Annotated in this window: 56 protein-coding genes (2 of these 56 cut by a window edge); 25 read left to right on the top strand and 31 right to left on the bottom strand. The window is 69.5% G+C overall.

What is annotated here, in order from left to right; all coding sequences use genetic code 11:
• The 3 genes in view from DLJ53_RS23725 to DLJ53_RS23715 are tightly spaced (at most 2 nt apart) and all read right to left on the bottom strand, a layout consistent with a single transcriptional unit that may run on beyond the window.
• Window positions 1-965 carry the 5' portion of an ATP-binding protein gene (locus tag DLJ53_RS23725; RefSeq protein WP_111349791.1) on the bottom strand. It extends 406 nt beyond the left edge of the window, so the window shows 965 of its 1371 coding nt (coding positions 1-965); the start codon lies at window positions 963-965; its stop codon lies off the left edge, out of view.
• A complete protein-coding gene (locus DLJ53_RS23720) occupies window positions 962-1681 on the bottom strand; it encodes a response regulator (RefSeq protein WP_111349789.1) in 720 nt (239 codons plus the stop codon). The genes DLJ53_RS23725 and DLJ53_RS23720 overlap by 4 nt, the downstream gene beginning before the upstream one ends.
• Before the next feature lie 2 nt (window positions 1682-1683).
• The gene (locus DLJ53_RS23715) at window positions 1684-2190 is read right to left on the bottom strand and encodes a MarR family winged helix-turn-helix transcriptional regulator (RefSeq protein ID WP_226579361.1); all 507 of its coding nucleotides are present in this window, start codon (window positions 2188-2190) and stop codon (window positions 1684-1686) included.
• Window positions 2191-2326: 136 nt separating this feature from the next.
• On the opposite strand from DLJ53_RS23715, the gene DLJ53_RS23710 reads away from it, so the two are divergent.
• Both DLJ53_RS23710 and DLJ53_RS23705 read left to right on the top strand, forming a co-directional pair.
• Window positions 2327-3223 (top strand): branched-chain amino acid aminotransferase, encoded by an 897-nt coding sequence (locus DLJ53_RS23710; protein ID WP_111349784.1) that lies wholly within the window; start codon window positions 2327-2329, stop codon window positions 3221-3223.
• Between the two features lie 211 nt (window positions 3224-3434).
• Complete coding sequence (locus DLJ53_RS23705; protein WP_111349783.1) at window positions 3435-4415, top strand: DUF2189 domain-containing protein; 981 nt, start codon at window positions 3435-3437, stop codon at window positions 4413-4415.
• A gap of 33 nt (window positions 4416-4448) precedes the next feature.
• On the opposite strand, the gene DLJ53_RS23700 is transcribed toward DLJ53_RS23705, so the two are convergent.
• From DLJ53_RS23700 to DLJ53_RS23640, 13 genes are all read right to left on the bottom strand, one after another.
• Window positions 4449-5288 carry a tetratricopeptide repeat protein gene (locus DLJ53_RS23700; protein ID WP_111349781.1) on the bottom strand — a complete coding sequence of 280 codons (840 nt, stop codon included), beginning with the start codon at window positions 5286-5288 and terminating at the stop codon, window positions 4449-4451.
• A gap of 40 nt (window positions 5289-5328) precedes the next feature.
• Window positions 5329-5553 carry a 30S ribosomal protein S21 gene (rpsU, locus tag DLJ53_RS23695; RefSeq protein ID WP_075219855.1) on the bottom strand — a complete coding sequence of 75 codons (225 nt, stop codon included), beginning with the start codon at window positions 5551-5553 and terminating at the stop codon, window positions 5329-5331.
• A gap of 154 nt (window positions 5554-5707) precedes the next feature.
• A complete protein-coding gene (locus DLJ53_RS23690; RefSeq protein WP_111349779.1) occupies window positions 5708-6796 on the bottom strand; it encodes a 5-(carboxyamino)imidazole ribonucleotide synthase in 1089 nt (362 codons plus the stop codon).
• On the bottom strand, window positions 6793-7257 hold the full coding sequence (purE, locus tag DLJ53_RS23685; RefSeq protein WP_111349967.1) for a 5-(carboxyamino)imidazole ribonucleotide mutase: 465 nt from the start codon (window positions 7255-7257) through the stop codon (window positions 6793-6795). Before purE ends, DLJ53_RS23690 begins: the two co-directional genes overlap by 4 nt.
• Window positions 7258-7286: 29 nt before the next feature.
• Complete coding sequence (locus DLJ53_RS23680) at window positions 7287-7451, bottom strand: YdcH family protein (RefSeq protein WP_404801171.1); 165 nt, start codon at window positions 7449-7451, stop codon at window positions 7287-7289.
• 105 nt (window positions 7452-7556) lie between these two features.
• Window positions 7557-8861 carry a M16 family metallopeptidase gene (locus DLJ53_RS23675; protein WP_111349775.1) on the bottom strand — a complete coding sequence of 435 codons (1305 nt, stop codon included), beginning with the start codon at window positions 8859-8861 and terminating at the stop codon, window positions 7557-7559.
• A gap of 11 nt (window positions 8862-8872) precedes the next feature.
• Window positions 8873-10297, bottom strand: a complete 1425-nt coding sequence (locus DLJ53_RS23670) for a M16 family metallopeptidase (RefSeq protein WP_111349773.1) — start codon at window positions 10295-10297, stop codon at window positions 8873-8875.
• Window positions 10298-10378: 81 nt separating this feature from the next.
• Complete coding sequence (locus DLJ53_RS23665) at window positions 10379-11077, bottom strand: hypothetical protein (RefSeq protein WP_111349771.1); 699 nt, start codon at window positions 11075-11077, stop codon at window positions 10379-10381.
• A 131-nt stretch (window positions 11078-11208) separates the two neighbouring features.
• Window positions 11209-11712 (bottom strand): signal peptidase II, encoded by a 504-nt coding sequence (gene lspA / locus DLJ53_RS23660; protein ID WP_111349769.1) that lies wholly within the window; start codon window positions 11710-11712, stop codon window positions 11209-11211.
• Window positions 11709-14759, bottom strand: coding sequence for an isoleucine--tRNA ligase (gene ileS, locus DLJ53_RS23655; protein ID WP_111349767.1), 3051 nt, complete (start codon window positions 14757-14759; stop codon window positions 11709-11711). Before ileS ends, lspA begins: the two co-directional genes overlap by 4 nt.
• 296 nt (window positions 14760-15055) lie before the next feature.
• Complete coding sequence (locus DLJ53_RS23650; RefSeq protein WP_111349765.1) at window positions 15056-15379, bottom strand: hypothetical protein; 324 nt, start codon at window positions 15377-15379, stop codon at window positions 15056-15058.
• 170 nt (window positions 15380-15549) lie between these two features.
• Entirely contained in the window at window positions 15550-16182 is a 633-nt protein-coding gene (locus DLJ53_RS23645; protein WP_111349763.1) for a class I SAM-dependent DNA methyltransferase, read from the bottom strand.
• A complete protein-coding gene (locus tag DLJ53_RS23640; protein WP_111349761.1) occupies window positions 16183-16668 on the bottom strand; it encodes a peroxiredoxin in 486 nt (161 codons plus the stop codon). It abuts the gene before it with no gap.
• Between the two features lie 138 nt (window positions 16669-16806).
• On the opposite strand from DLJ53_RS23640, the gene DLJ53_RS23635 reads away from it, so the two are divergent.
• The 7 genes from DLJ53_RS23635 (at window position 16807) to DLJ53_RS23605 (ending at window position 25876) form a co-directional block, all read left to right on the top strand.
• Entirely contained in the window at window positions 16807-17397 is a 591-nt protein-coding gene (locus DLJ53_RS23635; protein ID WP_111349759.1) for a YqgE/AlgH family protein, read from the top strand.
• A 90-nt stretch (window positions 17398-17487) separates the two neighbouring features.
• Window positions 17488-18885, top strand: coding sequence for a threonine synthase (gene thrC / locus DLJ53_RS23630; protein WP_111349757.1), 1398 nt, complete (start codon window positions 17488-17490; stop codon window positions 18883-18885).
• Complete coding sequence (locus DLJ53_RS23625; RefSeq protein ID WP_111349755.1) at window positions 18882-20150, top strand: M16 family metallopeptidase; 1269 nt, start codon at window positions 18882-18884, stop codon at window positions 20148-20150. The genes thrC and DLJ53_RS23625 overlap by 4 nt, the downstream gene beginning before the upstream one ends.
• Window positions 20151-20191: 41 nt before the next feature.
• Window positions 20192-20773, top strand: a complete 582-nt coding sequence (locus tag DLJ53_RS23620) for a GNAT family N-acetyltransferase (protein ID WP_319005098.1) — start codon at window positions 20192-20194, stop codon at window positions 20771-20773.
• Window positions 20770-23613: an EAL domain-containing protein gene (locus DLJ53_RS23615; protein WP_111349751.1), complete on the top strand. Its 2844-nt coding sequence runs from the start codon at window positions 20770-20772 to the stop codon at window positions 23611-23613. The genes DLJ53_RS23620 and DLJ53_RS23615 overlap by 4 nt, the downstream gene beginning before the upstream one ends.
• A 5-nt stretch (window positions 23614-23618) precedes the next feature.
• On the top strand, window positions 23619-25265 hold the full coding sequence (locus DLJ53_RS23610; RefSeq protein ID WP_111349749.1) for a thiamine pyrophosphate-binding protein: 1647 nt from the start codon (window positions 23619-23621) through the stop codon (window positions 25263-25265).
• Between the two features lie 50 nt (window positions 25266-25315).
• A complete protein-coding gene (locus tag DLJ53_RS23605) occupies window positions 25316-25876 on the top strand; it encodes a tetratricopeptide repeat protein (protein ID WP_111349747.1) in 561 nt (186 codons plus the stop codon).
• A gap of 151 nt (window positions 25877-26027) precedes the next feature.
• On the opposite strand, the gene DLJ53_RS23600 is transcribed toward DLJ53_RS23605, so the two are convergent.
• From DLJ53_RS23600 to DLJ53_RS23580, 5 genes are all read right to left on the bottom strand, one after another.
• Complete coding sequence (locus DLJ53_RS23600) at window positions 26028-26714, bottom strand: hypothetical protein (protein ID WP_111349745.1); 687 nt, start codon at window positions 26712-26714, stop codon at window positions 26028-26030.
• A complete protein-coding gene (locus DLJ53_RS23595; RefSeq protein ID WP_111349743.1) occupies window positions 26711-27547 on the bottom strand; it encodes an ABC transporter permease in 837 nt (278 codons plus the stop codon). The genes DLJ53_RS23600 and DLJ53_RS23595 overlap by 4 nt, the downstream gene beginning before the upstream one ends.
• A gap of 22 nt (window positions 27548-27569) precedes the next feature.
• Window positions 27570-28871, bottom strand: a complete 1302-nt coding sequence (locus DLJ53_RS23590) for an ABC transporter permease subunit (protein WP_111349741.1) — start codon at window positions 28869-28871, stop codon at window positions 27570-27572.
• Window positions 28871-29977, bottom strand: a complete 1107-nt coding sequence (locus DLJ53_RS23585) for an ABC transporter ATP-binding protein (RefSeq protein ID WP_111349739.1) — start codon at window positions 29975-29977, stop codon at window positions 28871-28873. Before DLJ53_RS23585 ends, DLJ53_RS23590 begins: the two co-directional genes overlap by 1 nt.
• A 92-nt stretch (window positions 29978-30069) precedes the next feature.
• A complete protein-coding gene (locus DLJ53_RS23580; RefSeq protein ID WP_111349737.1) occupies window positions 30070-31203 on the bottom strand; it encodes an extracellular solute-binding protein in 1134 nt (377 codons plus the stop codon).
• 187 nt (window positions 31204-31390) lie between these two features.
• Here DLJ53_RS23580 and DLJ53_RS23575 point away from each other — a divergent pair, with 187 nt between their 5' ends.
• Both DLJ53_RS23575 and DLJ53_RS23570 read left to right on the top strand, forming a co-directional pair.
• Window positions 31391-32308 (top strand): CehA/McbA family metallohydrolase, encoded by a 918-nt coding sequence (locus DLJ53_RS23575; protein WP_111349735.1) that lies wholly within the window; start codon window positions 31391-31393, stop codon window positions 32306-32308.
• Window positions 32309-32434: 126 nt separating this feature from the next.
• Window positions 32435-32680: a DUF6460 domain-containing protein gene (locus tag DLJ53_RS23570; protein ID WP_146620072.1), complete on the top strand. Its 246-nt coding sequence runs from the start codon at window positions 32435-32437 to the stop codon at window positions 32678-32680.
• A gap of 16 nt (window positions 32681-32696) precedes the next feature.
• On the opposite strand, the gene DLJ53_RS23565 is transcribed toward DLJ53_RS23570, so the two are convergent.
• The 3 genes from DLJ53_RS23565 to DLJ53_RS23555 form a co-directional block, all read right to left on the bottom strand.
• On the bottom strand, window positions 32697-33185 hold the full coding sequence (locus DLJ53_RS23565; protein ID WP_111349731.1) for a hypothetical protein: 489 nt from the start codon (window positions 33183-33185) through the stop codon (window positions 32697-32699).
• Between the two features lie 288 nt (window positions 33186-33473).
• A complete protein-coding gene (gene infC / locus DLJ53_RS23560; protein WP_111349965.1) occupies window positions 33474-34022 on the bottom strand; it encodes a translation initiation factor IF-3 in 549 nt (182 codons plus the stop codon).
• A gap of 76 nt (window positions 34023-34098) precedes the next feature.
• On the bottom strand, window positions 34099-35280 hold the full coding sequence (locus DLJ53_RS23555) for a glycosyltransferase family 4 protein (protein ID WP_111349964.1): 1182 nt from the start codon (window positions 35278-35280) through the stop codon (window positions 34099-34101).
• A 70-nt stretch (window positions 35281-35350) separates the two neighbouring features.
• Here DLJ53_RS23555 and DLJ53_RS23550 point away from each other — a divergent pair, with 70 nt between their 5' ends.
• A complete protein-coding gene (locus DLJ53_RS23550; protein ID WP_111349729.1) occupies window positions 35351-36106 on the top strand; it encodes an alpha/beta hydrolase in 756 nt (251 codons plus the stop codon).
• A gap of 231 nt (window positions 36107-36337) precedes the next feature.
• Window positions 36338-37900, top strand: coding sequence for a calcium-binding protein (locus DLJ53_RS23545; protein ID WP_111349727.1), 1563 nt, complete (start codon window positions 36338-36340; stop codon window positions 37898-37900).
• Between the two features lie 45 nt (window positions 37901-37945).
• On the opposite strand, the gene DLJ53_RS23540 is transcribed toward DLJ53_RS23545, so the two are convergent.
• Together DLJ53_RS23540 and serB are read right to left on the bottom strand one after the other, a co-directional pair.
• Window positions 37946-39721 (bottom strand): ABC transporter ATP-binding protein, encoded by a 1776-nt coding sequence (locus DLJ53_RS23540; RefSeq protein ID WP_111349962.1) that lies wholly within the window; start codon window positions 39719-39721, stop codon window positions 37946-37948.
• Between the two features lie 445 nt (window positions 39722-40166).
• Entirely contained in the window at window positions 40167-41045 is an 879-nt protein-coding gene (serB, locus tag DLJ53_RS23535) for a phosphoserine phosphatase SerB (protein WP_111349960.1), read from the bottom strand.
• Here serB and miaA point away from each other — a divergent pair.
• Window positions 41032-41961 (top strand): tRNA (adenosine(37)-N6)-dimethylallyltransferase MiaA, encoded by a 930-nt coding sequence (miaA, locus tag DLJ53_RS23530; protein WP_342353610.1) that lies wholly within the window; start codon window positions 41032-41034, stop codon window positions 41959-41961. The two genes, serB and miaA, sit on opposite strands and share 14 nt — an antisense overlap.
• Window positions 41962-41985: 24 nt before the next feature.
• Here the strand turns inward: miaA and DLJ53_RS23525 are convergent, their stop codons facing one another.
• Window positions 41986-42564, bottom strand: coding sequence for a cytochrome b (locus tag DLJ53_RS23525; protein WP_111349724.1), 579 nt, complete (start codon window positions 42562-42564; stop codon window positions 41986-41988).
• Between the two features lie 384 nt (window positions 42565-42948).
• Between DLJ53_RS23525 and DLJ53_RS23520 the strand changes: the two genes are divergently transcribed.
• The 3 genes from DLJ53_RS23520 (at window position 42949) to ilvN (ending at window position 46124) form a co-directional block, all read left to right on the top strand.
• A complete protein-coding gene (locus DLJ53_RS23520; RefSeq protein ID WP_111349722.1) occupies window positions 42949-44730 on the top strand; it encodes an acetolactate synthase 3 large subunit in 1782 nt (593 codons plus the stop codon).
• A gap of 13 nt (window positions 44731-44743) precedes the next feature.
• A complete protein-coding gene (locus tag DLJ53_RS23515) occupies window positions 44744-45055 on the top strand; it encodes a DUF167 family protein (protein WP_202913313.1) in 312 nt (103 codons plus the stop codon).
• 523 nt (window positions 45056-45578) lie between these two features.
• Window positions 45579-46124 carry an acetolactate synthase small subunit gene (gene ilvN / locus DLJ53_RS23510; protein ID WP_111349720.1) on the top strand — a complete coding sequence of 182 codons (546 nt, stop codon included), beginning with the start codon at window positions 45579-45581 and terminating at the stop codon, window positions 46122-46124.
• A 12-nt stretch (window positions 46125-46136) separates the two neighbouring features.
• Here ilvN and DLJ53_RS23505 read toward each other — a convergent pair whose 3' ends face one another.
• Window positions 46137-46766: a DNA-3-methyladenine glycosylase I gene (locus tag DLJ53_RS23505; RefSeq protein ID WP_111349718.1), complete on the bottom strand. Its 630-nt coding sequence runs from the start codon at window positions 46764-46766 to the stop codon at window positions 46137-46139.
• Window positions 46767-46903: 137 nt separating this feature from the next.
• Here DLJ53_RS23505 and DLJ53_RS23500 point away from each other — a divergent pair, with 137 nt between their 5' ends.
• Complete coding sequence (locus DLJ53_RS23500; protein WP_162409497.1) at window positions 46904-47614, top strand: DUF2927 domain-containing protein; 711 nt, start codon at window positions 46904-46906, stop codon at window positions 47612-47614.
• Between the two features lie 51 nt (window positions 47615-47665).
• Here the strand turns inward: DLJ53_RS23500 and xdhA are convergent, their stop codons facing one another.
• Window positions 47666-49072 carry a xanthine dehydrogenase small subunit gene (xdhA, locus tag DLJ53_RS23495; protein WP_111349714.1) on the bottom strand — a complete coding sequence of 469 codons (1407 nt, stop codon included), beginning with the start codon at window positions 49070-49072 and terminating at the stop codon, window positions 47666-47668.
• A gap of 27 nt (window positions 49073-49099) precedes the next feature.
• Window positions 49100-49447 (bottom strand): hydroxyisourate hydrolase, encoded by a 348-nt coding sequence (gene uraH / locus DLJ53_RS23490; protein ID WP_111349712.1) that lies wholly within the window; start codon window positions 49445-49447, stop codon window positions 49100-49102.
• Between the two features lie 217 nt (window positions 49448-49664).
• Here uraH and thpR point away from each other — a divergent pair, with 217 nt between their 5' ends.
• Window positions 49665-50216, top strand: a complete 552-nt coding sequence (gene thpR / locus DLJ53_RS23485; protein WP_111349710.1) for an RNA 2',3'-cyclic phosphodiesterase — start codon at window positions 49665-49667, stop codon at window positions 50214-50216.
• Between the two features lie 212 nt (window positions 50217-50428).
• Here the strand turns inward: thpR and irrA are convergent, their stop codons facing one another.
• Window positions 50429-50860, bottom strand: a complete 432-nt coding sequence (irrA, locus tag DLJ53_RS23480) for an iron response transcriptional regulator IrrA (RefSeq protein ID WP_319005112.1) — start codon at window positions 50858-50860, stop codon at window positions 50429-50431.
• Window positions 50861-51131: 271 nt separating this feature from the next.
• Between irrA and fabA the strand changes: the two genes are divergently transcribed.
• The 6 genes from fabA to trpB all read left to right on the top strand — a co-directional run.
• Window positions 51132-51659, top strand: a complete 528-nt coding sequence (fabA, locus tag DLJ53_RS23475; RefSeq protein ID WP_111349708.1) for a 3-hydroxyacyl-[acyl-carrier-protein] dehydratase FabA — start codon at window positions 51132-51134, stop codon at window positions 51657-51659.
• 28 nt (window positions 51660-51687) lie between these two features.
• A complete protein-coding gene (gene fabB / locus DLJ53_RS23470; RefSeq protein ID WP_111349707.1) occupies window positions 51688-52908 on the top strand; it encodes a beta-ketoacyl-ACP synthase I in 1221 nt (406 codons plus the stop codon).
• Window positions 52909-52921: 13 nt separating this feature from the next.
• Window positions 52922-53773: an enoyl-ACP reductase FabI gene (gene fabI / locus DLJ53_RS23465; protein WP_211100669.1), complete on the top strand. Its 852-nt coding sequence runs from the start codon at window positions 52922-52924 to the stop codon at window positions 53771-53773.
• Complete coding sequence (locus DLJ53_RS23460) at window positions 53770-54453, top strand: phosphoribosylanthranilate isomerase (RefSeq protein ID WP_244935144.1); 684 nt, start codon at window positions 53770-53772, stop codon at window positions 54451-54453. Before fabI ends, DLJ53_RS23460 begins: the two co-directional genes overlap by 4 nt.
• A 3-nt stretch (window positions 54454-54456) precedes the next feature.
• Window positions 54457-55557, top strand: a complete 1101-nt coding sequence (locus DLJ53_RS23455; protein ID WP_146620071.1) for a glycosyl transferase family 90 — start codon at window positions 54457-54459, stop codon at window positions 55555-55557.
• Window positions 55558-55658: 101 nt separating this feature from the next.
• A protein-coding gene (gene trpB, locus DLJ53_RS23450; RefSeq protein ID WP_111349701.1) for a tryptophan synthase subunit beta crosses the window boundary here: on the top strand, window positions 55659-55986 show its start. Its footprint extends 899 nt past the window's final position; the window shows 328 of its 1227 coding nt (coding positions 1-328); the start codon lies at window positions 55659-55661; its stop codon lies off the right edge, out of view.

Genomic DNA, 55986 nt, shown 5'->3' with positions numbered 1-55986 from the left:
ACGTTCTCGGCCGCCTCGTCGGTGTCGGTCCGGGCGAACTGCAGATAATCCTCCAGCATCGCCTGCATCTGGTCGACGTCCGCCCCCAGCGCCTCCACGTCCGCCGTCTGTTCCATCAGCGCCAGTTCCAGTCGGAAACGCGTGAGCATCGTCCTCAGGTCGTGGCTGACGCCGGCCAGCATCGACGTGCGCTGCTCGATCTGCAGCTCGATGCGGTGCTTCATCTCGAGGAACGCGCCCGTCGCCTGGCGCACCTCGGTCGCGCCGTGCGGTCGCAGCCGGCCCACCGGCCGGCCCTGGCCGAACTTCTGCGTCGCGGCCGCCAGCTCCTGGATCGGCCGCACCTGGCCGCGCAGGAAGAGCACCGCCACGGCGATCAGCACCAATGAGGTCCCCGCCATCCATACCAGCGTGATGTGCGCGTTCGAGGCGTAGGTGCTGCTGCGGCGCGTGACGACCACGAGGGTGCCGACCTCCGTCAGCACGCGGATCTCGACGTAGCGGTCCTTGTCGAAGGTATCGATCCAGAAGGGGCGGTCGACCCAGCGGCGCAGCTCGCGCGAGAGCGTGTAGTCGAGGAGGTTGAAGAACCAGGGGGAGCGGCGCGAGGGGAGGGTCGTCTCGTCGCTCATCCGCGCCTGGTCGAACAGCGTGTTGCGGGCGATCCGCAGGACGCGCGGCCGGTCCGACGGGTCGGCGGTCTCGATGTTGCGCACGGTCGCCGCGATGGCCTGCGCCGTCGCCTGCGACAGGCGCGCCGTCATGTTCTCCCAGTGCCGGTCGAGGAAGACGAACGCCACCACCGACTGCAGCGCGATCATCGGCAGCACGATGATGAGGATGGAGCGCGGGAAGAGCCGCCGCGGGAGGCGCCGCCGCAGCCACCGCTCGATCGGCGGAGGCAGGCCCGCCCAGCGCAGGATCCGCCGCCAGAGAGGCCGCGTGTAGGGGGAGGTGAGGCTCACGTATCGTCCACGAGATCGGCGACCAGGCGGTAGCCGAGACCGCGCACCGTCTGCAGGTAGCGCGGATCCGCGGGGTTGTCCTCGAGCTTGCGGCGCAGGCGGTTCATCTGCACGTCGATCGCACGGTCGCCGAGCTGCTCGTCGGCGACGAGATCCTGCCGCGGAACGGTCGCGCCCGGACGCGTGGCGAGGAGTCGCAGGAGGCGCCGCTCCCGCTCGGTGAGGCGCACGAGGGTGCCGCTGGAGGTGAGCTCCTCCCGCTTCAGGTCGAAGCGGAAGGAGCCGAAGCGGACCACGCGGGCGACGTCCGGGCGGCGCCGCAGCAGGTTCTTCAGCCGCAGAGACAGCTCCTGCGGCTCGAACGGCTTGCCGAGGTAGTCGTCCGCGCCGAGCGACAGGCCGCGCACGCGCTGCTCCACCTCCGCCATCGCCGTCAGCATCAGCACCGGCGTCTCCCCGCCCTCCTTCATGTGGGAGAGGAGCGAGAGGCCGTCCTCGCCCGGCATCATGATGTCGAGCACCGCCGCGTCGAACACGAGGCCGCCGAGGATGCGCCGCGCCTCCGTCGCGTCGGCGGTGGCGGTCACCCGGAACCCCTCCTTGCGCAAGAATCTTTCGAGCAGCGAGCGGATACGCTGATCGTCGTCGACGACGAGCACGTGCGGCGCATCGTCCTCCTGCCGCGGCTCACCGGCCATCGTGTGGGTTACAGCCATCACTACCGTCCACCTTCGATCCGGCGCAGCACTGCGTTCCGGTCGTCATCGTCCACCAGCGCGGTCAGAAAGGCAAAGACCGTCTCCCGTGCGCCCGGACCGGCGGCCTTTATCGCCGCCTCGATCCGTTCCGACTGGATCCGCACGACCTCGCGGGCGAGGCGGTGACCGGCCTCGGTCGTCTGCAACCGCTTCTCGCGGCGGTCGAATTCTCCGGCGCGGACCTCGATGAGGCCATCGTCCACCAGCGTCTTCAAGATGCGCGAGACCCCCTGCTTGGTGACCTTCAGGATGCCGAGCAGCTCGCCCACCGTCAGGCCGGGATGCCGGTCGACGAAGTGGAGGACGCGGTGGTGCGCCCGGCCGTAACCCAGCTCGGCGAGCCGTTCATCGGCGATTCCGACGAAGTCCCGATAGCCGAAGAACATGCCTTCGATGAGAGCAAGCGCAAGCTCGCCATCCGGACTCTGACTTTTTTTCAGGTCAACCATATTGACGTTTTGCGACACTTCGCATACCTAGCGCCTCTCTCAACCGCGCTAATCTGTCGTGATGATGGGGTTCTGAGAAATAAAATTGCGCAGACGGGTTTTTTCATGCGTCCGCGCTGCAACAGGCGAAACATGCGCCATCGGAGATAAAAAAATGGCACTTCCTTTCGATCAGCATGAGGGTGACATCTGGATGGATGGCTCTTTTGTGCCCTGGAAAGACGCTAAGCTGCACGTCCTCTCGCACGGGCTGCACTACGCGAGTGCCGTATTTGAGGGTGAGCGCGCCTACGGGGGCGAGATTTTCGAGTGCGAGGCCCATACCGACCGTCTGTTCGCCTCCGCCGACGCCATGGGGATGATTATTCCCTATAGCAAGGAAGCGATTAACGCCGCCAAGCGGGAAACGCTCGCGCGGATGGGCCTGACCGACGCCTACCTGCGTCCGATCGCCTGGCGCGGCTCGGAGATGATGGGCGTCTCCGCGCAGCAGAACACGATCCACATGGCGATCGCCTGCTGGGCCTGGCCGTCCTACTTCGACCCCGCCGCGCGCGAGAAGGGCATCCGCCTCGACATCTCGGAGTGGCGCCGTCCCGACCCGCGCACGATCCCGTGCCACGCCAAGGCGGCCGGTCTCTACATGATCTGTACGCTGTCCAAGCATAAGGCCGAGTCGAAGGGCTACGCCGACGCGCTGATGTTCGACTGGCGCGGCCACATCGCCGAGGCCACGGGCGCCAACGTCTTCTTCGTGAAGGACGGCGCCCTGCACACCCCGACGCCGGACTGCTTCCTGGACGGCATCACCCGCCGCACCGTGATCCGCCTCGCCCGCGAGCGCGGCATCGAGGTGAACCAGCGCACGATCATGCCGGAGGAGATGGAGAGCTTCGAGGAGTGCTTCCTCACCGGCACGGCGGCCGAGGTCACCCCGGTCGGGGAGATCGGCCCCTACCGGTTCGTCCCCGGCGAGATCACCCGGACGCTGATCGACGCCTACGCCAAGGCGGTTCAGCCCCCGCACGTCGCCCTGCGCGAGGTCGCGTAACACACTCCGCCGGCGCGTCGCGGGCCGATCCGGTCCCGCGGCGCGCCGCGCAGACAGCCGGCCCCGCCGGCGAGCAAGGCGCGTCCCTTCGGGCGCGCCTTTTTGCGTGCCGGACGCCCGGACCGGGCCTAGGGGCCGCGTTCGGCGCTTGCCTCTTCACCGCCACTGAAATGAATATCGTTTGGGGAGAGACGAGCCAGGGACATTGGCGATGGACGAGGCGAAGACCCAAGCGGCCGCCGCGACCCGCACGACCGCCGGCCCGACGGCCGACGGCACGCGCGCGGCCGGCACCGCGCCCGCCGCCGGCACCGGCACCGGGATCGCAGCGGGGGAGGAGGCGGCCGCATCCGCGCAGGGCCCGACCGGCGGACCGGAGCCGGCACGGCCAACCGCGGCGGCGCGGGCGGGCGAGGATAACGGGCCCTGGCGGGAGGCGACCGGCGTGCCGGACGTCAAGGCCGCCACCTTCGGCGACCTCGGCGCGGCGCTCGCGGCGGGGTGGAGCGACTTCCTCGCCGCGCCGCTCTTCGGGATCGGGGTGGGGCTGGTCTACGCCGTCTTCGGCTGGCTGCTCCTCGCGGTCGCCGAGTCGGCGACGCTCGACGGGCTGACCTTCCCGCTCTTCGGCGGCTTCGTCATGGTCGCCCCGTTCGCCGCGACGATCCTCTACGAGATCAGCCGCCGCCGCAGCATCGACCTCTCCTTCAGCCTGTCGGACGCGTGGGCCATCATCGGCGGAACCGCGCGGCGCTCGCTGATGATCCTCGGCCTCGTGCTCGTCCTGTGGCTCGGCATCTGGAGCCGCGCGGCGGTCTTCATCTACGCCATATATTACGGCTTCGACGCGCCGCCCTTCCTGGAGATGCTGCCGGACCTCGTCACCACCGAGCGGGGGCTCCTGTTCCTCTTCTGGGGGCACGTGGTGGGGGCGGGGTTCGCGGCGGTCGCCTACTGCATGTCCGCGTTGTCCTTCCCGTTCCTGCTGGACCGGGACGCGGACATCGCGACCGCCATCATCACCTCGTTCAAGGCGGTGCTGGCGAGCCCGGTTGTGATGCTGTCGTGGGCGGCCATCATCGGCATCGTGATGGCGATCGCCGCGGTACCGGCGTTCCTCGGCTTCCTCGTCGCGCTGCCGCTCTTCGGCCACGCGACGTGGCACCTATATCGCCGTCTCGTCCTCACCTGAGCGGGGAGGGCGCGTGGCCCGGCCCGCGGCGGGTCAGCGGACGGGGGGCTTGCCGGAGTCGATCCGCGCGAGGCCTTCCTTCGCCGGCGGGTAGTTCGGCCGGAGCTGAAGGGCGCGGTTGTAGGCGGCGCGGGCCTTGTTGGGGTCGCCCTGATACTCGAGCGCCAGGCCGCGGTTGGCCCAGGCGTCCGCGTAGTCGCGGTCGATCTGGAGTGCCTGGTTGAAGTCCTGCAGCGCCGCGTCGATGTCGCCGGTGGCGAGGTAGGACACGCCGCGCCCGTTGTAGGGCTCGGGGGCCTGCGGATCGAGGCCGATGGCGATGCCAAAGTCCTCGACAGCGAAGGCGTGCAGGTTCTGGGATTGGTAGATCAGCGCGCGGTTGTGATACGCACGCCCGTCACCCGAGTTCGAGCGGATCGCGGCGTTGAAGTCCTCCAACGCACGGTCCGACTGGTTCTGCAGGCGGTAGATGTTGCCGCGCCCGACGAGCGCAGCGTCGTAGCCGGGATTGATCCGCAGCGCCGTGTTGTAGTCGTTCAGCGCGGCGCTCAGGTTGTCCATGCGGCGGTAGACCAGCGCGCGGTTCGCGTACGCCTGGTAGTACTGCGGATTGATCTCGATCGCCTTGTCGAAATCGGCCAGCGCCTCGCGCAGCTTGTTGGCACGGCCGTAGGCTGTCCCGCGCATGTTGTATGCGCTGGCGTCACCGGGATTGGCCTCCACAACGGCCGTCAGCGAGGCGATGTTGGTCGACGATCCCGATGCCGGGTCGATCAGCCGGCCCGGGGTCGTCATCGCATCGTCGATGACGCAGCCGCCAAGCATGACGGCGACCAGGACCGACGGGATCGTTCGGGACAATTTCCGCGTCATACTACTCCACCACGAACCATGACGACGCGGCTGGAACGAATCAGCTGCGCTTCTTGCCCGGGAGCAGACCTTCGCGCTGTGCACGCTTGCGCGCAAGCTTGCGGGCGCGGCGAACGGCCTCGGCCTTTTCGCGAGCCTTACGCTCGGACGGCTTCTCGTAGTGGTTACGCATCTTCATTTCGCGGAAGATGCCTTCGCGCTGCATCTTCTTCTTCAGCGCCTTGAGCGCCTGGTCGACGTTGTTGTCCCGAACCAAAACCTGCACTTGGCCGTTTTCCTTCTGTTGCACGGTGCATTCCGGCTGCACCGTCATGCCGGGCGCGAGCGCCATTTTCCCAACGCCAATGCGCGCAAGTAGCCAGGCCGCTCCCCCCATGGGAGCCACCACCTAGCTACGAACGCGCGAAGGCAGTCCGATATCAGCCACCGGCGCGAAAGTCCACACCGCGGCTCAGTACGTTGACGTGCCCCATCTTCCGACCGGGACGTGTGTCACGTTTGCCATAAAGGTGGAGCTTCGCACCGGCCGTGTCCAGATGCCTTTGCCAATCGTCCGCGTCGTGGCCGATCAGATTGAGCATCACGGCGTCCGCCGTGCGGGCCGTTGAGCCCAGCGGCCAGCCCGCGATCGCGCGGATATGGTTCTCGAACTGGCTGGTGACGGCGGCGTCCTGCGTCCAGTGGCCGGTATTGTGCACCCGCGGCGCCATCTCGTTGGCGACCAGCGGGTTCGCCGGGTCGCCGGTCACGAACCATTCGATCGCCAGAACGCCGACGTAGCCGAGCGCCTCGGCGACGTCGGCGGTGAGACGCTGCGCCTCGGCCTCCAGCCCCGCGGTGAGCGGACCGGGGACGGTGGACCGGCGCAGGATCCCCTCGCTGTGCTCGTTCGCCGGCGCGGTGTAGGCGGCGGTCCGCCCGTCCGCGCCGCGGGCGAGCACGGTTGAGGTCTCGGCGTCGAACGGCACCAGCGCCTCGACGATGGCCGGCACCTCGCCGATGGAGGCAAAGGCGCGCGCGACGTCGACGCCGGGGACGAGGCGGACCTGCCCCTTGCCGTCGTAGCCCATGCGGCGCGTCTTCAGGATCCCGACGCCGCCGAGATCGGTCAGCGCACCGGCGATCTCCTCGGGCGAGGACACGCCCCGGTGCGGCGCCACGGGCAGGCCGCACTCGGCGAGGAACGCCTTTTCGGTGAGTCGGTCCTGCGCGACCTCGAGCGCGCGCGGGCCGGGACGCACCCTGTCGCCCAGCCCCTCGACCGCGGACACGGGGACGTTCTCGAACTCGTAGGTGACGACGTCGACGGCGGCGGCGAAGCGGGCGAGAGCCTCGGCGTCCTCGTACGGCGCGATCGTGGTGCCGGCGGCGACGGCGGCGGCGGGCGGGTCGGTGTCGGGACAGTAGATGTGGACCGACAGGCCGAGCTCGGCCGCCGCGGTCGCCAGCATGCGCCCGAGCTGGCCGCCACCCAGGATGCCGATGGTCGCGCCGGGAGTGAGGATCACGCTTCGTCCCTGGGCTGTTCGGCGACGGAGGCGGTGCGGGCGGCACGCCAGGCGGTGAGCCGCTCGGCGAGCGCCTCGTCCGTCAGCGCCAGCACGGACGCCGCGAGGAGGGCGGCGTTGACGGCACCGGCGCGGCCGATGGCGAGCGTGCCGACCGGAACGCCGGCCGGCATCTGCACGATGGAGAGAAGGCTGTCCCACCCGGAGAGCGCCTTGCTCTCCACGGGGACGCCGAAGACCGGGAGCGTCGTCATCGCGGCGACCATGCCCGGGAGGTGAGCGGCACCGCCGGCGCCGGCGATGATCACCTTCACGCCGCGGTCCGCCGCGCTCTCGGCGAACTCGTAGAGGCGCCGGGGGGTGCGGTGGGCGGAGACGATGAGGGCGTCGTGCTCGATCCCAAGCTCGCCCAGGGTGACGGCGGCGCCGCGCATGGTCACCCAGTCGGACTGGCTTCCCATGATCACCGCGACCGGTGCGGCTGCGGCGCTCACGCGATGATGTCCGGCAGGATGCGGTCGGACAGGAGGCGGATCTCGTCCTTGAGCTGAAGCTTGCGCTTCTTCAGCCGCTTGATCTGCAGAAGGTCGGTCGATCCCGCATACTCCAGCGCCTCGACGGCGGCGTCGAGGTCGCGATGCTGCTCTTTTAGCATCTCAAGTCGTGCCAAGAGTTCGTTTTGCTCGTCTTCATCCATGGGTGTACGTGCCGCGGGCCAACTCACTGATAGTTCAACCCGCGGAACGCTGTCGAGCGGGTTTTAACCGGCGGGTGCTCCGACGACCGCGACGGTGGGCTTGCCTTCGCCCAGAATCCGCGACGCGGCCCGACGGACATCGTCGAGTGTCACCGCCTCGATGAGCGCATTGCGCCCGTCGATATAGTCGATGCCAAGATCTTCCAGCTGGATGGCGAGAAGTTGGCGGGCGGTGGAGTTGGACGAGCCGAAGCGCAGCGCGTAGGACCCGGTGAGGTAGGCCTTGGCGTCCTCGAGCTCGGCCTCGGTCGGACCCTCATTCGCCATCCGCTGCAGTTGCTGCAGGATGACGTCGACGGTCTCCATCGCCCGGTCGTTGCGCGTCGCCGTCCCGCCGCCGAACACGGCGGTGTGGTCGTAGGGCGCGATGTAGGAATAGACCGAGTAGGCGAGGCCGCGCTTCTCGCGCACTTCCTCGAACAGCCAGGACGAGAACGCCCCGCCGCCCAGGATGTGGTTCATCACGTAGGCCGGGATGAAGTCCGGGTCCTTGCGGGCAATGCCGGGGCCGCCGAAGCGGATCGAGGTCTGCGGCGTCGCGATCTGCTCGTTGGCGGTCTGGCCGGTCGCCGCCTCGACGTCCGGAACCGGCGTCAGCGCGGCGTGGTCGGGGAGGGCGCCGAACGCACGGTCGAGGAGCGGGCCCAGCGTGTCGGCGTCGATGTCGCCCACCACCGAGACCATCAGGTTGTCCTTGCCGAAGGTGCCGCGGGCGGCGACGAGGTCGTCGCGGGTCATCGCGGCGATGCTCTCGGGCGTGCCGTTGGCGGGCCGGCCGTAGGGGTGGTGCGGAAAGGCCGTCTCGGACCAGAGGCGCCCGGCGATGGCGTCCGGGTCGGTCAGCTCGCGGCGGAGGCTGGAGACGATGGCGGCCTGCATGCGGCCCATCGCCTCCTGCTCGAAGCGCGGCTCGTTGAGGGCGAGCGACAGGAGGTCGAAGCCCCGCTCGAGGTTCGCCGAGATCACCTGCATGTCGCCGTAGAAGTGGTCGCGGCTCGGGTCGAAGGAGAGGCGCACGGCACTGTCGCGCAGCGCGGTCTGGAAGGCCACGCTGTCGTAGTCCGCGGCGCCCTCGTCGAGCATCGAGGAGAGGAGGTTGGCACGACCCGGCTTGTCCTCCGGGTCCTGCGCGCTGCCGGCCCCGGCGAAGGCGAAATCGACGGCGACGAGCGGCACCGTGTCGTCCGACACGAGCCACGCCTTGATGCCGCCGGGGCTGGTCACTTGCTGAATGTCGATGGCGCTAGCGCTCCCAATGGTCGCTGTCAGGAAGCCGATCGCCGCGATGGTGCTGGACAGGATACGCATCGGATCGTTCCTTACTGGACGACGGTGGCTTCGGCAGGGGACGGTGCGTCGGCATCGCCCTTCTGCGAGGCGGTCTCAGGCGTCGATTCGAGGAGGCGGCCGGTGACCGACGCCTTGCCGTCGAGGTAGGTCTGCGCCGCCGTCTGCACGTCCTCGGCGGTCACCTTGGAGATCTGCGAGGGCCAGGCCTTGATGTCGTCGACGGTCGAGCCGGTGGTGATCGACGCCCCGAAGATCCGCGCCAGCGAGGACTGGTTGTCCTGTGCAAAGATGACCGATGACAGGAGGTTCGTCTTGGCCCGCCTCAGCTCCTCGTCGGTGACGCCGTTCCGGGCGATGTCGGCGACGGCGGCCTTGGCGCGCGCCTCGATGTCGGCGAGGTCCGAGCCGTCGGTCGGGGTCGCGTAGACGACGAAGCGCGTGTCGTCGACGGCGCTCGACTGATAGTACGAGCCCGCGGACGTCGCGATGCCGCTTTCACGCACGAGGTCGGTGTAGAGCCGGCTCGTGTTGTTGCCGCCCAGTACCTCGGCCAGCACGTCGATGGCTTCGGCCTCGCCGGGCTTGGCGGTGTTGTAGCTCGGCACGATCCAGGAGACCTGGGTCGTCTCCTGCGTCACGCGCGGGTCGCGCAGCTCCACAAGGCGGTCGGCGCGCAGCTTCTCCACCGCCGGGCGATGGCGCAGGAACGGGCCGGCGTCGTCGGCGATCTTGCCGTAGGTGTTCTCGGCGAGGGTGCGGATCTCGTCCTCGGTCACGTCGCCGGCGACGACCAGCACGGCGGCGCCGGGGCGGTAGAACGAGTGGTAGAAGTTGATCGCGTCCTCATGGGTGAGGGCGGCAACCTCGTCGGCCCAGCCGATCACCGGATCGCCGTAGGGGTGGTTGACGTAGAGCGTCGCGTCGACGGCCTCGCCGAGCTCGGCGGAGGGCTGCGTCTCGACGCGCATGCGCCGCTCCTCCAGGACAACCTGGAGCTCGGGCGCGGAGACGTCCTCGGTGAGCTGGAGGCCGCGCATGCGGTCCGCCTCGAACGCCATCATCTCCGGCAGGTGCTCCTTGGCGACCTGCTGGAAGTAGGCGGTGTAGTCGTTGGAGGTGAAGGCGTTCTCGCGGCCGCCGAGGCGGGACACCGTCGTCGAGAAGGTGTTGCCGGGGTGCGCCTCGGTCCCCTTGAACATCAGGTGCTCGAGGTAGTGCGCGATGCCGGACTTGCCGGGGGGCTCGTCGGCCGAGCCGATCCGGTACCAGATCATGTGCGTGACGATCGGTGCGCGGCGGTCGGGGATCACCACGACCTGAAGCCCGTTGTCCAGCGTGAAGGTGGACGCGTCGGGCGCGATCTCGACGTTGCCGAGGTCCACGGGTTCAGCCCTGGCCGGAAGCGACAACAGCGTCGCGGCGGCGAGGGCGGCGACGGTCGTACGAAGCGTCATGCGGGGACACCCTGTCATCTGTCATGACAGGGAGGTAGCCCTCAGCGGCGCGCGACACCACTGAAGATTTCGTAAGGCGCCTCACTGCGGGAGGGTGCGGGCCCCCGGATCGGCTTCCCTGCGCTTGGCGTACAGCCGGTCCTTCAGCCATTCGGAATTGTCGATGTCCTTCTTTTCCGGCAGGGCGGCGGTGTCGGCCGGGGTGCGAAGGTCCGTCGGCGGCTGCACCAGCGAGACGCGCGGCGCGGGGGCACCGTCCTCGGTCAACATGCCGCGATCTTTCTTCGGCGCGTCGATGGTGACCTTGAGCTCCTGACGGGTCAGGCGGCCGCCGATGTAGTTCTTGTGGGCGTTCTCGGAGCCGAAGGTCTTGCGCTTCTCGCCCGTGCCTTCCGGAACCTCGCTCGGCAGGAAGCGGTCGCCGCGGCGGGCGGCGGCCTCGTCCGCCTCGGCGGCGGCGGCCAGCGTCTCCGACCGCTCGCGCAGGATGCGGGCGTCGTGGTCCTCGGGGAAGTTCACCGCCTGCTCGGCGCTCGACGTGTCCTTGGGGGACGGGAGGTCGGAGCTTGCGGGCATCGCGAGGGGTGCCCGCGGCGCGTAGGCGGAGACGTTGCTCTTCGACTGCTGGGTGAGGCCACCCATCGACAGAAGCGCACCGAACGCCGTCGTCTCCTCGACCTTGGCCGTGGGGTCCGGTTCTTCCTCGAAGTAGTTGTAGGCCGTGTTGCAGCCGGACAGGCCGACAGCGAGCGATGCCGCGATGAGGACGGAACGAACCATGGAACTCTCCACATTTTGGTGGATACACCACCAACCCAAAGCCATCGCCAACCCATGGGGCCAAGTCAACCGGTGCCTGTGGGCATCGGCCGATGTGAGGCTTTGCGGCAACACTGGCAGGTGATTGTTAACTACCCGTCAGCGCGGCGAAAGAGGCTTTCGATCAGGAGGAGGGCAACACCCACGACGATCGCGGCATCGGCGACGTTGAAGATGTACCAGGACCACGTTCCCCAGTGGAGGTGCACGTAGTCGACAACGGCGCCGTAGATCACCCGGTCGACGAGGTTGCCGACCGCGCCGCCCAGGATGAGGGCGACGGCGACCTTGGTGAACGCCCGCCCCGCGCGCCAGAGCCACACCCCGAGGGCGATACTGGCGGCCACGGTGAAGGCGACGAGCAGCCAGCGGCCGAGCCCGTCCTGCTGGAGCAGGCCGTAGCTGATGCCGCGGTTCATCACCAGGGTGATGTCGAGCACCGGCAGGACGCGGATCGGCCCGGCGGTGAAGTCGATGCCCAGCACCCAGATCTTCGCCGCCTGGTCGGCGACGAAGACCGCCAGCGCCACGAGGAGCGCAAGGGTGCGCCCCCGCTCCGCCGCCGGGACGGGGGTCGCTGCGGTTTCGTGGGTCACGCGGCGGCGGCGTCGATCTCGGCCATCGCCTCGGCGTCACGCGGGGAGAGGTCCGGGTAGCGCGGGTCCGAGCCCACCTCCGGCAGCACCTTCCACGAGCGGGCGCAGCGGCGGCCCTCGGCGAGGTCCACCTTCACGGAGACGCCCGGCACCTCGGCCAGGGTGAACGCGTCGGCGTCCGGAGCGCCGCCCTCGATCGTGACCGCGCTCGCGATCACGATGTCGGCGAAGTGGACCGCCTCGACCGCGGCGCGAAGCTCCGGATCCTCGACGCGGACCACCGGGTGCGCCTCCAGGGAGGAGCCGATGCGCTTCTCGCGCCGCTCCACCTCGAGCGCGCCCGTGACGACGCGACGCACCTTCTTCACCTTCTCCCAGCGCGCCGCGAGGGCGTCATCGCGCCAGGCCGGATCGGCGCTGAAGTAGGGCTCGAGGTGCACCGAGCCCTCGCGGCCGCGGGAGGCCCAGGACTCCTCCATGGTGAAGGGCAGGATCGGCGCGAGCCAGGTGACGAGCGCGTCGAACAGCTTGCCGACCACCGTCAGCGCCGCGTGGCGGCGGGCGGAGGAGGGCGCGTCGCAGTAGAGCGCGTCCTTGCGGATGTCGAAGTAGAAGGCCGAGAGCTCGACGTTGGCGAACGTCATCAGCGTGTGCGCGACGTGGCTGTAGTCGAAGTTGCGGTAGGCCTCCTTCACCTCGGCGTCGAGGACGGCGAGGCGGTGCAGCATCAGCCGCTCGAGCTCGGGCGCCCCGGAGAGGTCGACCTCGGTGCCGTCGTCATGCGCCAGGGTGCCGAGCATCCAGCGGATGGAGTTGCGCAGCTTGCGGTAGGCGTCGGCGACGCCCTTCATGATCTCGTCGCCGATGCGCTGGTCGTCCGAGTAGTCCTGGGAGGCGACCCAGAGGCGCAGGATGTCGGCGCCGTACTGCTTGATGATGTCCTGCGGGGCGATGGTGTTGCCGAGCGACTTCGACATCTTCCGCCCGTCCTCGGCCATGGTGAAGCCGTGGGTGATGACGGTGTTGTAGGGTGCGCGGCCGCGGGTGCCGCAGGACTCCAGGAGCGAGGAGTGGAACCAGCCGCGGTGCTGGTCGGAGCCTTCCAGGTAGACGTCCGCCGGCCACTTGAGGTCCGGCCGCTTGGCGAGGCAGAAGGCGTGCGTCGAGCCCGAGTCGAACCAGACGTCGAGGATGTCCGTCACCATCTCCCACTCGTCGGGATCGAAGGCGGAGCCGAGGAAGCGCGCCTTGGCGCCGTCGGCGAACCAGGCGTCGGCGCCCTCCGCCTCGAAGGCGTCGGCGATGGACTGGTTGACGCCCGCGTCGTTGAGGAGCTCGCCCGTCTCGACGTTCACGAAGACGGTGATCGGAACGCCCCAGGCGCGCTGGCGCGAGACGACCCAGTCGGGCCGGTGCTCGATCATGCCGCGCAGGCGGTTGCGGCCGGCGGGCGGCACAAAGCGCGTCGTGTCGATGGCCTTCACGGCGCGCTCGCGCAGCGTGCCGCCGGCGTGGGCGTACTCGGTCGCCGGGATCTCCTGGTCCATGGCGATGAACCACTGCGGCGTGTTGCGGAAGATGACCGGCTTCTTGGAGCGCCAGGAGTGCGGGTACTGGTGCTTCAGCCGGCCCCGCGCGATGAGGTTGCCCGACGCGCTCAGCGCGTCGATCACGGCCTGGTTGGCCTTGCCCTTCTCGCCCTTGCCGGTGATGACCGCGATGCCCTCGAAGCCCGGCGCGTCCTTCGTGTAGAGGCCGTCGGCGCCGACCGTGTAGGGGATGCCGGAGGGGATCCCCGCGATGTCGAGGTCGCGCTTGTGCGCCATCCAGACCTCGAAGTCCTCCACGCCATGGCCGGGGGCGGTGTGCACGAAGCCGGTACCCGCGTCGTCGGTGACGTGGTCGCCCGGCAGGATCGGCACGGGGAAGGTGTAGCCGCCGCTCTCGTGACCCGCGAGCGGGTGGGAGGCGCGGTAGCCCGAAAGCTCCTCGCCGGTCACGTCGCGCACGCGCACGAACTCGGTGACGCGGGTGGACTTCATGACCTCGTCGGCGAGCGAGTCGGCGAGGACGAGCCTCGCGCCGGCCTTCAGCCAGTTGCCCTCCGGCGCCTCGGTGACGCGGTAGAGGCCGTAGGCGATGCCCGGACCGTAGGCGACGGCGCGGTTGCCCGGGATCGTCCAGGGCGTGGTGGTCCAGATCACCACCGACGCGCCGGTGAGGTCCTGCCGGTCGGTGCCCATGTGCCCCTCGGCGTGGGTCACGTCCATGGGCATGTCGAGCGACATCATCCCGCCCTGGGCTTCCGCCTCGCCGGCGTAGCAGACGGGGCTCGCCACCTCGGTCGTCCCGCCCGCGCCGACGCGGTGGAGCGGGAAGGCGACGGTGATCGTGTCGGACTGGTAGTCGTGGTACTCGACCTCGGCCTCGGCGAGGGCGGTGCCCTCGACCACCGACCACATCACCGGCTTGGAGCCGCGATAGAGCTGCCCGGTGCTGGCGAAGGTCATGATCTCGCGCGCGATCTGCGCCTCGGCGCCGTAGCTCATGGTGAGGTACGGGTCGTCGAAGTCACCCACCACGCCGAGCCGCTTGAACTCCTCGCGCTGCACGCCGAGCCAGTGGGTCGCGAAGTCCCGGCACTCCTTGCGGAACTCGTTGACCGGGACCTCGTCCTTGTTCTTGCCCTTGGCGCGGTACTGCTCCTCGACCTTCCACTCGATGGGAAGGCCGTGGCAGTCCCAGCCGGGGACGTAGTTGGCGTCGTACCCTGCCATCTGATGCGAGCGGACGACGAAATCCTTGAGGATCTTGTTGAGCGCGGTGCCGATGTGGATGTTGCCGTTCGCATACGGCGGGCCGTCGTGGAGGATGAACTTCTCGCGGCCCGCGCTCACTTCGCGCAGGCGCTTGTAAAGGTCCATCTCCTGCCACCTGGCGAGCCACTCGGGCTCCTTCTTGGGCAGGCCCGCGCGCATGGGAAAGTCCGTCTGCGGCAGGAACAGCGTCTTGGAATAGTCGCGGGACTCGACGGCCGAATCGGACATGGATAGCGCTTTCTCGGGTTGGCGCGGCAGATCCGCGCCACTGGTGGCGGACAGGGGACGCGCCATCGCGCAGTCCCAGGTCGGTGGCAGAACGGGAATTTGCCCGACGCTGTCAAGCCTCGGCCCGCAAGTGTCAAGCCCGCGACACGCCGACACCCGTGCCGAGCTCGCTCCGCCCGGCCCCCGGTACGCGCGGCCGCGGCGCTGGGGATCGCGCAAAGGCGGCCGGATCGTACCCTCGTGGAGCGCGCCGGGCTGCCCGGAGGCGGGCGAACGGCGCCCGGAGAAAAACGCCGTCAGAAAAAGAGCGTGATCTCTGTTCCGATCCCGGCGACGTCCGAGAAGCCGCCGACCGCCAACGGGTCCTCCGGGCCGCAGTCGCCCGTGATGATCTGGTCGCCGGCGGGGAGGGGCGGGCCGTCGGGGCCGCAGTCGTCGCCGGCCGCGGTCGTGGTTTCGGGGGAGGGGCGGGTCTGCAGCTCCTCCTCTTCCTCGGGGTCCCCCTCGAAGAGGCTGCCGTCGGGACCCGGCCCCTCGGCCTCGGCGTACTCGAGCCGGAACTCCTCGGTGTCCTCGATCCCGGGCAGGATGCCGGTCAGGGTCGTGCGTTCGAACGGCATGGCGTCCTCATGTGCTTCCTGTTGCGATGCCCATGAGGTGGACGGACGAGGCCCCGGAGGGTGTGACCCGTGTCACCCGCCCGGTGCGCCGCCCCGGCCGGCGCCCGCCGCGTGACGCAGGGCACGCCCCCGGCGTGATGCGCGCCACATCCGGCGGCGGGCCGGGCGTGTCAGGTGACGCGGAAGACGAAGATGATCGCCGACAGGTCGAGGTCGTTGAGGAGGTAGACGCGGAACGGGCGGGATCGCTCGATCTGGCGCCAGCGGCCGGCGTCGGTCAGCCTCTCGATCGCCGCCTCGAAGCCCTGGTCCCGCCAGGTGTCGGCCCGCACGTTGAAGACGATGTGTCCGCCCGGCGCCGTCACCCGCGCCAGCTCGCCGAGGGCGGAGGGCGGCGCGTGGCCCGGTCCGAAGGCACCGATGCAGGCGGTCGCCGCGAAGGTGCCGTCGGCGAAGGGAAGTGCGGCGATGTCGCCCTCGTGCAGCGCCGCGTAGATGCCGCGCGCCCTTGCCCGGGCGAGCATTGCCGGCGTCAGGTCGACGCCGGTGAGCGGCGCGTAGCCGAGAAGGGCGAGCGCGTCGCCGACGACGCCGGTGCCGCACGCCGCGTCGAGCACCGGGGAGGCGCTCGCCGGGGCGTAGCGGGCGAGGAAGGCCGCCGCGAGATAGGGGATGCGGAACCCCTGGCCGACGGTGTCGGCGTCATAGTCGGCGGCCCATTTCTCGTAGTAGTCCCGCGTCTCCTCAGAAGACGCGGGACCATAGACCGCCTGGAGCGTACCCGGTGGCGGCGTGCGCGCCACTCAGAGGCTCGTGAGCAGGGCTTCTGCGCTGGAGGCGACGGCCTTGCCCGGCGTGTCCTCAATGTTGATGACCTTCACGACGCCGTTGTCGACGATCATGGCGTAGCGCTTGGAGCGGATGCCCATGCCGAAGCCGGAGGCGTCGATGTCGAGGCCGGCGGCGCGGGAGAAGTTGGCCGAGCCGTCGGCGAGGAAGGTGATCTTGCCGTCCGCCTCGGTCGCCTTCGACCAGGCGTTCATCACGAACACGTCGTTCACCGCGACGACGCAGATCTCGTCGACGCCCTTGGCCTTGATCGCGTCGTACTCGGCGAGGAAGCCCGGGAGGTGGTTGTTGTGGCAGGTCGGGGTGAAGGCGCCCGGCACCCCGAAGATGACGACCTTGCGGCCTTTCGTCAGCTCCTCGGTGGTGACGTCCGACGGGCCGTCAGGGGTCATGGTCTTGAAGGTCGCTGCGGGAAGCGTGTCGCCGACGGCGATGGTCATGGTCGTCCTCCGAGGTTTAGTTTGTCGCGCTTTATAGGTTTGCCATGCGGCAAACGACAGCCCCGGCATGAAGCGTGCCTTCACCGGAACGAATGCTGTGTTACCCTCTTGTATGTGCACGGCTCGGGGAGACGGCCCATGGACAGAACGGAAGGATATCTAGAAGGGCAGTGCCTGATCGCCATGCCCCAGATGGGCGACGAGCGGTTCAACCGGGCGGTCGTCTTTCTCTGCGCCCACTCCGAGGAGGGCGCGATGGGCATCGTCGTGAACAAGCCGGCGAAGAATGTGTCCTTCGTGGACCTTCTGACGCAGCTCGGCGTCGTCGAGGAAGAGAACGCGATCCGCCTGCCGGCGGCCGCGCGCAACGTCGCTGTCCACAACGGCGGACCGGTCGAGACCGGCCGCGGATTCGTTCTCCACACTTCCGACTTCATGCTCAAGGAGGCGACGCTCGTCGCCGGCGACAACGTCTGCCTGACGGCGACCGTGGAGATCCTGCGCGCCATCGCCCACGGCTCGGGTCCGAGCCAGGCGCTCCTCGCGCTTGGGTACGCCGGCTGGGCGCCCGGCCAGCTCGAGGCGGAGATCGCCGGCAACGGCTGGCTGCACTGCGCCGCCGACCACGATCTCCTGTTCGACATGGATGTCGCGAGCAAGTACGAACGGGCCGTGAAGAAGCTGGGTTTCGACCCGCAGGTACTGTCCTCGGCCGCCGGTCACGCATAATCCCGACATAATTCCAATGACGGGATTGTGTTGACAGAGCGCCGTCAGACGCGCTTGTGACAGTGGCCTTTGCGGGAGGATTGGTTTCGGGTGCAGTACATCTCCACGAGGGGCGGCGCCGAGCCGCTAGGGTTCTGCGATGCAACGCTGACCGGGCTTGCCCCGGACGGTGGTCTTTTCGTGCCCGATGCCTACCCGACACTGGATCCCGCGACCCTTCAGTCCCTCGCCGGACAGCCGTTCGAGACGATGGCCCACGCCGTCCTCTCCCGCTTCGCCGCCGGTGAGCTGACCGACGACGAGCTGAAGGCCGACATCGACGCCGCGATGGGCACCTTCGCCCACCCCGCACGCACGCCGCTGGTGCAGATCGGCCCCAACCAGTTCATTCTTGAGCTGTTCCACGGCCCGACGCTCGCCTTCAAGGACGTCGCGATGCAGACGCTCGCGCGCCTGATGGACCGCATTTTGTCGCAGCGCGGCCGCCGCGCGACCATCGTGACGGCGACCTCCGGCGACACCGGCGCCGCCGCAGCCGACGCCTTCCGCGGCCGTTCGGCGATCGACCTCTTCATCCTCTATCCGGACGGGCGCGTCTCCGACGTGCAGCGCCGGCAGATGACCACCATCGCCGACGACAACGTCCACACCCTCGCCGTCGCCGGCGACTTCGACGACTGCCAGCGCATCGTCAAGGCTCTGTTCGTCGACCGCGAGTTCAACGAGCGCGTCGCGATGAGCGGCGTGAACTCGATCAACTGGGCCCGCGTCGCGGCGCAGATCACCTACTACCTCTTCGCCGCGCTGACGCTCGGCGCGCCGCACCGCAAGGTCGCCTTCTCGGTGCCGACGGGCAACTTCGGCGACATCCTCGCCGGCTACGTCGCCCACAAGATGGGCCTGCCGGTGGAGCAGCTCATCATCGCCACCAACCAGAACGACATCCTCGACCGCACGCTGAAGACCGGGCGCTACATGCCGGGCCGCGTCTCGCCGTCGACCTCGCCGTCGATGGACATCCAGGTCTCGTCCAACTTCGAGCGGCTGGTGTTCGACCTCTCCGGCCGCAACGCCGCCTCCGTGAAGGAGCGCCTCGCCGACCTTTCCGGCGGCTTCGAGCTGACCGCCCCGGAACTGGCCGAGATGCGCACGCTCTTCTCCTCCGGCCGCTCCGACGACGAGGAGACCCGCAAGGTCATCGGCGAGATCTACGCCGAGACCGGCCTCATCGTGGACACGCACACCGCCGTCGGCCTCAAGGCCGCGCGGGAGGCGAAGGTCCCGGACGGAACCCCGGTGGTGACGCTCTCCACCGCGCACCCGGCGAAGTTCCCGGACGCGGTGGAAGCCGGCTGCGGCCGCCGCCCCGAGCAGCCGGAGCGCCTCGCCGAGGTGATGTCGAGCCCGGAGCGCTCCACCAGGGTCGCCGCCGACGTGAAGGCGGTCGCGGACATCGTGCTGGAGCGGTCGCGCGCGGTGGCGGCATGACCGAGCTGACCCGCCTCCCGTCCGGCCTGACGGTCGTCACCGACTCGATGGCGCACGTCGATTCCGTCGCCGTCGGCGTCTGGGTCGAGACCGGCACGCGCTCCGAGCTCGAGGGCGAGCACGGCATCGCCCACTTCATGGAGCACATGGCCTTCAAGGGCACCGCGAACCGCTCCGCCCGCGCCATCTCCGAGGCGATCGAGACCGTCGGCGGCGAGATCAACGCCGCCACCAGCGTCGAGACCACCGCCTACCACGCCCGGATGCTGACCGAGGACCTTCCCCTCGCGCTCGACATCTTCGCCGACATCCTGACAGAGCCCGCCTTCGACCCGGCGGACGTGGAGCGCGAGCGCCACGTGATCCTGCAGGAGATCGGCGCCGCCGAGGACATCCCCGAGGACCGCGCGTTCGACGCGCTGCCGGAGGCGGCCTTCGTCGGCCAGCCGCTGGGCCGGCGCATCCTCGGCACCCGCGCCTCCGTCGGCGCCGTGTCGCCGGACGCGCTGCGCGCCTTCTTCGAGGCGAACTACACCGCCCCGTCGATGACCGTCGTCGCCGCCGGCAAGGTCTGCCACGACCGCCTCGTCGACAGCATCGCCCGGGCGTTCGAGCGCGTCCCGACCCGCGCCGCGCGCACCGCCCCCGCGGCGACGTACACCGGCGGCGCGATGGCCGAGAGCGACGACGCGTCCGAGTGCCAGCTCATCTTCGGATTCGAGGGGCGCGCCGCGCTCCATGACGACGCCGTCGTCGCGCAGCTCGCCGCGATGGTGCTGGGCGGCGGCCTCTCCTCGCGCCTCTTCCAGGCGCTGCGGGAGGAGCGGGGCCTCGTCTACGACACCTCCGCCTTCCACTGGGCCTTCTCCGATTCGGGCGTCTTCGCCATCCACCTCGCGACCTCGCCGGAGGACGTCGCCGAGGCGCGCACCGTCGTGCTCGACGAGCTGGAGAGCGCCATCGCCACGGTGACGCCGGAGGAGCTGCAGCGGGCCAAGGCGCAGCTGCGCGCCGGCCTGCTGATGAGCCGCGAGAGCTGCAACGCGCGGATGGGCCAGGCCGCCCGCCAGGCGATCGTCTTCGGCCGCCCCGTGTCGAAGGAAGAGCGCATCGCCGAGATCGAGAAGGTCAGCGACACCGACGTGCGCCGCCTTCTGTCGGAGGTCTCCCGCTCGGTCCCGACGGTCGTCACCGTCGGCTCCGCGGACGCGTTCGACGCCGCCACGATCACGGCCCGGTTCGGCGCGGAGGTTCCTGCCGTATGAGTGCGCTGCCGCGTTCTGGTCCGCTTCGCGGCACGGCCGCGTTGAACGAGAGCACGGTCATCAGGGGCATCCGTACGCGGCTGAAGATGCCCGTTGCGCACGACTACGCCGAGTGGAGCAAGCTGCGCGCGGACAGCCGGCATTTCCTGAAGCCCTGGGAGCCGACGTGGCCGCGCGACGACCTCACGCGCATGGCCTACCGCCGGCGCCTGCGCCGCTATCACCGCGAGATCCGTGCCGATGAGGGCTACGCGCTCTTCGTGTTCGACGAGGCGACGAGCTGCCTCGCCGGCGGGATGACGCTCGCGCACGTCAAGCGCGGCGTCACGCAGTCCTGCTCGCTCGGCTACTGGATGGGCGAGCGCTTCGCGGGGCAGGGCATCATGGGCGACGCCGTTCGTGCCATCATCCCCTTTTGCTTCGACACTCTGGGCCTCAACCGGATCGAGGCGGCCACCTTGCCCCACAACGAGCGCTCCATCCGCCTCCTGAAGCGCGTCGGCTTCACGGAAGAGGGCTACGCGCGGAGGTTCCTGTGCATCAACGGGGCGTGGCGCGACCACGTTCTCTTCGGCCTCGTCAACGGGGACACCATCGACCCCACACGAGACACCGAGCGATGATGCGCTGGCTTCTCGCCGCATTGATGACCCTCGTGAGCGTCAATGCCCATGCCGTCGAGGCCGTCCCCGTCAGCAACAACGCGCCGGTCACGGACCTGCGTCCGTTCGCCGAGATCTACCTCGACGAGCCCGACCGCCTGCAGGTCTCCACCGCGCCCGACATCAACGGCGTGGTGCAGCGCATCGAGGTGACGCCGACCCACGAGGGCACGCGCCACTGGGCGGTCATCGGCCTGCAGAACCCCGGAGACGAGCAGCTCGACCGCCTTCTGGTCGCGCAGCACCATCGCCTCGCGGGCTCGGGCGTCGTCCATCCGGACCTCGGCTCGGTGCGCATCGTCGGCATCACGCCGTCGGAGGGCTTCCCGCCGCAGCGCGTCCCGTCGACCGAGGCGGACGTCTTCCTCATCACCCTCGACCCCGGCGCGACGGTGACGTTCGTGCTGGAGCTCGGCGACGACAACCTCCCCATGCTGCGCCTGTGGGAGCCCAACGCCTACCGCGACAGCCAGAACGCCTACACGCTGTTCAAGGGCATCATCGTCGGCATCGCCGGCCTGATGGCGCTGTTCTTCCTGGCGATGTTCGTCATCAAGGGCACGATGATGTTCGCCGCCTCGGCGGTCCTCGCCTGGGTGGGCTTCGGCTATGTCCTGATCGACTTCGCCTTCCTCGCCGACATCGTCGCGACCCGTCTCGCCTCGGAGACGGCGTTGCGGGCCTTCAGCGAGGCGATGCTCGTCATATCCCTCGCGGCCTTCGTGCTCTCCTACCTGCAGATCGCCCGATGGCGGCTCCGGCAGACGAGCCTCCTCCTGGCGTTCCTGCCGCTGACGGCCGTCGCCGGCTGGCTCTCCTTCCAGACGCCGGAGCTCGTCGCGCAGATCTCGCGTCAGGCGCTGCCGGTCGTCGCCCTGCTCGGCCTGTTCTCGATCATCGTCGCCGCGATCCGCGGCAACGAGCGCGCGGTGATGATCCTGCCGACGTGGGTGCTGCTGATCGGGTGGATCGTCGCCGCCGGTCTCACCGTGGTCGGCGACATCAGCAACGACTTCGTGCAGCCGGCGCTCAACGGCGGCCTCGTCCTGCTGGTGCTCCTCATCGGCTTCACGGTGATGCAGCACGCCTTCGCCGGGACCACCATCGCCCCCGCGCTCGCCAAGAACGTCGAGCGCGACGTGCTGGCCCTCGCCGGCGCCGGCGACATCGTCTGGGACTGGGACCTGCAGCGTGACCACATCACCTGCGGCGCCGAGGCGGAGCGGCTGCTCGGCCTCGACCGCGGCGCCCTCCAGGGGCCGCCGCAGGACTGGTTCCCGGCGCTCCACCCTCAGGACCGCGACCGCTTCCGCGCCGTCCTCGAAGCGACGACCGAACGCCGCCGCGGACGCATCAACGACCTCTTCCGCTTCCGCGGCCAGGACGGGCACTTCCGCTGGTTCCGCCTGCGCGCGCGGCCGGTGATCGGCACCGACGGCGAGATCATCCGCTGCGTCGGCACGCTCACCGACCAGACCGAGGCGAAGACCGTCGAGGAGCGACTGCTGCACGACAGCGTCTACGACAACCTGACCGGCCTGCCGAACCAGGCGCTGTTCCTCGACCGCATCGAGATGGCGCGGGCCTGGTCCAACGAGCAGACCGCGCAGCGCCTCTTCGTGTGCGTCGTCAACCCGGACAACTTCGCCGAGATCAACGACCAGTACGGCCAGTCGGTCGGCGATTCGGTGCTCCTCACCATGGCCCGCCGGCTCGGCCGCATCCTGCGCCGGCACGACAGCGTGGCGCGGCTCTCGGGCGATTCGTTCGGCCTCCTCGTCTACTCCGACCCCAACAAGCTGGAGGAGCTCTCCGAGCGGGTGCGGCAGGCGATGGGCGCGCCGATCCCGTTCGCGGACGAGGAGATCGTCGTCATCTGCTCGCTCGGCATCGCCGGCATCGACCTCAAGGCCGAGAACGCAGCCGAGATCCTCGACAATGCCGAGCTCGCGCTCCGCCGCGCCAAGCGGCAGGGCGGCGACCGCGCCGAGGTGTTCGACCCGCTGATGCGGCGCCTCAACATGTCCGGCCGCTCGCTCGCGCGCGATCTCAAGCGCGCCATCGCCGAGGACAGGGTCAAGCTGCAGTTCCGCCCGGTGCAGGACTTCGAGAGCGGCAAGGTCACCGGCTACGAGGCGGTTCCGACCTGGCAGCACCCGCTGCAGGGCCCGCTCTCCTGGAGCGAGCTGCTCGAGGTCGCCTCGCACGAGAACATGGCGCTGCAGATGGCGCTCGCGACGCTCGACCGCTGCGCGCAGACGCTCGGCGAGTGGCGCTCGTCCGGCAACCCGCTCACCCTGATGGTGACGCTGCCGATCGCCGAGGCCTTCCGCTCCGAGCTGGTGGGCGACATCAAGACCATCATCGCCCGCGCGCGCCTCGAGCCGGGGACGCTGCAGATCGGCGTGCCGGAGCGCATCGTCACCGACAACCCGGAGTTCTGCGTCCAGCTCGTCACGCGGCTGCGCGACGTGGGCGCCTCGGTCTGGCTGGTGGACTTCGCCCGCCGCACGAGCGCGCCGACGGTCCTGTCGCGCCTCTCCATCGACGGCGTGCGCTTCGACGAGGGCCTGACGGCCCATGTCGGCGAGCGTCCGCGCACGGACAAGCTGGCCGAGGCGATGTTCGGAGTCGCCGGCGCGCTCGGCGCCAAGGTCATGGTCGCGGGGGTGGAGACGGACGCCCAGGCGGCTAAGCTGAAGGCCTTGGGGGCCAACTTCGGCGTGGGTCCGGCGTTCGGCCGGGCGGTGACGTCCCTCGGCAAATCCAAGAAACTACAAACACAACAAGCGGCGGAATAGGAAACATGCGTCACGGCGGTCAGCTTCTGGTCGAACAGCTCAAGATCGAAGGCGTCGACCGCGTCTTCCAGGTGCCGGGCGAGAGCTTCCTCGCCGCGCTCGACGGCCTGCACGAGTCGGGAGTCGACGTGATCGGCTGCCGCCAGGAAGGCGGCGCGACGATGATGGCCGAGGCCGACGGCAAGCTGACCGGCCGGCCCGGGATCGCCTTCGTGACGCGCGGCCCCGGCGCGACCAACGGCTCCTCCGGCGTCCACGTGGCGATGCAGGATTCGACGCCGATGGTCCTCTTCATCGGCCAGGTCGGCGCCGACATGGTCGACCGTGAGGCCTTCCAGGAGGTCGACTACCGGCAGATGTTCGGCCCGCTCGCGAAGTGGGCGGCGCAGATCGACTCGGTCGACCGCATCCCCGAATACGTCAGCCACGCCTTCCACACGGCGATGTCCGGCCGCCCCGGCCCGGTCGTGCTGGCGCTGCCGGAGACGATGCTCTCCTCCACGTCGAGCAGCCCGTCCGCGCCGGCCTCCAACCCGGCGATGGCCGAGGCGAGCCCGGCGATGGTCGAGCGCACGATCGCGATGCTGAGCAAGGCGGAGCGTCCGCTCGTCATCGTCGGCGGCCCGGGCTGGTCGTCGGAGACGTGCGCGGCGCTGAAGGCGTTCGCCGAGGCGTCGGACATCCCCGTCGCGACCTCGCTGCGCTGCCAGGACTACATCGACTCGCGCACGCCGCAGTGCGTCGGCGACATGGGCGTCGCCATAGCGCCGGGCCTCAAGAAGGTGGTGCTGGACGCCGACGTCGTGCTCGTCGTGGGCGCGCGCCTCGGCGAGATGACGACCCAGGGCTACACCCTCTTCGAGGTGCCGGAGCCCAGCCAGACGCTGATCCACGTCTACCCGACGGGCGACGAGATCGGCCGCGTCTACCGTCCCGACCTCGGCATCGTCTCGACGCCGACGCCGTTCTTCAAGGCGCTCGCCGCCGCATGGCCGAAGGGCGGCACCGCACGGTGGGCGAAGTGGCGCAAGGACGCGCGCGAGGCCTACGAGGCCTGGTCCACCCCGAAGGAGACGCCCGGCGCGGTGAAGATGGAGGAGGTGGTCTCGCACCTCTCGCGCACGCTCGGCGACAACGCGATCATCACCAACGGCGCCGGCAACTACTCCGGCTGGGTGCACCGCTACTACCGCTTCCGCGGCTGGCGCTCGCAGCTCGCCCCGACGTCCGGCTCGATGGGCTACGGCCTTCCCGCGGCGGTGGCGGCGAAGCTGCGCCATCCGAAGGAGACGGTGGTCTGCTTCGCCGGCGACGGCTGCTTCCAGATGACCTGCCAGGAGTTCGGCACGGCGGCGCAGTACGGCGCGGGGCTGATCACCATCGTGGCGGACAACGGCATGTACGGCACGATCCGCATGCACCAGGAGCGCGAGTACCCGGGGCGCCCCTCCGGCACGAAGCTGGTCAACCCGAACTTCGCCAAGCTCGCCGAGAGCTACGGCGGCTTCGGCGCGACGGTGCGCGAGACGTCCGAGTTCGCCGACGCGTTCGACGCGGCGGTGGCGTCGGGCCTGCCGTCGATCATCCACCTGCACATGGACCCCGAGGCGCTCTCCACCGGCCTGCGCCTGTCGTCCTTCGCCACGGCGTAGACGTGCCTCCGCGAGGGCCGCGGCCCGGGGGCTCCCGGGCGCGGCCGGAGGTGCTGGCGGCGGCGTTCCAGACCGCCGTCGCGCGGTCCGACTGGGCGGCGGCCGTCGCCGCGCTGGACGGGCTGATCGCGCTCGCCCCGTCCGCCTCGCTCTCCTACAACAAGGCGGTCGCGCTGCGCCGGGCCGGCCGTGCCGTCGAGGCGGCCGAGGCCGCGCGCACCGCGCTCGCCCAGGACCCCGCCCACGGCAACGCCCTCTTCGAGCTGGGGGCCGCGCTGATGGACGCCGGCGACCGCCCGGGCGCCACGGACGCCTTCCGCCGCGTCCTCGCGAGGCACCCCGGCGACGCCGACGCGCGGACCAACCTCGCCGCGCTCCAGGTCGCGGCGGGCGAACCGAGCGAGGCGCTCGCGGTCCTCGGCGACGTCGGCGGCGCCGAGGCGGAGCAGACCCGCGCGGCGGCATGGCGCGACCTCGGCGACCTCGACGCGGCCGACCGCCACATGGCGGCACTCCCCGCCGCGACGGCGCTGAAGATCGCGACGCAGGGCGCCACGGGCCGCATCCCGCTCGATGTCCGCCGCTGGCGGCCCGGGCAGGGCGTGCCGTAGGCCGGATCGCAGGCGGCCCGGGACGGGGAGCCGCAGGTCCCGTCCGCAGGCGGCCCCTCCCGACGCGTCACCCAAATCCTCCGGCGTCCCCGCCGTTGCGCCGGACCATCGCCCCTTGCCGGGCGTTGCGGCGGTCGCGTGCCGGCGGTGGTTACCCTCGGCGGGTCCGCCGGTAGTGGCCCGGCTCGGACTGGATCCTGTCTTCAAGGTCGATGTGCCGGGCAAGCTCGCCGTCGTCCATCTCGGCGATGTCGAGGTCCAGCGGCTCGAGGGGGATCGGGACGGCCTGCGCCACCGGGGTTCCCCGGGGGACCGTGACGTTCACGGCGTGGTCGGTCCAGAGGGCGGGGAAGTGGACGAACCCGTCGTCGAACCGCTCGACGACGCCCCAGAGGGTGCGGAACGGCAGGTCCTCCCGGTTGTAGGGGTGCCCGACCAGCAGCCCGAATCCCTCCGGCAGCGACACCGTCCAGTGGTTGGTGAACTTGACGATGAAGTGGTGCGGGTCGGCGAACGGCGCGCCGGTCGCCTGCTCGGGCACGTGGACGCCGATCGGCGCGCGGGAGAGGCGGGCCACCGGGTGGACCGGCAGCCCGCTGTTCCAGGAGAAGGTTCCGTCCTTCAGCGTGAGGTCGGCGGCGAGGCGGAAGATGAGCCCCGTCTGCATCGCCTCCACGAAGGGCAGGCACTGCTTGACCGTGCGGACCTGGGCGCCGAGCACCGTGCTCTCGGCGCTCGGCGGCATGGTGCGCAGCCATTCGGGGAGGGACCGGCGGGCGAGGACCGGCTCGGGAACGTGCCCGGCGTAGCCCGGAAGGCAGCGCAGGCGGATCTTCAACGGGCCGTCCGCGTCCGCAGCAGCGCCCAGGTGGCGGCGGCGATGACGGTGATGGTGATGAAGATGACCCCGACGGCGTTGATGATCGGCGACAGGCCGAAGCGCATGCGTGAGCCGATCTCGGTGACGAGCGTCCAGTCCGGTCCGATGGCGAAGAATGTGGTGTTGTAGTTCTCGATCGACTGCAGCAGGGCGATGAGCGCCGCGGTCCCGATGGTGGGCATCAGGAACGGCAGGGTGATGCGCCGGAAGGTGAAGAAGGGCGAGGCGCCGAGGTCGGCCGCCGCCTCCTCCAGCGTGCGGTCCTGGCGGGAGAGGCGCGCCATGAACATCAGCAGCACGTAGGAGGAGATGAAGGACGCCTGCGCGACCATCGCCGTGAACAGCCCCGCCTGGACGCCGAAGAGATCGCGCCAGAAGATCATCGTGGTGATGCCGAGGATGATGCCGGGGGTGAGCATCGGCGAGACGAGGATGGCGTAGAGCACGCCCGTCGCCCTCGAGGAGAGGCGGGACAGGACAAGGGCGCCCGAAAGGCCCAGCGGAATGGCGATGGCAAGGACACCCGCGGCCACCATGAGCGAGTTCCAGAGACCCTGCATCATACGCGCGTCTTGCGGCAGTTCGATGAACCACCTGAGCGTGAACCCGCGCCACTCGGTGATCGAGGGCGTCGGGTAGTCGTTGAAGGCCGCGCCGACCATGATGAGGAGCGGCGCGAACATGAACGCGAAGAAGACGAGGAGGTAGGCCCCGAGCACGGCGTCGGACCAGTCGCGCCGGCGGCGCTGGCCCCGGGCGGCCACTATGGCGGGACCGTCGACGGCGGTCATCTGCGCCCTCCCTCTCGGCGGCTCATTTGGCGATGTCCCGGATGGAGACGCGGAAGAGGCGCATGACGAGCATCACGAAGATGACGCAGGCGAGGAGGAGCATCAGCGAGTAGGCCGAGCCCTGGTTCCAGTTCGCGCTCTCGAAGAAGCGGCGGTAGATCACCTGGCTGAACCAGTCGGGGTGGAGGCCGCGGCCGACGATCTCGGGCGCGGCGATGGTGCCCGCCGACAGCATGAACACCATGATGGCGCCGACCGCGATCCCCGGCTTGGCGTGGGGGATGACGATGCGGGTGTGCAGCTTGAAGGTCGAGGCGCCGAGGTCGCGCGCCGCGTCGATCTGGTTCCGGTCGAGCGTGTCGAGCGTGTTGTAGAGCGGAAAGACCATGAAGAGCACGTACGCGTAGATCATCACGGTGAAGACCGCCCAGTTGGAGGCGACCCAGCGCGGCCCGCCCCCGTCCGGGAACACGCCGAGGGCGGTGAGGAGGGAGTTCAGTACCCCCTCGCGCTCCAGGATCATGACCCAGGCGAAGATCCGCAGCAGCTCGTTGATGGTGTAGGGGATGACGAGGCCGAGGAGGAGCAGCGCCGTCTTCCCGCCGCTCCTCGACATCGCCACCGCGAACGCGACCGGATAGCAGACCACGAACGCGATCACCGTGACGAGCGTCGCGTAGAAGAGGGTCGAGAGGAAGATCCTGAGGTGCACCTCGCTCATCGTGGTGAAGTTGCGGACCGAGTAGTGCGGCGCGGCGGCCTTCTCCTCGGCGAGGCGGTCGCGCTCGGTCTCGAGCTCGGCCAGCCGGGCCTCGAGCGCGGCCTTCCGCTCCCCGAGCGCGGCGATCCTCGCCTCGACGTCCTGGCCCGTGTCCGCCGCCGGAGCGCCTCCGGGCGAGGGCAGCGCCGCCGACGGGATCGTCACCGACGGGACGGCGGGTGTCGCGGGTCCGGCGGACGGGCCGCTGGCGTTGGGGACCGCTACGGACGGGACCGATGGGCGCGGCGTCGACGGGCCGCTCACCGAGGGGACGCCGACCGTGGGGACGCCGACAGTCGGGGAGGGCGCTGCCCCGGCGCTTCCGCCCGCGTCGCGCTGGCGTTCCAGCACGCGGATGTCGAGCGCGACGGTGGCGATGTCGCGGGTCAGGCGGTTGAGGCGGGTGTTGGCGACCGTGAGGTCGTCGCTGTTGTCGATGTAGACGAAGGCGCGCTCGAGCATGGTGAGCTGCGGCACGACGATCATCCCGGCGATCCAGGCGACGGTGACCACCAGGAACAGCGTGCCGAGCGGCCAGCCGAAGGCGCGCAGGTAGGCGCCCATCAGGCCGCCTCGCCGGTGCGGGCCGCCTCGGCGGTGGCGATCGCCTCGGCGTCCGGCGGCATGACGATCGCGTCCTCCGGCGCGAAGCCGATCCGCATCGCGCCCGCCATCGGCGCCCTGCCGACGTTGGGCATCTGCACGGAGACGAGCTGGTCGCCCGCGGAGAGGACGAGCTGCACGAACGGACCCTCGAGGTCCCGCCGTTCCAGCGTCGCGCCGAATGAGTTCCGCGCCTCGCCGTCCAGCACCATGCGCTCGGGCCGCACCATCAGCATGGCGGCGTCGCCCTCGTTCAGCCCCAGCGTGTTGCGGCCGAGGAACTCGCCGAGCGGGGTCGCGACGGCGGCCATGCCGTCGGCGACGCGGGTGATCCGGCCGGAAAGGACGTTCTGCTCGCCCACGAAGGTCGCGACGAAGGGGGTCTCGGGCCGGTCGTAGACCTCGTCGGCGGGGCCGACCTGCTCGATGCGGCCGGCGTGCATCACGGCGATGCGGTCCGACATCGCCAGCGCCTCGCCCTGGTCGTGGGTGATGTAGATGAAGGTGACGCCGGTCGCCCGCTGGATCGCCTTCAGCTCGGTGCGCATGTGCTGGCGCAGCTTGAGGTCCAGTGCGGAGAGAGGCTCATCGAGGCAGAGCACCGCCGGCTCCACCGCGAGGGCGCGGGCGATGGCGACGCGCTGTCGCTGCCCGCCCGACAGCTCCGTCGGGCGCTTGTCCGCATGGCCGGTGAGGGCGACGAGCTCGAGCAGCTCGTCGGCGCGCTTGCGCCGCACGGCTTTGGGCACTCCGCGCGCCTCCAGCCCGAAGGCGACGTTCTCCCACACCTTCATCAACGGGAAGAGGGCGAGGTTCTGGAAGATCATCGCGGTGGGGCGGCGGTTGGCCGAGAGGTGGTTGACCGTCTCGCCGCCGATGGCGACGCGCCCGCCGGAGGGGGTCAGGAAGCCGGAGACGATCCGCAGGAGCGTGGTCTTGCCGCAGCCCGACGGGCCGAGGATCGAGAAGAACTCCCCGGCGCGGATGGTGACGTCCGTCTCGGCGACGGCGGTGAAGTCGCCGAAGCGCATGGAGACACCGGTCAGCTCGACGCTCTGTCCGCGCATGGTGTGGGATCCTTCGCTGCCGGTGGGGGGAAGCCGGGGGGCGGCCCGGCGACGCGGCGGCCCGTCCCGCGACGGGCCGCCGGTGCGGGGCGTTACGCCGCGTTGGTGATGCGGTCGACGTACTCCTGCACGCCCGCCGCGAAGAACGGCGTGTCCGACTGCCACCACCACAGGTTCGCGAGGTTCTCCGTGTTGTAGATCTCGTTGAACTGCTTGGCGTACTCCTCGCCGGCATAGAGTGCGGCGCCGTCGACGCACGAGTTGTAGCCGGTGTTGGACGCGAACATCCCGCCCATCTTCGGCGTCAGCAGCGCGTTGATGAAGGCGTACGCCTGGTCGACGTTCTCGGCGCCGGCGGGAATGCCCATGGAGTCCATCCAGGTGAGGCCGCCTTCCTTGGGCATGCGGTACTTGTACTTCGCATCGTCGCGGTTCAGCAGGATGCCGGTCGTGTCCCACGTCTGGCCGATGGTGCAGCCGGCCTGCTGGAAGGCGTTCGTCGCCTCGGTGGCGTTGTTCCAGAAGGCGCCGAAGTTCGCCTTGTGGTCGATGATGAAGGTGGTCACGGCCTCGAAGATGCGGCGCATGTCCTCCTCGGTCTTGTAGGCGTCGTACATGCGGTTCGACTCGAGGTCGCCGTTGGCCGTCAGGTAGAGGCCGGTGCCCATGAGGACCGACTTCTGGCGGAACGCGGCGGCACCCGTGGCCTCCGGCGCCCAGAGCGAACCGTAGGAGACGTCGGCGTCGGCAAGGTCCATGGCGGACGAATCGAATGTGATCGCCTCGGTGCCCCAGTCGAACGGGATCGCCACGCGCTTGCCGAGCTGCACGCCGCCGAGCTGGATGGAATCGCGGTACATCGACGGGATGATCGCCGAGACGTTCGCGCGGCTCTCGTCGATCTCCTGCAGCAGCAGGTCGCCGTTGTCGACGTAGTTGGCGACGTTGGTGATCGACGGGAAGATCACGTCGAAGCCCTTGCCGCCGGAGGCCTTCAGCTTCTGCGTCGCCTCGTCGTTGGAGCCGTAGGTCGAGAGGTTCACCTTGATGCCGGTCTCGCCCTCGAACGCATCGATCATGTTCTGCTGGATGTAGTCGCCCCAGGCGAACACGTTCACCGTGCCGGACGACTGGCCGAACGCCGGTCCACGCAGGACGGCGGGCGCTGCGAGCAGCGTCGAGGCTGCCGCCGACGACTTCAGGACGACGCGACGCGAAATGGACATGGGGGACTCCGTGATGGTTTGCGGCCAGCTAACGCCGCTTGGTGTCCAATAGGTTTAAGTACCATGAAGCTCTTATGACATTTGCCTCAACCCCTGCGACCGGCGATGGCCGACAGACCGCTGGCGGCGGTGTCATGTGTGTGCCATCGAGGGGCCGTATCCGGGGCGGATGCGAGGGAGATCTGGGATGCCGAGCGGTCTGGACGCGTTCACGTCGGAGGGACGGTTTTTTCGGGGGAACGTGCACACGCACTCGACCCGGTCGGACGGCGTGCGCGACCCGTCGGACGTCTGCGCCTTCTACCGCGAGGCGGGGTACGACTTCCTGTGCCTGTCGGATCATTTCCTGAGCCGCTTCGGTTTCCCGATCACCGACACGCGGGGGGAGCGGACGAACCGCTTCACGACGCTGCTGGGGGCGGAGGTTCACGCGCCGGCCAACTCGCACGGCGACATCTGGCACGTCCTGGCGGTGGGCCTGCCGGAGGACTTCGCCCCGACGGCGCCGGAGGAGACCGGCGTGGCCCTGGCCGCGCGCTGCCATGCCGCCGGTGCGTTCGTCGGGATCGCCCATCCGCAATGGTCGTCGCTGACGATCGAGGACGGGCGGGCGATGGCCGGGCATGCCCATGCCGTCGAGATCTACAACACCTCCTCGGCGCTGGAGACGGGGCGCGGCGACGGCGTGTCGTTCTGGGACGCGCTGATCAACGAGGGGTACCGGCACCTCTCGGGCTACGCGACCGACGATGCGCACTTCAAGGTCGCCGACCACGGCCACGCGTGGATGATGGTGAAGGCGCCCGCCAACGAGCCGGAGGCGCTGCTGGCGGCGATGAAGGCGGGGCACTACTACGCCAGCACCGGCCCGGTGATCCACGCGCTGTCGATCGAGGACGGGGAGGCGGTCGTGGAGACCTCGGAGGTCGGCCACATCGCCGCCGTCGGCCGCGGGTGTCGCGGCGTGACGGTGAGTTCGCCCCGGCACGGCGGCATGGTCACGCGGGCGCGGCTCCCCTTGCGCGCGTTCGCCGGCGACTGGGTCCGCATCGTCGCGGTCGGTCACGACGGGCGCACCGCCTGGACCAACCCGGTCTACCTGTAGGCGCCGGCCTGCGACTGCGGGTAGAGAGGGAACGCTCTGGTAGCGCCTTGCTTTCGTCCTATATCCAGACAAACGGAGGGTCGAATGAGCTCACTTGAGCGACGGTTTGGTGCGACGGAGAGAGTGTTGGGCGGTTCGCCCGTCGGCGTATTGATCCGCCTCGTCGTGATGTCGTTCGTCGTCGGTCTCATCCTGACGATGCTCGACATCAATCCGAACGACATCATCAACTGGGTCGATCAGCGGTTCCGCGCGCTGACCAACCTCGGCTTTGAATCGGTCTCGCAGTTCTTCAACATCATGATCGTCGGTGCGGTGATCGTCGTGCCGATCTGGCTGTTCGCACGGGTGATCCGCATCCTGTCGAAATGATGGCCGGAACGGCGCGTCAGGCGATGATCGGCAGGCGCGCCCGTTCCAGCAACGTGTAGGCGTCGATCGCCTCGCCGGTGACGCGGCGGCGCAGCTCGGTGCCGGTGGCGTCCCGCTTGGGGCTGGCACCGACGGCGTTGCGGATGTGCCAGCCGAGCGACATGTTCAGAAGGATCTTCCCCGGCAGGTTCGGGGCGTAGGCGTCCCCGCCGATCGCGCGTTCGTAGGCCGCGCGCATGCGCGGGGCGGAGACGGCCGTGCGGAAGACGGTGAGGATGAAGTCCTCGTCGAACCGCCCCTCGTCCCGGACGCGCAGGGCGAGGAGGATGAACGAGGCGATGAGGTCGGCGTGGTCGATCTCGGTGCCGCGGATGGGGCGCTCGTGCCGGGTGATCAGCTCGGTCAGGTAGGCGTCGAGGCTCATGCCGAGATCGCCGGTGTCGTTGGTGAGGGCCACGATGACGGCGGAGTCGAGATGCAGCGTGATCGGAACGGCAGCGACCATACGGTTTCCTCCTCTGGTTGAGGAAACCTACGACAAGCGGGCCGAAGATGCAACCTGAAGTATATACTTTCAGTCCGGCTGGAAAGGCGGGACGGCGCGAAACTGCCTGAACCTGCGGGATCCTGCCCGTCGCTCACGCAGTGGATTTCGCCGTAAGCGTGTGGGGCGGTCCGGCGACGCCCGGCCACACTTCCGGACATGCCAATGAAAACGGCCGCATGCGCGGAGCATGCGGCCGTCGTCCGATCATGGCGCCCGCCCGGGTCCGGCCCGGGGCGGAGGTGCGATTTAGCGCGGGGCGGTCGGAGCCAGCACCATCACCATCTGGCGACCCTCGAGCTTCGGCTCGGCTTCGACCTTGGCGATTTCCGCCGTGTCGATCCGGACCTTGTTCAGGAGTTCCATGCCCAGGTTCTGGTGGGCCATTTCGCGGCCGCGGAAGCGCAGGGTGACCTTCACCTTGTCGCCTTCGTCGAAGAATTTCTTGATGGCCTTCATCTTCACGTCGTAGTCGTGCGTGTCGATGTTCGGGCGCATCTTGATCTCTTTGACCTCGAAGGTCTTCTGCTTTTTGCGCGCCTCAGCCGCCTTCTTCTGAGACTGGAACTTGAAGCGGCCGTAGTCCAGGATCTTGCAGACCGGAGGATCGGCGTTCGGTGCGACCTCGACGAGGTCGAGCCCGGCGTCCTCGGCGAGCTGGATCGCTTCGTCGATGGACACGATGCCGCGATTTGCTCCGTCATCGTCCACGAGCTGGACGCGGGGCACGCGGATGTCACGGTTGGTCCTCGGACCTTGCTTCAGTACCGGAGCGGGGGCGCGGTGTGGTCGACGAATGGTGGTGTCTCCAAAAATCGTTTGTCGGATGACGCTCGAGGACCTGGTTCCGTTCCCCGATGGCAAGCGTCACCCCCTAATATAGCGTGGTTTTCCCATTCTCCAAAAGGTCATCGTAGATCGCGAGAGTCTTTTGCGTCATCGACGCCAGTGAAAAGTGGGTGAAGGCGTGCGCCCGGCCGCGCGCGCCGATCTCCGCCAGCGTGTCGTCGCCGGCCTGAAGCGCCTGGAGGAGGGCGTCGGCGAGGGGCTCCGCCTCGCCGGGTTTCACCCGCCAGCCGGTCCGCGCGGCCTCGCTCACCTCCGGCGGCGCCAGCACCGTCTCGCGCACCGCGCCGAGGTCCGAGACGATCACCGGCAGCCCCGCCGCCTGCGCCTCCACCGCCGCGCGCCCGAACGCCTCCGGCTCGATCGACGGCTGGACCGCGATCGCCGAGGCCGCCAGCGCGCCGGGCACGTCGCTCACGTGCCCGGCGATCCGCACCCGCCGGCCGAGCTCGAGCGCGCCGATGGTCTCCTCGAGCTCGCGGCGATAGTCCGACCGCCCCTGGTCGTCGCCCGCCAGGACGCACACCCAGCCCGACGGCAGCCGTTCGCGCACCATGCCGAGCGCCTCGATGAGCACGAGCTGTCCCTTCCAGGGCGTCAGCCGCGCGACGTTGATGAGGACCCGCTCGCCACTCTCGACGCCCCAGCTCCGGCGCAGCGCCTCGGCGCGGTTGCCGACCGGCCGCTCGAACGCCGACAGGTCGATGCCCCTGTGGATCGTCACGATCCGCTCCCGCGCGAACGGGTGGCGCGCGGCGATCAGCCCGGCGGTGAAGGCCGAGTTGGCGATGACGGCGTCGCCGCGCGCCATCACCGAGTTGTAGAGGTTCTTCAGGTAGGACGCCTCCTTGTAGGCGCCGTGGTAGGTGGTCACGAACGGCCTGCGGGTCCACTTCGCCGCCCACAGCGAGGACCATGCCGGCGCCCGCGAGCGGGCGTGGATGACGTCGACGCCCTCGCGCTCCATCAGCTCGGCGAGGCGCTTGGCGTTGCGCCGCATCGCGAACGGCTGCTTGGTGGAGACGGGCATCGTGACGTGCTCGGCCCCCATCGCCTCGAGCTCGGGCAGCATCCGCCCGCCCTCGGAGACGACGATCGCCCTGTCCCCGCGCTTCACCAGCGCGTCGGCGATGTCGAGCGTCGTGCGCTCGGCGCCCCCGGTCTCGAGCTGGGGAATCACTTGCAGGATCGTCATCGGCCGCGCAGTCATGAACTCCCCTTCGTCGTGGCGGCCGTACAATGGCCGCCTCCGTTCTCTCTTAGCAAAGAAGCTCCTACGCATGATGGACAAGGCAACCCGGATCTCAATGGGCGCCGACGAGCTCGCCGTGGAGATCACCGAAGGCGATGGCCCCACCTTTCTGTGGCTGAGCGGCTTCCGGTCCGACATGACCGGCGGCAAGGCCGTGCGCCTCGCCGAGTGGGGGAGGGCCACCGGCCGGCGCGTGGTGCGGTTCGACTATCGCGGCCACGGCGCCTCGAGCGGCACGTTCGAGAACTACGCGCTGTCGGACTGGCTCGCCGATGCGCAGCGTGTCGCCGACGAGTTCTGCCCCGGGCCGACGGTGGCCGTCGGCTCCTCCATGGGCGGGTGGATCGCCCTGCTCCTCGCCCGGATCCGCCGCGCGGCCGGCAACCCGCTCGCCGGCCTCGTCCTTCTCGCCCCGGCCGCCGACTTCACCGAGCGGCTGATGTGGCCGGCCCTCGGCGACGAGCAGAAGGAGACGTTGCTGCGCGAGGGGATCCTCCACCTTCCGTCCGAGTACGGCGACCCGACCCCGGTGACGCGGCGGCTCTTCGAGGACGGGCGGCAGCACCTCCTCTACACCGACGCGCCGATCGAGACCGGGTGCCCGGTGCACATCCTGCAGGGCGTGCGCGACCCGGACGTGCCGTACCGGCACGCGCTTCAGCTCGTCGACCGCCTCGCCCACGACGACGTCGTCGTCACGCTGATCAAGGACGGCGACCACCGCCTGTCGCGGGAGGAGGATCTGGTGCGCCTTATCGCCGCAGTCGAGGGCATGGTCGGATAACCAAAAATCAAGGTGAAACGCATTGTTTTTCCCAATCGAAGCCGCGCCGGCAACGTTCGGAAAGACACGCTGCAGAGGCGGGACGATGTCCGGTCACAAGGCCGAAAATGGCCCTCTGCCGCGACTTCGGATCATCACGAATTACCCTGCAACCCGGAGGAGTGTTATTTCGTACACCCATAATCACGACCCGCACAATTAAACGAAACGTCCTTTAGGGAGACTACTGAGATGGCCACATATGTCGTCACGACCGTCAACGACGAGTCCGACGGAAATGTTTCCCCCGCCGACCTGTCCCTGCGCGAAGCCGTCGAGCTCGCCAACGCGAATGCCGGCGCGGACACCATCACATTCAGCAACACGATCGCCGGGCAGACGATCTCGCTGGACCTGGGTCAGATCGCGATCAGCGATTCGGTCGACATCATCGGCGGCGCCGACGAGATGACGATCACCACCTCGATCCGCAGCCGCCTCTTCAACGTCACGGCGGGCGACGTCGAGATGTCGTCGATGGTCTTCGACGGCGGCCTCGCGGTGAACCGCAACGGCGGCGCCGTCCGCCACGTCGGCGGCGCCCTCACGTTCGAGGACATGACCTTCACCGGCAACCGCGCGACGGGCACGAGCAGCTCGGGCGACGGCCTCGGCGGCGCGATCTTCTCGCGCGGCGCGAGCCTCACGGTGCGCGACTCCCTCTTCATCGCGAACGACGCGGTGATCGCCGGCGGGGCGGTCTTCGTCGCCGACGGCAGCACCGCGACGATCACCGACAGCAACCTCAGCGACAACACCGCCGCCAGCGGCGACGCGCTCGCCGCCAGTGCCAGCGCCAGCGGCGCCGGGCCGATCTCCTTCATCAGCAACACCATCGGCCTCGCCGACGTCTCCGGCGGCCCGGGCAACGACCTGCTGTTCGGCGACAGCGACGACAACCTGATCCTCGGCAACAACGGCCACGACAGCATCACCGGCTTCACCGGCGAGGATGCGCTCTACGGCGGCTCCGGCAACGACACGATCCAGGGCCGGCTCGACAACGACACCGTGGACGGCGGGCGGGGCGACGACGTCGTCGACGGCGGCAAGGGCGACGACCTCGTGGTCGGCCGCAACGGCAACGACACGCTGTTCGGCGGCGACGGCGACGACGAGCTGCTGGGTGCTGCCGGCAACGACAGCATGGAAGGCGAGGCCGGCGACGATGTCATCCGCGGCGCCAACGGCGACGACTTCGGCGGCGGCGGCACCGGCAATGACTACATCGCCCTCGGCCAGGGCAACGACACCGCCTTCGGCGACGACGGCGACGACGACCTCCTGGGCGCCGCGGGCGACGACTCGCTGATCGGCGGTTCGGGTGCCGACTACGTGGACGGCGGCAACGGCAACGACACGCTGGGCGGCGGCGCCGGCAACGACTCGGTCTACGGCTGGAACGGCGACGACATCATCCGCGGTGGCAACGGCCACGACTATGTCGACGGCGAGAGCGGCGACGACTGGGTAGCCGGCGGCAACGGCGACGACATCGTCGTCGCGGGCAGCGGCTACGACACGCTGACCGGCGGCTACGGCTACGACGAGTTCGACGTCGGCGCGCGCGACGAGGGCGTCACCGTCATCACCGACTTCTACTTCGACGAGGACGTCATCTATCTGACGGACGTGTCCCCGGAGAGCTGGCGCCTGTCCTTCGTGGGCGACGAGATCCGCTACAACGGCGACACCTTCCTCATCGTCGAGGGGATCAACACGCGCGAACTCGTCATCGGCTACGACATCATCTGATGCCGTGGCGGCCGGTGCCGGTGGTGCCGGCCGCCGGGCCGTGCGTCAGTCGGCCTGGAGCTGCAGGCGGTGGAAGCGGGCATAGAGCCCGCCCGCCGCGACGAGCGCGTCGTGGGTGCCGATCTCGGCGACGCGCCCGCCATCGAGCACGACGATCTTCTCCGCCGCGCGCACGGTCGCGAGGCGGTGGGCGATGACGAGCGTCGTCCGCCCCCTGGTGAGGCGGGCGAGCGCCTCGCGCACGATCTGCTCGGACTCCGCGTCGAGCGCCGACGTCGCCTCGTCGAGGAGGAGGATCGGCGCGTCCTTCAGGAAGGCGCGCGCCAGGGCGATGCGCTGGCGCTCGCCGCCGGAGTAGTTCGAGCCGCGGTCGCCGGCCGGCGCGTCGTAGCCGAGCGGGTCGCGCATGATGAAGTCGTGCGCGCCGGCGAGCCGCGCCGCGTCCTCGATCTCGGTCGCCGTCGCCCCCGGCCGGCCGAGCGCGATGTTGGCGCCGACGGTGTCGTTGAAGATGACGACGTCCTGCGAGACGATCGCGATGCGCTCGCGCAGCGAGGCGAGCGTCACCCCGGCGATGTCCTCCCCGCCGATCACCACCCGCCCGGACGACGGGTCGTAGAGCCGGGGGATGAGGTTGAAGACGGTGGACTTGCCGGCGCCGCTGCGCCCGACGATGGCGGTCGTCTCGCCGGCCTGCGCCTCGAACGAGACGTCGAAGAGGGCGGGGGCGCTGTCGCCGTAGCTGAAGCTGACGCTCTCGATGCTGACCGTGTCGGCGCCGAAGCTCGCCGGTTTCGCGCCGGGATGGTCCGTGACGGTCACCGGCTCGTCGATAACGGCGTAGTAGCGGTGGAGCGCGGCGAAGCCCTCCTGCACGATGGTCGCGAGGTTGCCGAGCGCGCGCATCGGCTGCGCCGCGATGAGGAGCGCGCCGAGGAAGCCCGAGAACTCGCCCACGGTCGACTGGCCGGACATGATGCGCCAGCCCACGAAGCCGAGCACCAGCGCGACGGCGACGCCGCCGACACATTCCATCAGCGGGTCGACGCGGCCCTTCTGGATCATCGACTTGTAGCGGAGCCGCTTGAGCATCTCGAAGGAGTTGTCCGCCTGCTCGCTGAGATAGTCCTCGAGGCGGTAGGTCTTCACGACGCGCGCGGCGCTGAAGGTCTCGGACGTCAGGCTCGCCATGTCGCCCGTCCGCTCCTGCGTGCGGCGCGAGACGCGGCGCAGGCGCTTGCCGATCCGGCTCACCGGGATCAGCGCGAACGGCACGATCGTCACCGCGATCAGCGTCAGCATCCAGTCGAGGTAGAACATGGTGGCGAAGAGGGCGACGACGGTCAGCCCCTCCCGCACCAGGATGTTGACGAGCCGCGTCAGCGCGCTGCGCACGAAGACGAGGTCGGTCGTGAAGCGCTGCGTCCAGGCGGCCGGGGTGTGGGCGGTGATCGAAGTGAGGTCGGCCTCCACCAGCGTGCGGTAGAGGCGCTTTTGCATATCGGCTTCGATCTGCGTCACCGCCTGCTGGGTGAGCGCCACCTGGGCATAGGTGGCCATGCCACGGACGCCGGCGGCGACGAGAACCAGCCACGGCAGGGTCGAGATGGCCCAGGAGCTGCGTTCGCTGAGGGCCTGGAATGCCCAGTTTATGAGCACCGGGTAGAGGCTGGTGCTGGCCGCGACGAAGGCGACTGCCACCAGCGACAGCAGGATCTTGCTGCGATGCTCGCGGATGTGGTCGTTCCACAGCCTGACGGCCAGCGGCCAGTTGCGGGGCGGCACGGCGCTCGCGGACACGGCCGGTGCCGTCCCCTTCATCGTCTCGATGCGCTGTGGTTTGTTCATGGCCGAGCGGATCCGTCAGGTTTTGGGGCCGAGCTGCTCCGGAGCGAAGCATGGACGCCGGTCGGTCGGGCCGGAGCGTCGGCGTGGTGTGAGCGTCGGAGGCGTCGAATCGGAAACACCGGGGCGAAGACCGAGGCAGAGCCGCACTCTGTGCGTCGCGCTGGGCCGCGGGGCAAGGGGGCCCGGTGGGGAAAACCCCAGGCGGAACCTCTGGATGAGCCAGTGGTGTCACTTTCCTGTTGCAAGGTTAGGCACCCCTGCCTATCTTTGCGGCCCACGATCAAAAGAATGTCACGAAGAGCACTTGGGGAGTGGACATGTCGAAGCTTCTTGCACTGGCTCTTTCCAGCCGCAGCACTGGCATCCTGTCTATGACCGCCGCGATGGCATTCGTCATCGCAGTTTGTTTCGGACTTCTCTAAACACTGGATACTGAACTTTCCGTATTCGGTGCGATACCCATGGCGTAGAGTGCCGCCGTGAGATCGCAGTGCCGCAGCACCCCGTCCGCCGCGGCTGCCAGGATCGGCTTCGGCCGGTATGCGATGCCCAGTCCCGCCGTTTCCACCATGGCGAGATCGTTGGCCCCGTCGCCGAGCGCGATTGCGTCCTCGGGCGTGATGCCGAGCGCCTCGCATTCGGTGAGGAGGCGCACCTTCTTCTCGTCGGCGCCCAGGATCGGCTGGGCGACGGCTCCCGTCAGTATGCCGTCCGCCGCGATCAGGCGGTTGGCGAACGCCGCGTCGATCCCGAGCCGCTCGGCCACGGGCTCGGCGAAGTGCATGAAACCGCCTGATACCAGCACCGTGCGGATCCCGTTCCGTTTGGCGACGGCGATCATCTCGGCCGCGCCCGGCGAGGGCGTGATCACGGTGTCGAGGAGGGTCTCGATCGAGGACTCGGGGATCCCCGTCAGGAGCTTCACCCGCTCGATCAGCGCGTCGGCGAAGGCGAGCTCGCCGCGCATGGCGCGCTCGGTGATCGCGGCCACCCGAGGCTTCAGGTCGTGCACGGCGGCCAGCTCGTCGATGCACTCCTGGCCGATCAGCGTGGAGTCCATGTCGGAGATGAGGAGGCGCTTGCGCCGCGTCCGCGCCGGCTGCACGATCGCATCCACCGGCGCGTCGTGGATGTGGGTAAAGACCGTCTCGCGGATCGCCCTGCGGTCGCCTTCGACATAGATGTCGGTGGCCTGCTCGTCGACGCGGTCGGCCCGGTGGGCGCCGAGCGTGCCGACCAGCGACGCGACGAGTTGAGGCGAAAGGGGACCGGGGGCGACGAGTGTGACGACTATCATGGCCGTCCTCATCGCCGGTCCGACGGCGTCCGGCAAGTCTCATCTGGCCCTCACCATTGCAGACCGGCTCGGCGGCACGATCATCAATGCCGATTCGATGCAGGTCTACCGCGACCTGCGCGTCCTCACCGCCCGGCCGGGCGCCGAGGACGAGGCGCGCGTCCCCCACCGGCTCTACGGCCACGTCGATGCCGCCGAGGCGACCTCCGTTGCCCGCTGGCTCGGCGAGGCCGGGGCGGCGATCGCGGCGGCCCGCGCCGAGGGGAGGGTGCCCATCATCGTCGGCGGCACGGGCCTCTACCTCGCCGCGCTCACCACCGGGCTGTCGCCGATGCCGGAGATCCCCGAGGCGGTGCGCCGCCGCTGGCGGGAGGCGCAGGCCGCGGAGACGCCGGAGGCGCTGCACGGGGTCCTTGCCGCGCGCGATCCGGCGACCGCCGCGCGGCTCCGCCCGTCGGACCCGCAGCGCATCGTGCGCGCGCTCGAGGTGGTGGACGCGACCGGACGATCGCTCACCGACTGGCAGGAGGAGCGGACGCCGCCGGTCCTGCCGCCGGGGCCGGGTGTCGCCCGCTTCGTCGTTGCGCCGGCGCGCGATCTGTTGCGCCAGCGCATCGCCGACCGATTCGACGCGATGATGGACGAGGGCGCGGTCGAGGAGGCGGTGGCACTTACCGCGCGGCGCCTCGACCCGGCGCTGCCCGCGATGAAGGCGATCGGCGTCGCCCAGCTCTCCGCCCACGCGATGGGGCTCGTCCAGCGCGAGGAAGCGGTCGCCGACGCCGTCAACCGGACCCGCCAGTACGCAAAGCGGCAGGAGACGTGGTTCCGCCACCGCTTCGCCGACTGGCACCGCCTGGCGCCGGGGGAGGTGCCGGACCTCGCCGTCGGCCCCGTTGGACCGGCCTCCACCTAGACGCGTCGGCGGCGCCGCCCGGGTCTAGCGCGGGCCGCCGAGCATGCGAGCCAGCGTGGCGTCGCGCCTGACGAGGTGATGGAACAGCGCCATCACGATGTGCCCGGCGATCAGCAGCGCCAGCGCCCAGCCGAGGAGGCCGTGCGCGGCGTTGCCGGCCGCGACCAGCGCCGCGTTCTTCTCGCCGCCCGCCGCCACCAGCTCGACGCCCCACACCGTGAAGGCGCGGTCGTTGCCGATGGAGCGCAGGATGGCGAGCAGCGGCACCACGATCATCAGCGCATGGAGCGCGAGCTGTCCGAACTGGGCGGCGATCCGCTCGAACGTGGAGTCGCCCTCCGCCGGCCGATGGGGCGCGTTGAGGAGGCCCCAGAGGCCGCGCGCGATCGCGAGGACGAAAATCGTCGCGCCGATGTCGACGTGGTATGCCCAGAAGAAGGTCCGGGCGGCCGAATCCGGCGCCAGCGCCCGCAAGGCCGCGCTGGTGAACTGCCAGGCGAACAGCGCGGCCATCCCCCAGTGCAGTGCGCGCGAGACAATTCCGAAGCCGTCCGGGCTGTCGAAGACGAAGGGTCGGCGTTCCGCGATGGTCTCGGCGCTCACAGGGGGATCCTCTTTCAACTCGTTGAAAGGTAATCCGCTTCCGGCACGGACGATCACGGTGCGACGATCAGGTCAGCCATGCGCCGCGGGGCGGGGCTGGCGCGGGGCCTTCCGGCTTCGCCCGCCAATCGGCAAAGCAGCATTGCGCGGCACTCTGGCGCGTGATAAGGCAACGCCCACGATCAACGAGGAACGGCATGGGCACGACCCTCATCCTTATCGTAGCGGGGCGCACCACCAGAGTCTGACCAGGGCTCGGGAACGGTGGTGCGCGGTTCAAGGTCCCTCACGGGGCCTTTTTTCATGCCCGCTCTCCACCGGACCTGAGCGGGCCCTTTGGACCGTCAGGCGGTACGCCGGCACGGCGGAGCGGAGAGACTAAGAATGGACGAGCGCAACTCAGGCCGCATGAGCGGTGCGCAAATGGTGATCGAGGCGCTGAAGGACCACGGCGTCGACACGATCTTCGGCTATCCCGGCGGCGCGGTCCTGCCGATCTACGACGAGATCTTCCAGCAGGAAGACGTCCGTCACATCCTGGTGCGTCACGAGCAGGGCGCCGGCCACATGGCCGAGGGCTATGCCCGCTCGACCGGTCGGCCCGGCGTCGTGCTCGTGACGTCCGGTCCGGGCGCCACCAACGTCGTCACCGCGCTCACCGACGCGATGCTCGATTCCATTCCCATGGTGTGCATCACCGGCCAGGTGCCGACGCACCTCATCGGCTCCGACGCCTTCCAGGAGTGCGACACGGTCGGCATCACCCGCCCGTGTACCAAGCACAACTACCTGGTCCGCCGCGTCGAGGACCTGCCGCGCATCCTGTCCGAGGCCTTCTACGTCGCGACCTCTGGCCGTCCGGGTCCCGTCGTCATCGACATCCCGAAGGACGTGCAGATCGCGACCGGGCCGTACAACCCGCCGCGCGCCGCCAGCCACAAGACGTACCAGCCGAAGGTGCGGCCGGAGATGGTCGGCATCCGCCAGGCCGTGGCGCTGATGAAGGCGGCGAGCCGGCCGGTCTTCTACACCGGCGGCGGCCTCATCAATTCCGGCCCCGCGGCCTCGCACCTGTTGCGCGAGCTGGCGGACATGACCGGCTTCCCCGTCACCTCCACGCTGATGGGCCTCGGCGCCATGCCGGCGAGCCACCCGCAGTGGCTGGGCATGCTGGGCATGCACGGCACCTACGAGGCGAACCTCGCGATGCACGGGTGCGATCTGATGATCTGCATCGGCGCGCGCTTCGACGACCGCATCACCGGCCGCATCGACGCCTTCTCGCCCGGCAGCCGCAAGATCCACATCGACATCGATCCCTCGTCGATCAACAAGAACGTCAAGGTGGACCTGCCGATCATCGGCGACGCCGCGCACGCGCTGGAGGACATGGTCCGCGTGTGGTCCGAGACGGGCCTGCACGACAAGTCGCGGCTGAAGGACTGGTGGGCCGACATCAACACCTGGCGCGCGAAGAAGTCGCTCGCCTACGAGACGCGCGCCGACGTGATCATGCCGCAGGAGGCGATCGAGCGCCTCTTCGAGCTGACGAAGGACAAGGACACCTACGTCACCACCGACGTCGGCCAGCACCAGATGTGGGCGGCGCAGTTCTACGGCTTCGACAAGCCGAACCGCTGGATGACCTCCGGCGGCCTCGGCACCATGGGCTACGGCCTGCCGGCGGCGATCGGCGCGCAGATCGCGCATCCCGGTTCGCTGGTGCTGTCGATCGTCGGCGACGCGTCGGTCCAGATGAACATCCAGGAGCTGGGCACGGCGACGCAGTACGACCTGCCGGTGAAGGTGTTCATCCTGAACAACCAGCACATGGGCATGGTGCGCCAGTGGCAGCAGCTCAACCACGGCAACCGCCTGTCGCACTCCTACTCCGACGCGCTGCCGGACTTCGAGATGCTGGCGAAGGCGTACGGCTGGAAGGGCATGGCGGTGCAGGACCCGGCCGAGCTCGATGACGCGATCGCCGAGATGATCGCCCACCCGGGTCCGGTGCTGATGGATTGCCGCGTGGCGAACCTTACCAACTGCTTCCCGATGATCCCCTCGGGCAAGGCGCACAACGAGATCCTGCTGGCCTCGCGCGACGACGTCGAGGTCGAGGAGGTCGAGGACGCGCTGGAGGACGTCGGCCGGGCGCTGGTCTGACCGGAGCGGACGTGTGAGCGAGGCCGGCTGGCTGCGCGCGGACGGGGAGGGGACGGTGATCGCCGTCCGCGTCACGCCGCGCGCGTCGGCCGACGGCGTCGACGGCGTCGTGCGGATGGGGGACGGGGCCGAGTGGCTGGCCGTGCGCGTGCGCGCCGTGCCCGACAAGGGGGCGGCGAACGTCGCGGTGGCGGCGACCGTCGCGAAGGCGCTCGGCATCGCCAAGAGCGGCGCCAGGATCGTCGCCGGCACCACCTCGCGGCAGAAGCGCCTCTACGTCGACTGCCCGCCCGACGCGGTGCTGTCCGCGTTCGGCGGGCGGTGACCCGCCGGCCGGTCCCGCCGCTGCGGTCGCGACGGGTCGGTGCCGGCGTTCGGTCCCGCGCCGCCTACGCGGCCGCTCCGCTCGCCGGATCGTGCCGCGGTGGCGTCGGTCCTGTTCCCGGTGTGCGCTCCGGCGGTTGTGAGAGCGAGTAGTGCTATCGCGCCGCCGAACGTGATCGTGCGAAACACGATGCGATCCTCCCTGAGGTTTGTTCGCAGAACTTCCGCGATCGCGGCGGGGTTCCACGAACCGCGGGGCGGGCGGCCGTGTCCGGGGCGGCGCCGCGCCATCGAAAGTGTCGGGACGGTGGGGCGTTCGTCGCGGGACGAGGCCCCCGAAGGACTTGGGGCGAGGCCGATTCCGCGGGAAAGCCTCGCCACGCGTTGCTAAACTGCGGACCTGGCCGCCGCCTCCCGCGATCGGGGACGGCCGACGGATCGCGTTCCGGTGGCTCGATCGAGGGCGTCACACGGGTCAACTGGCTTGAAGAGCCGCGGACAACTGCGGCCAGAGGGAAGAAGACATGAACCAACCCATCGGAATCGCGCCGGCATTGCGACCCGAGGAGGCGAAGGAGAAGCACACCATCACGGTGCTCGTGGACAACGAGCCCGGTGTCCTCGCCCGCGTGATCGGCCTGTTCTCCGGCCGCGGCTACAACATCGACTCGCTCACCGTCTCCGAGACCGAGCACGAGCGCAGCCTGTCGCGAATTACCATCGTCACCACGGGCACGCCCATGGTGATCGATCAGATCAAGAACCAGCTCGCCCGGCTCGTCCCGGTCCACCGCGTCGCCGATCTCACCGCCGACATGCGCGACGCGGTGGAGCGGGAGCTGGCGCTCGTAAAGGTGTCCGGGCGCGGCGAACAGCGGCTCGAGGCGCTGCGCCTGGCGCAGGCGTTCGACGCGCGCACCATCGACGCGACGCTGACCTCCTTCGTGTTCGAGATCACCGGCGCCACGGCCGAGATCGAGCGCTTCATCGCGCTCATGGCCTCGGTGGGGCTGGTCGAGGTCTCCCGCACCGGGATCGCCGCGATCACCCGCGGGTCGGATCCGACCTGACGCCGGCGGGCCTCAGGCGCGCGGACGGACGAATTCGGCGCGCGCCTTCGAGACCGCCTCGCGGCAGATGCAGCCCTCCAGGTGGTCGTTGACGAGGCCGGCCGCCTGGAACATCGCCGTCACCGTCGTCGGCCCGACGAAGCGCCACCCGGCCTTGCGCAGCGTCTTCGACAGCGCCGCCGCCTCCGGCAGGATGGTGCGGGTGGTGGCCGTCTCGTAGTCCAGCGCGTCGGCATTGTCCGGCTCGTGCCGCCAGATGTAGGCGGCGAGGGAGCCCTCGCGCTCCAGCATTGTCTCCGCGCAACGCGCGTTGCTGATCGCCGCCTCGATCTTCCCGCGGTGCCGCACGATTCCCGGATCGGCGAGGAGGCGGGCGACGTCCGCCTCGTCGAAGCGGGCGACGGTGGCGATGTCGAAGCCCCTGAAGGCGGCGCGGAAGTTCTCCCGCTTGCGCAGGATCGTCAGCCAAGAGAGGCCGGACTGGAAGCCTTCGAGACAGATCTTCTCGAACAGGCGCGTGTCGTCGGCGATCGGCCGGCCCCATTCGGTGTCATGGTAGGTGACGTAGTCGGGCAGGCCCTGATGCCACCAGCAGCGCGGCCGTCCGTCGGGCAGGTCGATGAGGCCGGGGGCGAGACTCACGCGAACCCCTGCCGAATCGCTGCCTGTGTGAACCCATGCCGCAAGCGGTTAACCCTTAGTTACTTTTCGCTAACCAAAGAGGTTGTGCCCCATCCGGTGTTGCAGCACCATCACGGCGTCGGCATCGGATGGGTTCCATGCACAAATTCTTAAGACTTCTCGGTATCGCGCTCCTGGCCTCCTTCGTGACGGTCGGCCGCGGCCCCGCCGCGGGCGAGGAGGTCGATCCCGAGGCGTTGAAGGATGCCTTCTTCCGCACCGTCTTCGGCCTGGAGTACGGCGGCCACGCCGACGCGTACCGGGTGAAGCGGTTCGTCGGACCCGTCCGTTTCTTCATCGACGACCGGTCCGGCACGGGCCGCCAGCTCGAGGCGCAGCGGTTCCTGAACCGCCTGCCGCGCCGCATCGGGCATCTCCAGGCGGCGGTGGTCAACCAGCGCTCGCGGGCGAACTTCCGCGTCATCCTCGTCCGGGCGCAGGACTTCGCCGACGTGGTGGCGAGCGAGCTTCAGGCCGACTCCATCGCGATGAACGCGCGCTGCCTCGTCGGCGTGACGACGATGAACGGGCGCATCCAGCAGTCGACGGCGGTGATCGTCGCGGACGACGACTTCCTCTTCCCCCGCTGCCTGGTGGAGGAGGTGCTGCAGGGCCTCGGGCCGATGAACGACGACGACAGTCTCACCGAGAGCGTCTTCAACGACCAGTCGCAGCACGCCGAGTTCACGAAGTTCGACCAGGCGCTGATGAACGTCCTCTACCACCCGATGATCCGTCCCGGCATGACCGGCACGGAGGCGCACCAGACACTGCCGCTGGTGTTCGCGGACCTCGGCCTCTCGCACTGAGGCGCGCCCCGCGGCCCCGGGCCGTGTTCCGGCGGGCCACGCCGCGCCGCGTCAGGCGGCGACGTCCGCGGCGCGGGCGAGGCGGGTTGCGACCGCGGGGTCGGTCCGTTCGATGAAATCCCGCTTCAGGAGATTGCGCGCGACCGTCAGGCGGTAGGCCGACGAGGCGCGCATGTCGGAGATGGGCGAGAAGTCCTCGGCGAGCGCCTCGGCCGCTGCGGCGACGGTTTCGGCCGTGTAGGGCCGGCCGGAGAGGGCGGCCTCGGCGGCGGCCGCGCGCTTCGGGATCGCCGCCATGCCGCCGTAGGCGAGGTGGACGTCCCGCACGGTCCCGCCGTCCAGCGTGAGCGCGAAGGCACCGAGGACGGCGGTGATGTCGGAATCGAAGCGCTTGCTGACCTTGTGGCAGGCGAGCTGCGCCAGACCGGCCAGCGGGACATGGACGGCGCGCACGTACTCCCCCGGCCGCCGATCCTGGCGGCCGTAGGCGATGAAGTAGTCCTCGAGCGGCAGGGTGCGGCCGCCGTCCCGGTGGCCGAGCTCGAGCGTGGCGCCGGCGGCGATGAGCGCGGGCGGCAGGTCGCCGATGGGTGAGCCGTTGGCGATGTTGCCGCCCACGGTCCCGGCGTTGCGCACCTGGAGGCCGCCGAAGCGGCGCATCAGCTCGGCGATCCCCGCCGTCCCGGCGATCGCCCGCGCGAACGCCGAGAGGCGCGCCCCGGCGCCGACGACGAGCGTCCCGCCGCGCTCCTCGATCGCGTCGAGCCCGGCGACGCTGCGGGTGGAAATGATCGCCGGCGGGTCGAACAGGCGCTTGGTGACCCACAGGCCGACGTCGGTCGCGCCGGAGAGGATCGTCGCCTCCGGGTGGCTGGCGGCGGCCTCGGCGAAGGCCGCCTCGGTGGTGGGGGCGATGTAGCGCCGGCCGTCCGCCTCGTAGTCGAGGCCGGGGGCGGGGCGCGCCGGGGCGGCAGTCTCGCCGCTCCGAAGGGCGTCGGCGGCCGGGGCCGAGACTTCCGCCGCCTCGATGATCGGGCCGTAGCCGGTGCAGCGGCAAAGGTTGCCGGCGAGGCGGTCGGTGATCGCCTGCCTGTCGGCCGGCTCGCCCGGCTCCCGGGCCCACAGCGACATCACGAAGCCGGGCGTGCAGAAGCCGCACTGCGATGCATGGCGGTCCGCCATCTCCCGCTGGATCGGGTGATCCTCGAGCCCTTCGACCGTCGTCACCGCGCACCCGTGCGCCATCGGCAGCAGCATGATGCAGGCGTTGACCGCGCGCAGCGTCCCGGCGGCGTCGCGAACGGCGACGGTGCAGGTCCCGCAGTCCCCCTCGGCGCAGCCCTCCTTGGTGCCGGTGAGGCCGGCGGCGCGCAGGTATTCCAGGAGGGTCGTCGTCGGCGGCAGGCCGGCGACACTGCGGGGCGCGCCGTTGAGCGTGAAGTCGATGGTGGCGGACATCGCCTCGCGCGGCGTTTCGCTCACCGGTCAGGACCCGCGATAGGTGGAATACGAGTAGGGGGAGATGAGGAGGGGGACGTGGTAGTGCGAGCTGGCGTCGGCGATGCCGAAGGCGATCACCACGACGTCGAGGAAGGCCGGCTCCGGCAGGTCGAGGCCGACGCGGCGGAAGTAGTCTCCGGCGCCGAATTCCAGGGTGTACCGACCCGGCAGGAAGGTGTCGCCGTCCAGGATCGGACCGTCGAGGCGGCCGTCGGCGTTGGTGGTTCCGGAGGCGATCTCGTTGCCGTCCTGGTCGCACAATGTAACCGCGACGCCGCTGGCGGGCGTGCCGTGAACGGTGTCGAGCACGTGCGTGGTGAGCCGTCCTGCCATACTTGTCCCCGGTGCCGTCGGCGGAAGGCTACACTGAGGGTCTGCGGCCGGCCAGCGTGAAGTTCTTGCCCGGATCTTGCATGGACGGGGACGTCGACGCCCCGGTGCGCGACGGTTCGCGGACTTGCCAATCCGAGGCCGAGTCGCGGACAATCCCTTCAGCCGAGTGGTCGGCGAGTCGCGCCGAACACCGGCAGTCGCATGAACGGAGGTCGTCATGCCGCGCCTGTTCACCGCTCTCACCCTTCCCGAGGATGTTCGAATGTGGCTGACCGGTCTTCGCGGCGGTCTGCGCGGGGCCCGGTTCATCGATCCCGAGAACTACCACGTCACGCTGCGGTTCATCGGCGACATCGACGAGCCGACGGCGGACGAGGTTGTGGCGGCCCTGTCGCGGATCCGGCGGGCGCCGGTGACGGTGCGGCTGTCGGGCCTCGGTTCGTTCGGCAACAAGAAGCAGCCCCATTCCGTCTGGGCGCGGGTCGAGCCGACGCCGGAGCTGATGGAGCTGCAGGCGGATCAGGAGCGGGCGCTGCAGCGCATCGGCCTCCCCGCCGAGCCGCGCCGCTTTACGCCGCATGTGACGATCGCGCGCTGCAAGGGCGCGAGCGCCCGGGACGTCGCGGACTGGCTGACGGTGCGCGGCGGCTTCTCCGCGCCGCCGTTCGTGGCCGAGACGTTCGCGCTGCTGTCGTCCCGCTCGTCCGTCGGCGGCGGCCCTTACGTGACCGAGGACGTCTACCCGCTCGGGATGGCGCACGCCGCCTGACGCCCGCCGGAGTTTTCGCGCGGCTGTGCCGCCGCGCCTTGCGGGGGTGAGGAGAAGGGCCGGCCCCGCCCCGGCGGCGACGGGAGCGGCCTGCCGTCCCGGTCGTGCGCCCGTGCGGGGGCGCGGCGCAGCGACGCGGACACAAAAAAAGGCCCCGGCGGGGTGCGACCCTATGCCGGAGCCTCGATGTTTCTGTGGATGGATCGCGCGGATCAGGGCCGCGGGCGGATCCGCACCACGACGTCGACCCGCGAGATCTCCATGCCTTCCGGCGCCTCGGGCAGGCGGCCGAGGGACAGCGAATCGCCCGGAATGTCGGTCACTTCGCCGTTCGTCTCGTCGAAGAAATGGTGGTGGTCGTCGGTGTTGGTGTCGAAGTAGGTCTTCGTGCCGTCGACCGCGATTTCGCGCAGGAGGCCGACCTCGGTGAACTGGTGCAGCGTGTTGTAGACGGTCGCCAGCGACACCGGGACGCGGGCGGTAATCGCCTCTTCATGCAGGCCTTCTGCCGAAATGTGCCGGTGGCCCCGGGCGAACAACAGGTCGCCGAGCGCGACGCGCTGACGCGTCGGCCGCAGACCGGAGGTCTTCAGCATGTCGCGGATATCCACGGCCGGAGACCGCACGTCCTTCGCGCCGTCCATCGTTTCGCGCGAGAAGAAAACTGCCATTGCCTCGTCCCAAGAACCCAGAAGAACCATTACCGTGCACACGAACTGCGCACGCCCCAACGGATATAGCTGTTCGCCGGTATGAGATCAATGTAGGGGCTTGGTTGGAAATGCTTGCCTTGCCGACCAGTTGGGCGATATCGGGCACCGTGAAAGAATTGCATGGCCGGCAGCGGTTTGCAGCCGGGCCCTGTGCGTCTTAGGTGAAGAGCTGGCGGCCGATCGGGAGAACGAGCGTTTGGCGATGACGATGACAAGGTCGCGGTTCGAATATGAGGATCTTCTCGCTTGCGGGCGGGGCGAGTTGTTTGGTCCTGGAAATCCGCAGCTTCCGCTTCCGCCGATGCTGATGTTCGACCGTATCAGCCATATCTCCGCCGAGGGCGGGGCGAACGGCAAGGGCGCGATCCGCGCCGAGCTGGAAGTGCGCGAGGACCTGTGGTTCTTCGCCTGTCACTTCCGCGGCGACCCGGTGATGCCGGGCTGCCTCGGACTCGACGCGATGTGGCAGATGCTGGGGTTCTTCCTCGGCTGGGTCGGGGGACAGGGGCGCGGTCGCGCGCTGTCCGTCGGCGGCGTCAAATTCTCCGGCATGGTCACGCCGAAAGTGAAGCTGATCGAGTACGGTATCGACTTGAAGCGCGTCATGCGTTCCAAGCTGACGCTCGGGATCGGCGACGGCTGGTTGAAGGCGGACGGCGAGGCCATCTACAAGGCCGAGGATCTGAGGGTCGGTCTGTTCAAGGACGGGGCGGCACCGGCCGGCAGCTAAGTCGGCGGCGCCCCGCAAAAGGAGCACTATGAGACGCGTCGTCGTCACCGGAATGGGCATCGTCTCGCCGCTCGGCGGGTCGACGCAAGAGGTGACCGCATCGTTGCAGGAAGGCCGGTCCGGCATCGTCCGGGCCGAATCCTATGCTGAACACGGTTTCCGTTGCCAAGTGCATGGCGCGCCCACGCTGGACCCGACCGAGTCGGTCGACCGCCGTGCCATGCGCTTCCACGGCGGCGGCACCGCCTGGAACCATGTCGCCATGGATCAGGCGATCCGCGAGTCCGGGCTGGAGCCGTACGAAGTCTCCAACGAGCGCACCGGCATCGTGATGGGCTCCGGCGGCCCGTCGACCCGCACCATCGTGGAAGCGGCCGACATCGCGCGCGCCAAGGGTCCCAAGCGGGTCGGCCCGTTCGCGGTGCCCAAGGCGATGAGTTCGACCGCGTCGGCGACGCTGTCGACCCACTTCAAGATCAAGGGGATCAACTATTCGATCTCCGCGGCGTGCGCGACGACCAACATCTGCATCGGCCACGCCGCCGAGCAGATCGCGCTCGGCAAGCAGGACGTCGTCTTCGCCGGCGGCTGCGAGGAGCTCGACTGGACGCTCTCCGTCCTGTTCGACGCCATGGGCGCCATGTCGACGCACTACAACGACACGCCCGCGGTCGCCTCGCGTCCGTTCGACAAGAACCGTGACGGCTTCGTCATCGCCGGCGGCGGCGGTGTCCTCGTCCTCGAGGAGCTGGAGCACGCCAAGGCCCGCGGCGCGCCGATCATCGCCGAGATCGTCGGCTACGCCGCGACGTCGGACGGCCACGACATGGTCGCGCCGTCGGGCGAGGGCGGCGAGCGGGCGATGCGCATGGCCATCAAGGAAGCCGGGGGCCGCAAGATCGACTACATCAACCCGCACGCCACCGCGACGCCGATCGGCGACCTCAAGGAGGTGGAGGCGATCCGCGCCGTGTTCGGCAAGGACATCCCGCCGATCTCGGGGACGAAGTCGCTCTCCGGCCATGCCCAGGGCGCGGCCGGCGTGCACGAGGCCATCTACTCGCTGCTCATGATGCGGTCCGGCTTCATCGCCGCGTCCGCCAACATCGACGAGCTGGACCCCGCATTCGAGGACGTGCCGATCGTACGCGAGCGGCTCGACAACGTAGAGCTGAACACGATCTTGTCCAACGGCTTCGGTTTCGGCGGTACCAACGCCTCACTGGTCCTGGCGCGCTACGATGGGTGAGCGCGTGGGACTCATGGCCGGCAAGCGCGGCGTGGTGATGGGCGTTGCCAACAACCACTCCATCGCGTGGGGGATCACGCAGACGCTGGCCGCCGAGGGGGCGGAAATCGGTCTGACCTACCAGAACGACCAGTTCGGCCGCCGCGTGCGCCCGCTGGCCGACAAGGTCGAGGCGGCGTTCCTCGAGCAGTGCGACGTGGAGGATCTCGCCTCCGTCGACCGCCTGTTCGAGACCGCCGGCAGGACCTGGGGGTCGATCGACTTCTTCGTCCACGCCGTCGCCTTCTCCGACAAGAACGAGCTGAAGGGCCTCTACGCGGACACCACGCGCGAGAACTTCACCCGCACGATGGTGATCTCGTGCTTCTCGTTCACCGAGTCGGCCAAGCGCGCGGCCGCCCTGATGACCAACGGCGGGTCGATGCTGACCCTGACCTACGGCGGCTCCGTCAAGGTCATGCCGAACTACAACGTCATGGGCGTGGCGAAGGCGGCCCTTGAGTCGTCGGTGCGCTACCTCGCTGCGGATTTCGGCAGCGGCGGCGTGCGCGTCAACGCGATCTCGGCGGGCCCCGTGCGCACCCTGGCGGGCGCCGGCGTCACCGATGCGCGGCTGATGTTCAACTACCAGCGCAAGCACTCGCCGCTGGAGCGCACGGTCACCATCGACGAGATCGGCCGGTCCTCGGCGTACCTGCTGTCCGACTACTCGTCCGGCGTGACCGGCGAGATCCACTATGTGGATTCGGGCTACAACATCGTCTCCATGCCCAAGCTCGACGAGCTCCGGGCGGAGGAGCGCCGGGAGATCATCGAGGAGAAGGTCGAGGCGACGGCGCCCGGCATCCTGGCCGAGGGATCGTGATCGCCGCCGGCCTGCGGATCGATCCGCGCTGGCCGAAGCCGGCGGTGCGTCCGCGGGTCAAGATCTGCGGCATCACCCGCCCCGACCTCGCCGACGCGGCGGTCGCGGCGGGTGCCGACATGATCGGCCTCGTCCACTTTCCCCCCAGCCCGCGCCACCTCCCGCTGGAGGAGGCGGCGGCGGTCGCCGACCGCGCGCGGGGGCGGGCGATGACCGTCGCCCTGACCGTCGACGCGGACGACGCGACGCTGGACGCGCTGATGCGCACCGTCCGGCCCGACGCGGTGCAGCTCCACGGCAAGGAGAGCCCGGAGCGCGTGCGCGCGCTCGCGGAGCGCTACGGGCGGCCGATGGCCAAGGCCCTCGGCGTCGCCTCCGCGGCCGACCTCGCCGCGGCGGCGGACTATGACGGCGCGCTGCTGGTGCTCGACGCCAAGCCGCCGAAGGACGCCGACCGCCCGGGCGGTCACGGCGTCAGCTTCGACTGGTCGGTGCTGGACGCGCTGCCGCCGGACACCCTCTACATGCTCTCCGGCGGCCTGACGCCCGAGACGGTCGCGGCGGCACTCCGGACGGCCCGGCCCTACGCGGTCGACGTGTCGTCCGGGGTCGAGACCGACCGGCTGAAGGATCCGGAGAAGATGGCGGCGTTCGTCGCGGCCGTCGCCACGAGGGGATAGGGCGTGTCCGACACTGCGGCGTCACGATCCATGCCAGAGGGCGGCGCCGGGGACGCCGAGCGCGTCGGTCGCGCGGCCGCGCAACCGAAGCTCAGCCTGTCCGCCGACGAGCGGCTCGCGTTCTATCTCGCGCCGCTGGCCGACGAGCCGGGGCAGCGCTTTCCCATCACGCCGGATACGGCGCTTCTTGCCAACCCGCAGAAGCCGTTCGAATTTTCACTTCGCCGTTCGAGCAACTACGTCGCCAACAAGAGCTTCCATCGCAACCCGGCGAGCAAGGCGCGTCTGAAGGAGCGATACTTCGACCCGTTGATCGAGGCGCATCACCGGCTCGGCATCAACCGCCGCTTCCAGCTCGTGATCGGCGACGACCTCCGGCCGTCGACCTCGCCGACCTTCCACAAGGCGCGCCGCGTCGACAGCGGTGGCTGCTCGATCCTGCTGCCGCTGAACGACGAGCGGCATTTCAAGCCCGTGGACGACGTCGGCGCCAACGACATCCCGTTCGACGAGAAGGCGTCCCGTGTGGTCTGGCGCGGATCGACGACGGGCGTGTTCTGGGCAGAACCCTACGGAAGCCGCTACTTCATCTACCGCGACTGGGACGCGATCGCGCGGAACGAGGCGCTCGATCTCGGCTTCTCGGGGATCGTCCAGCTCCAGCAGGTCGGCTTCACACCCCGGCACGGTGAGATTGAGCGCTGCAAGAAGCCGCGCCTCACGCAGAAGGAGCAGCTCGAGGCCAAGTACCTCCTGGTGCTCGAGGGCAACGATCTGGCGTCGGGCCTCAAGTGGATCCTGGCGTCCAACTCCGTCGTCCTGATGCCGCGCTGCCGGAACGAGTCGTGGGCCTGCGAAAGCTATCTCGTCCCGGGCGTGCACTACGTCGAGGTGGCATACGACCTGTCCGATCTCGGCGAGGTGTTCGCATGGTGCGAGGCCAATCCGGCGGCGTGTCGCGAGATCGCCGAGAACGGCAAGCGTTTCATGCAGGCCTTCCGCGACCCCGATGTCGAGCGGTCGCTGTTCGACCGCGTGGTTCGCGAGTACCACCGCCGCGTGCGATGGTTTGATCCGGACAAGGCGGCGCCCGTACCGCAGTAGCGCCCAAGTGCCTTGACCGCACTTGACCCTTCATGCTGAGTGGCCGACGGCGAGCCGACCGACTGTCCGCCGCTTCTCCGACATTTCCGTGAGGCCGAACGGTGAGCGAACGCCCCAATTCATTCCGCAATGGTCCCGACGAGCGAGGTCGCTTCGGGATCTTCGGTGGCCGCTTCGTGGCCGAGACCCTGATGCCGCTGATCCTGGAGCTCGAAAAGTCCTGGGACGAGGCGCGCAACGACACGGCCTTCGCCGCGGAACTGTCGACGCTGGGCACCCACTACATCGGCCGTCCGTCGCCGCTCTACTACGCCGAGCGACTCAGCGACGAGCTGGGCGGCGCGCGCGTCTACCTGAAGCGCGACGAGCTGAACCACACCGGCAGCCACAAGATCAACAACTGCATCGGCCAGATCCTGCTCGCCCAGC

The organism is Acuticoccus sediminis (genome assembly GCF_003258595.1).
GTDB classification, from domain to species: Bacteria; Pseudomonadota; Alphaproteobacteria; order Rhizobiales; family Amorphaceae; genus Acuticoccus; species Acuticoccus sediminis.
The sequence above is the reverse complement of the archived record's forward strand: the minus strand, read 5'-3'. Positions and strand labels throughout refer to the sequence as shown.

Coding starts and splice junctions, on each gene's coding strand:
- DLJ53_RS23720 (WP_111349789.1), bottom strand. CDS start 1,681: ATGGCTGTAACCCACACGATGGCCGGTGAGCCGCGGCAGGAGGACGAT.
- DLJ53_RS23710 (WP_111349784.1), top strand. CDS start 2,327: ATGGCACTTCCTTTCGATCAGCATGAGGGTGACATCTGGATGGATGGC.
- DLJ53_RS23705 (WP_111349783.1), top strand. CDS start 3,435: ATGGACGAGGCGAAGACCCAAGCGGCCGCCGCGACCCGCACGACCGCC.
- DLJ53_RS23700 (WP_111349781.1), bottom strand. CDS start 5,288: ATGACGCGGAAATTGTCCCGAACGATCCCGTCGGTCCTGGTCGCCGTC.
- purE (WP_111349967.1), bottom strand. CDS start 7,257: ATGGGAAGCCAGTCCGACTGGGTGACCATGCGCGGCGCCGCCGTCACC.
- DLJ53_RS23680 (WP_404801171.1), bottom strand. CDS start 7,451: ATGCTAAAAGAGCAGCATCGCGACCTCGACGCCGCCGTCGAGGCGCTG.
- DLJ53_RS23675 (WP_111349775.1), bottom strand. CDS start 8,861: ATGCGTATCCTGTCCAGCACCATCGCGGCGATCGGCTTCCTGACAGCG.
- DLJ53_RS23670 (WP_111349773.1), bottom strand. CDS start 10,297: ATGACGCTTCGTACGACCGTCGCCGCCCTCGCCGCCGCGACGCTGTTG.
- DLJ53_RS23665 (WP_111349771.1), bottom strand. CDS start 11,077: ATGGTTCGTTCCGTCCTCATCGCGGCATCGCTCGCTGTCGGCCTGTCC.
- ileS (WP_111349767.1), bottom strand. CDS start 14,759: ATGTCCGATTCGGCCGTCGAGTCCCGCGACTATTCCAAGACGCTGTTC.
- DLJ53_RS23650 (WP_111349765.1), bottom strand. CDS start 15,379: ATGCCGTTCGAACGCACGACCCTGACCGGCATCCTGCCCGGGATCGAG.
- DLJ53_RS23640 (WP_111349761.1), bottom strand. CDS start 16,668: ATGACCATCGCCGTCGGCGACACGCTTCCCGCAGCGACCTTCAAGACC.
- DLJ53_RS23635 (WP_111349759.1), top strand. CDS start 16,807: ATGGACAGAACGGAAGGATATCTAGAAGGGCAGTGCCTGATCGCCATG.
- DLJ53_RS23625 (WP_111349755.1), top strand. CDS start 18,882: ATGACCGAGCTGACCCGCCTCCCGTCCGGCCTGACGGTCGTCACCGAC.
- DLJ53_RS23615 (WP_111349751.1), top strand. CDS start 20,770: ATGATGCGCTGGCTTCTCGCCGCATTGATGACCCTCGTGAGCGTCAAT.
- DLJ53_RS23610 (WP_111349749.1), top strand. CDS start 23,619: ATGCGTCACGGCGGTCAGCTTCTGGTCGAACAGCTCAAGATCGAAGGC.
- DLJ53_RS23595 (WP_111349743.1), bottom strand. CDS start 27,547: ATGACCGCCGTCGACGGTCCCGCCATAGTGGCCGCCCGGGGCCAGCGC.
- DLJ53_RS23590 (WP_111349741.1), bottom strand. CDS start 28,871: ATGGGCGCCTACCTGCGCGCCTTCGGCTGGCCGCTCGGCACGCTGTTC.
- DLJ53_RS23585 (WP_111349739.1), bottom strand. CDS start 29,977: ATGCGCGGACAGAGCGTCGAGCTGACCGGTGTCTCCATGCGCTTCGGC.
- DLJ53_RS23580 (WP_111349737.1), bottom strand. CDS start 31,203: ATGTCCATTTCGCGTCGCGTCGTCCTGAAGTCGTCGGCGGCAGCCTCG.
- DLJ53_RS23575 (WP_111349735.1), top strand. CDS start 31,391: ATGCCGAGCGGTCTGGACGCGTTCACGTCGGAGGGACGGTTTTTTCGG.
- DLJ53_RS23565 (WP_111349731.1), bottom strand. CDS start 33,185: ATGGTCGCTGCCGTTCCGATCACGCTGCATCTCGACTCCGCCGTCATC.
- DLJ53_RS23555 (WP_111349964.1), bottom strand. CDS start 35,280: ATGACTGCGCGGCCGATGACGATCCTGCAAGTGATTCCCCAGCTCGAG.
- DLJ53_RS23550 (WP_111349729.1), top strand. CDS start 35,351: ATGATGGACAAGGCAACCCGGATCTCAATGGGCGCCGACGAGCTCGCC.
- DLJ53_RS23545 (WP_111349727.1), top strand. CDS start 36,338: ATGGCCACATATGTCGTCACGACCGTCAACGACGAGTCCGACGGAAAT.
- DLJ53_RS23540 (WP_111349962.1), bottom strand. CDS start 39,721: ATGAAGGGGACGGCACCGGCCGTGTCCGCGAGCGCCGTGCCGCCCCGC.
- serB (WP_111349960.1), bottom strand. CDS start 41,045: ATGATAGTCGTCACACTCGTCGCCCCCGGTCCCCTTTCGCCTCAACTC.
- DLJ53_RS23520 (WP_111349722.1), top strand. CDS start 42,949: ATGGACGAGCGCAACTCAGGCCGCATGAGCGGTGCGCAAATGGTGATC.
- ilvN (WP_111349720.1), top strand. CDS start 45,579: ATGAACCAACCCATCGGAATCGCGCCGGCATTGCGACCCGAGGAGGCG.
- DLJ53_RS23500 (WP_162409497.1), top strand. CDS start 46,904: ATGCACAAATTCTTAAGACTTCTCGGTATCGCGCTCCTGGCCTCCTTC.
- xdhA (WP_111349714.1), bottom strand. CDS start 49,072: ATGTCCGCCACCATCGACTTCACGCTCAACGGCGCGCCCCGCAGTGTC.
- uraH (WP_111349712.1), bottom strand. CDS start 49,447: ATGGCAGGACGGCTCACCACGCACGTGCTCGACACCGTTCACGGCACG.
- thpR (WP_111349710.1), top strand. CDS start 49,665: ATGCCGCGCCTGTTCACCGCTCTCACCCTTCCCGAGGATGTTCGAATG.
- irrA (WP_319005112.1), bottom strand. CDS start 50,860: ATGGACGGCGCGAAGGACGTGCGGTCTCCGGCCGTGGATATCCGCGAC.
- fabA (WP_111349708.1), top strand. CDS start 51,132: ATGACGATGACAAGGTCGCGGTTCGAATATGAGGATCTTCTCGCTTGC.
- fabB (WP_111349707.1), top strand. CDS start 51,688: ATGAGACGCGTCGTCGTCACCGGAATGGGCATCGTCTCGCCGCTCGGC.
- fabI (WP_211100669.1), top strand. CDS start 52,922: ATGGCCGGCAAGCGCGGCGTGGTGATGGGCGTTGCCAACAACCACTCC.